This is a genomic window from Mycobacterium sp. NPDC050441 (assembly GCF_040655355.1).
GTDB lineage: Bacteria > Actinomycetota > Actinomycetes > Mycobacteriales > Mycobacteriaceae > Mycobacterium.
In genome coordinates this window covers 393,013-448,943 of the sequence record NZ_JBFAJS010000006.1, presented here as the reverse complement: position 1 = coordinate 448,943, position 55,931 = coordinate 393,013, and the positions used below count along the sequence as shown (strand labels likewise).

54 protein-coding genes, 1 tRNA gene and 3 pseudogenes (2 of these 58 only partly in view) are annotated in these 55,931 nt (G+C 66.6%); 34 read left to right on the top strand and 24 right to left on the bottom strand.

All coding sequences use genetic code 11. From position 1 onward, the window contains the following. Both AB0I14_RS20585 and AB0I14_RS20580 read right to left on the bottom strand, forming a co-directional pair. A protein-coding gene (locus tag AB0I14_RS20585) for an acyltransferase family protein (protein WP_358025346.1) crosses the window boundary here: on the bottom strand, window positions 1-1,564 show its 5' portion. 464 nt of this gene lie to the left of the window's left edge; the window shows 1,564 of its 2,028 coding nt (coding positions 1-1,564); its start codon is at window positions 1,562-1,564; its stop codon lies off the left edge, out of view. A gap of 80 nt (window positions 1,565-1,644) precedes the next feature. After that, window positions 1,645-3,093: an NAD-dependent succinate-semialdehyde dehydrogenase gene (locus AB0I14_RS20580; protein ID WP_358025344.1), complete on the bottom strand. Its 1,449-nt coding sequence runs from the start codon at window positions 3,091-3,093 to the stop codon at window positions 1,645-1,647. A 50-nt stretch (window positions 3,094-3,143) separates the two neighbouring features. On the opposite strand from AB0I14_RS20580, the gene pgi reads away from it, so the two are divergent. After that, the gene (gene pgi, locus AB0I14_RS20575) at window positions 3,144-4,793 is read left to right on the top strand and encodes a glucose-6-phosphate isomerase (RefSeq protein WP_358025342.1); all 1,650 of its coding nucleotides are present in this window, start codon (window positions 3,144-3,146) and stop codon (window positions 4,791-4,793) included. Here pgi and AB0I14_RS20570 read toward each other — a convergent pair. The 4 genes and pseudogenes from AB0I14_RS20570 to AB0I14_RS20555 form a co-directional block, all read right to left on the bottom strand. Then, window positions 4,790-5,155 carry a hypothetical protein gene (locus tag AB0I14_RS20570; protein ID WP_358025340.1) on the bottom strand — a complete coding sequence of 122 codons (366 nt, stop codon included), beginning with the start codon at window positions 5,153-5,155 and terminating at the stop codon, window positions 4,790-4,792. The two genes, pgi and AB0I14_RS20570, sit on opposite strands and share 4 nt — an antisense overlap. 241 nt (window positions 5,156-5,396) lie before the next feature. Beyond that, complete coding sequence (locus tag AB0I14_RS20565) at window positions 5,397-6,146, bottom strand: SDR family oxidoreductase (RefSeq protein WP_358025338.1); 750 nt, start codon at window positions 6,144-6,146, stop codon at window positions 5,397-5,399. A 42-nt stretch (window positions 6,147-6,188) separates the two neighbouring features. Continuing rightward, complete coding sequence (locus tag AB0I14_RS20560; protein WP_358025515.1) at window positions 6,189-6,656, bottom strand: zinc finger domain-containing protein; 468 nt, start codon at window positions 6,654-6,656, stop codon at window positions 6,189-6,191. A 138-nt stretch (window positions 6,657-6,794) separates the two neighbouring features. After that, window positions 6,795-7,055 (bottom strand): annotated as a pseudogene (locus AB0I14_RS20555) (DNA-formamidopyrimidine glycosylase family protein); the annotation flags it as partial. Window positions 7,056-7,095: 40 nt separating this feature from the next. On the opposite strand from AB0I14_RS20555, the gene AB0I14_RS20550 reads away from it, so the two are divergent. Continuing rightward, entirely contained in the window at window positions 7,096-8,841 is a 1,746-nt protein-coding gene (locus AB0I14_RS20550) for an FUSC family protein (protein ID WP_358025336.1), read from the top strand. Here AB0I14_RS20550 and AB0I14_RS20545 read toward each other — a convergent pair. Then, a complete protein-coding gene (locus AB0I14_RS20545; protein ID WP_358025334.1) occupies window positions 8,812-9,195 on the bottom strand; it encodes a phage holin family protein in 384 nt (127 codons plus the stop codon). The genes AB0I14_RS20550 and AB0I14_RS20545 overlap by 30 nt on opposite strands. Before the next feature lie 6 nt (window positions 9,196-9,201). Continuing rightward, complete coding sequence (gene cobF / locus AB0I14_RS20540) at window positions 9,202-9,987, bottom strand: precorrin-6A synthase (deacetylating) (protein WP_358025332.1); 786 nt, start codon at window positions 9,985-9,987, stop codon at window positions 9,202-9,204. A 124-nt stretch (window positions 9,988-10,111) separates the two neighbouring features. Here cobF and AB0I14_RS20535 point away from each other — a divergent pair, with 124 nt between their 5' ends. Beyond that, the gene (locus AB0I14_RS20535) at window positions 10,112-11,392 is read left to right on the top strand and encodes a diiron oxygenase (protein WP_358025330.1); all 1,281 of its coding nucleotides are present in this window, start codon (window positions 10,112-10,114) and stop codon (window positions 11,390-11,392) included. Here the strand turns inward: AB0I14_RS20535 and AB0I14_RS20530 are convergent. Next, window positions 11,376-12,551, bottom strand: coding sequence for an MFS transporter (locus tag AB0I14_RS20530; protein ID WP_358025328.1), 1,176 nt, complete (start codon window positions 12,549-12,551; stop codon window positions 11,376-11,378). The two genes, AB0I14_RS20535 and AB0I14_RS20530, sit on opposite strands and share 17 nt — an antisense overlap. 61 nt (window positions 12,552-12,612) lie before the next feature. Here AB0I14_RS20530 and AB0I14_RS20525 point away from each other — a divergent pair, with 61 nt between their 5' ends. Then, window positions 12,613-13,479 carry an LLM class flavin-dependent oxidoreductase gene (locus AB0I14_RS20525; RefSeq protein ID WP_358025326.1) on the top strand — a complete coding sequence of 289 codons (867 nt, stop codon included), beginning with the start codon at window positions 12,613-12,615 and terminating at the stop codon, window positions 13,477-13,479. A gap of 209 nt (window positions 13,480-13,688) precedes the next feature. Continuing rightward, a complete protein-coding gene (locus tag AB0I14_RS20520; RefSeq protein WP_358025324.1) occupies window positions 13,689-14,900 on the top strand; it encodes an MFS transporter in 1,212 nt (403 codons plus the stop codon). Here AB0I14_RS20520 and AB0I14_RS20515 read toward each other — a convergent pair. Continuing rightward, window positions 14,874-15,278 (bottom strand): DUF5709 domain-containing protein, encoded by a 405-nt coding sequence (locus tag AB0I14_RS20515; RefSeq protein WP_358025322.1) that lies wholly within the window; start codon window positions 15,276-15,278, stop codon window positions 14,874-14,876. The two genes, AB0I14_RS20520 and AB0I14_RS20515, sit on opposite strands and share 27 nt — an antisense overlap. Window positions 15,279-15,718: 440 nt before the next feature. Here AB0I14_RS20515 and AB0I14_RS20510 point away from each other — a divergent pair, with 440 nt between their 5' ends. The 6 genes from AB0I14_RS20510 (at window position 15,719) to rnhA (ending at window position 19,327) form a co-directional block, all read left to right on the top strand. Continuing rightward, entirely contained in the window at window positions 15,719-16,012 is a 294-nt protein-coding gene (locus AB0I14_RS20510) for a hypothetical protein (protein WP_358025320.1), read from the top strand. Between the two features lie 168 nt (window positions 16,013-16,180). Continuing rightward, complete coding sequence (locus tag AB0I14_RS20505) at window positions 16,181-16,507, top strand: hypothetical protein (protein WP_358025318.1); 327 nt, start codon at window positions 16,181-16,183, stop codon at window positions 16,505-16,507. A gap of 43 nt (window positions 16,508-16,550) precedes the next feature. Further along, window positions 16,551-17,945 (top strand): acyl-CoA dehydrogenase family protein, encoded by a 1,395-nt coding sequence (locus AB0I14_RS20500; protein ID WP_358025316.1) that lies wholly within the window; start codon window positions 16,551-16,553, stop codon window positions 17,943-17,945. A gap of 27 nt (window positions 17,946-17,972) precedes the next feature. Then, on the top strand, window positions 17,973-18,623 hold the full coding sequence (locus AB0I14_RS20495) for a glyoxalase (protein WP_358025314.1): 651 nt from the start codon (window positions 17,973-17,975) through the stop codon (window positions 18,621-18,623). Window positions 18,624-18,671: 48 nt separating this feature from the next. Beyond that, complete coding sequence (locus AB0I14_RS20490) at window positions 18,672-18,860, top strand: helix-hairpin-helix domain-containing protein (RefSeq protein ID WP_358025312.1); 189 nt, start codon at window positions 18,672-18,674, stop codon at window positions 18,858-18,860. Further along, the gene (gene rnhA / locus AB0I14_RS20485) at window positions 18,860-19,327 is read left to right on the top strand and encodes a ribonuclease HI (protein ID WP_358025310.1); all 468 of its coding nucleotides are present in this window, start codon (window positions 18,860-18,862) and stop codon (window positions 19,325-19,327) included. Before AB0I14_RS20490 ends, rnhA begins: the two co-directional genes overlap by 1 nt. A gap of 20 nt (window positions 19,328-19,347) precedes the next feature. On the opposite strand, the gene AB0I14_RS20480 is transcribed toward rnhA, so the two are convergent. Together AB0I14_RS20480 and AB0I14_RS20475 are read right to left on the bottom strand one after the other, a co-directional pair. Beyond that, window positions 19,348-20,211 (bottom strand): citryl-CoA lyase, encoded by an 864-nt coding sequence (locus tag AB0I14_RS20480; RefSeq protein ID WP_358025308.1) that lies wholly within the window; start codon window positions 20,209-20,211, stop codon window positions 19,348-19,350. Next, window positions 20,208-21,398: a CoA transferase gene (locus tag AB0I14_RS20475; RefSeq protein WP_358025306.1), complete on the bottom strand. Its 1,191-nt coding sequence runs from the start codon at window positions 21,396-21,398 to the stop codon at window positions 20,208-20,210. Before AB0I14_RS20475 ends, AB0I14_RS20480 begins: the two co-directional genes overlap by 4 nt. 175 nt (window positions 21,399-21,573) lie before the next feature. Here AB0I14_RS20475 and AB0I14_RS20470 point away from each other — a divergent pair, with 175 nt between their 5' ends. The 4 genes from AB0I14_RS20470 to AB0I14_RS20455 all read left to right on the top strand — a co-directional run bounded on the left by AB0I14_RS20470 (window position 21,574) and on the right by AB0I14_RS20455 (window position 25,955). Beyond that, window positions 21,574-22,356 (top strand): IclR family transcriptional regulator, encoded by a 783-nt coding sequence (locus AB0I14_RS20470; protein WP_358025304.1) that lies wholly within the window; start codon window positions 21,574-21,576, stop codon window positions 22,354-22,356. A 436-nt stretch (window positions 22,357-22,792) separates the two neighbouring features. Then, a complete protein-coding gene (locus AB0I14_RS20465; RefSeq protein WP_358025302.1) occupies window positions 22,793-23,830 on the top strand; it encodes a tripartite tricarboxylate transporter substrate-binding protein in 1,038 nt (345 codons plus the stop codon). Next, window positions 23,827-24,405 carry a tripartite tricarboxylate transporter TctB family protein gene (locus tag AB0I14_RS20460; protein ID WP_358025300.1) on the top strand — a complete coding sequence of 193 codons (579 nt, stop codon included), beginning with the start codon at window positions 23,827-23,829 and terminating at the stop codon, window positions 24,403-24,405. The genes AB0I14_RS20465 and AB0I14_RS20460 overlap by 4 nt, the downstream gene beginning before the upstream one ends. Beyond that, window positions 24,402-25,955 (top strand): tripartite tricarboxylate transporter permease, encoded by a 1,554-nt coding sequence (locus AB0I14_RS20455; protein ID WP_358025298.1) that lies wholly within the window; start codon window positions 24,402-24,404, stop codon window positions 25,953-25,955. The genes AB0I14_RS20460 and AB0I14_RS20455 overlap by 4 nt, the downstream gene beginning before the upstream one ends. A 15-nt stretch (window positions 25,956-25,970) precedes the next feature. On the opposite strand, the gene AB0I14_RS20450 is transcribed toward AB0I14_RS20455, so the two are convergent. Continuing rightward, on the bottom strand, window positions 25,971-28,238 hold the full coding sequence (locus AB0I14_RS20450; RefSeq protein ID WP_358025296.1) for an ATP-dependent DNA ligase: 2,268 nt from the start codon (window positions 28,236-28,238) through the stop codon (window positions 25,971-25,973). Window positions 28,239-28,296: 58 nt separating this feature from the next. Here AB0I14_RS20450 and AB0I14_RS20445 point away from each other — a divergent pair, with 58 nt between their 5' ends. From AB0I14_RS20445 to AB0I14_RS20435, 3 genes are all read left to right on the top strand, one after another. Next, on the top strand, window positions 28,297-29,061 hold the full coding sequence (locus AB0I14_RS20445) for a hypothetical protein (RefSeq protein WP_358025294.1): 765 nt from the start codon (window positions 28,297-28,299) through the stop codon (window positions 29,059-29,061). Between the two features lie 113 nt (window positions 29,062-29,174). Then, window positions 29,175-29,792, top strand: coding sequence for a cutinase family protein (locus tag AB0I14_RS20440; RefSeq protein WP_358025513.1), 618 nt, complete (start codon window positions 29,175-29,177; stop codon window positions 29,790-29,792). Window positions 29,793-29,815: 23 nt separating this feature from the next. After that, window positions 29,816-30,739, top strand: a complete 924-nt coding sequence (locus tag AB0I14_RS20435) for a carbohydrate kinase (protein WP_358025292.1) — start codon at window positions 29,816-29,818, stop codon at window positions 30,737-30,739. A gap of 7 nt (window positions 30,740-30,746) precedes the next feature. On the opposite strand, the gene AB0I14_RS20430 is transcribed toward AB0I14_RS20435, so the two are convergent. Then, on the bottom strand, window positions 30,747-32,183 hold the full coding sequence (locus AB0I14_RS20430; RefSeq protein WP_358025290.1) for a PLP-dependent aminotransferase family protein: 1,437 nt from the start codon (window positions 32,181-32,183) through the stop codon (window positions 30,747-30,749). A gap of 80 nt (window positions 32,184-32,263) precedes the next feature. On the opposite strand from AB0I14_RS20430, the gene AB0I14_RS20425 reads away from it, so the two are divergent. Together AB0I14_RS20425 and AB0I14_RS20420 are read left to right on the top strand one after the other, a co-directional pair. Further along, window positions 32,264-32,899 (top strand): pyridoxamine 5'-phosphate oxidase family protein, encoded by a 636-nt coding sequence (locus tag AB0I14_RS20425; RefSeq protein WP_358025288.1) that lies wholly within the window; start codon window positions 32,264-32,266, stop codon window positions 32,897-32,899. A 60-nt stretch (window positions 32,900-32,959) separates the two neighbouring features. Further along, window positions 32,960-33,823, top strand: coding sequence for a Ku protein (locus AB0I14_RS20420; protein ID WP_358025286.1), 864 nt, complete (start codon window positions 32,960-32,962; stop codon window positions 33,821-33,823). A gap of 1 nt (window position 33,824) precedes the next feature. On the opposite strand, the gene AB0I14_RS20415 is transcribed toward AB0I14_RS20420, so the two are convergent. Together AB0I14_RS20415 and AB0I14_RS20410 are read right to left on the bottom strand one after the other, a co-directional pair. Further along, on the bottom strand, window positions 33,825-34,127 hold the full coding sequence (locus tag AB0I14_RS20415; RefSeq protein ID WP_358025284.1) for a hypothetical protein: 303 nt from the start codon (window positions 34,125-34,127) through the stop codon (window positions 33,825-33,827). 174 nt (window positions 34,128-34,301) lie between these two features. After that, on the bottom strand, window positions 34,302-34,778 hold the full coding sequence (locus AB0I14_RS20410) for a glucose-6-phosphate dehydrogenase (RefSeq protein WP_358025282.1): 477 nt from the start codon (window positions 34,776-34,778) through the stop codon (window positions 34,302-34,304). 184 nt (window positions 34,779-34,962) lie between these two features. On the opposite strand from AB0I14_RS20410, the gene AB0I14_RS20405 reads away from it, so the two are divergent. The 6 genes and pseudogenes from AB0I14_RS20405 to AB0I14_RS20380 all read left to right on the top strand — a co-directional run. Beyond that, window positions 34,963-35,754, top strand: coding sequence for an SDR family oxidoreductase (locus tag AB0I14_RS20405; RefSeq protein WP_358025280.1), 792 nt, complete (start codon window positions 34,963-34,965; stop codon window positions 35,752-35,754). 8 nt (window positions 35,755-35,762) lie between these two features. After that, complete coding sequence (locus AB0I14_RS20400; protein WP_358025278.1) at window positions 35,763-36,839, top strand: diacylglycerol kinase; 1,077 nt, start codon at window positions 35,763-35,765, stop codon at window positions 36,837-36,839. A 24-nt stretch (window positions 36,840-36,863) separates the two neighbouring features. Further along, the gene (locus AB0I14_RS20395; RefSeq protein WP_358025276.1) at window positions 36,864-37,130 is read left to right on the top strand and encodes a hypothetical protein; all 267 of its coding nucleotides are present in this window, start codon (window positions 36,864-36,866) and stop codon (window positions 37,128-37,130) included. Window positions 37,131-37,185: 55 nt separating this feature from the next. After that, window positions 37,186-37,416 (top strand): hypothetical protein, encoded by a 231-nt coding sequence (locus AB0I14_RS20390; RefSeq protein WP_358025274.1) that lies wholly within the window; start codon window positions 37,186-37,188, stop codon window positions 37,414-37,416. 92 nt (window positions 37,417-37,508) lie between these two features. Further along, window positions 37,509-38,735: an Nramp family divalent metal transporter gene (locus AB0I14_RS20385; RefSeq protein ID WP_358025272.1), complete on the top strand. Its 1,227-nt coding sequence runs from the start codon at window positions 37,509-37,511 to the stop codon at window positions 38,733-38,735. Further along, a pseudogene (locus AB0I14_RS20380) lies at window positions 38,736-39,146 on the top strand (gamma-glutamylcyclotransferase family protein); the annotation flags it as partial. It lies immediately after the preceding gene. 5 nt (window positions 39,147-39,151) lie between these two features. Here the strand turns inward: AB0I14_RS20380 and AB0I14_RS20375 are convergent. Beyond that, entirely contained in the window at window positions 39,152-40,249 is a 1,098-nt protein-coding gene (locus AB0I14_RS20375) for a glutamate--cysteine ligase (protein WP_358025270.1), read from the bottom strand. Between the two features lie 62 nt (window positions 40,250-40,311). Between AB0I14_RS20375 and AB0I14_RS20370 the strand changes: the two genes are divergently transcribed. Then, complete coding sequence (locus AB0I14_RS20370; protein WP_358025268.1) at window positions 40,312-41,127, top strand: LLM class F420-dependent oxidoreductase; 816 nt, start codon at window positions 40,312-40,314, stop codon at window positions 41,125-41,127. 83 nt (window positions 41,128-41,210) lie between these two features. Further along, entirely contained in the window at window positions 41,211-42,092 is an 882-nt protein-coding gene (hchA, locus tag AB0I14_RS20365) for a glyoxalase III HchA (RefSeq protein WP_358025266.1), read from the top strand. 15 nt (window positions 42,093-42,107) lie between these two features. Here hchA and AB0I14_RS20360 read toward each other — a convergent pair whose 3' ends face one another. Genes AB0I14_RS20360 through AB0I14_RS20345 form a run of 4 tightly spaced genes read right to left on the bottom strand, consistent with a single transcriptional unit; the run spans window position 42,108 to window position 46,328 of the window. Then, window positions 42,108-42,617 carry a DinB family protein gene (locus tag AB0I14_RS20360; protein WP_358025264.1) on the bottom strand — a complete coding sequence of 170 codons (510 nt, stop codon included), beginning with the start codon at window positions 42,615-42,617 and terminating at the stop codon, window positions 42,108-42,110. A gap of 39 nt (window positions 42,618-42,656) precedes the next feature. Further along, complete coding sequence (locus tag AB0I14_RS20355; protein ID WP_358025262.1) at window positions 42,657-43,109, bottom strand: hypothetical protein; 453 nt, start codon at window positions 43,107-43,109, stop codon at window positions 42,657-42,659. Between the two features lies 1 nt (window position 43,110). Next, complete coding sequence (locus AB0I14_RS20350) at window positions 43,111-45,951, bottom strand: RND family transporter (protein ID WP_358025259.1); 2,841 nt, start codon at window positions 45,949-45,951, stop codon at window positions 43,111-43,113. Then, window positions 45,948-46,328, bottom strand: coding sequence for an MmpS family transport accessory protein (locus tag AB0I14_RS20345; RefSeq protein ID WP_358025511.1), 381 nt, complete (start codon window positions 46,326-46,328; stop codon window positions 45,948-45,950). The genes AB0I14_RS20350 and AB0I14_RS20345 overlap by 4 nt, the downstream gene beginning before the upstream one ends. Before the next feature lie 353 nt (window positions 46,329-46,681). On the opposite strand from AB0I14_RS20345, the gene AB0I14_RS20340 reads away from it, so the two are divergent. The 3 genes from AB0I14_RS20340 to AB0I14_RS20330 all read left to right on the top strand — a co-directional run bounded on the left by AB0I14_RS20340 (window position 46,682) and on the right by AB0I14_RS20330 (window position 50,145). Then, on the top strand, window positions 46,682-47,152 hold the full coding sequence (locus AB0I14_RS20340; RefSeq protein ID WP_358025255.1) for a MarR family transcriptional regulator: 471 nt from the start codon (window positions 46,682-46,684) through the stop codon (window positions 47,150-47,152). Between the two features lie 133 nt (window positions 47,153-47,285). After that, on the top strand, window positions 47,286-47,747 hold the full coding sequence (locus AB0I14_RS20335) for an SRPBCC family protein (RefSeq protein WP_358025509.1): 462 nt from the start codon (window positions 47,286-47,288) through the stop codon (window positions 47,745-47,747). A gap of 223 nt (window positions 47,748-47,970) precedes the next feature. Further along, window positions 47,971-50,145: a hypothetical protein gene (locus AB0I14_RS20330; protein ID WP_358025253.1), complete on the top strand. Its 2,175-nt coding sequence runs from the start codon at window positions 47,971-47,973 to the stop codon at window positions 50,143-50,145. A gap of 34 nt (window positions 50,146-50,179) precedes the next feature. Here the strand turns inward: AB0I14_RS20330 and AB0I14_RS20325 are convergent, their stop codons facing one another. Next, window positions 50,180-50,794, bottom strand: coding sequence for a TetR/AcrR family transcriptional regulator (locus AB0I14_RS20325; RefSeq protein ID WP_358025252.1), 615 nt, complete (start codon window positions 50,792-50,794; stop codon window positions 50,180-50,182). A 136-nt stretch (window positions 50,795-50,930) separates the two neighbouring features. Between AB0I14_RS20325 and AB0I14_RS20320 the strand changes: the two genes are divergently transcribed. Further along, complete coding sequence (locus AB0I14_RS20320) at window positions 50,931-54,110, top strand: arabinosyltransferase domain-containing protein (RefSeq protein WP_358025507.1); 3,180 nt, start codon at window positions 50,931-50,933, stop codon at window positions 54,108-54,110. Window positions 54,111-54,133: 23 nt separating this feature from the next. Here the strand turns inward: AB0I14_RS20320 and mraY are convergent, their stop codons facing one another. Continuing rightward, window positions 54,134-55,213 (bottom strand): phospho-N-acetylmuramoyl-pentapeptide-transferase, encoded by a 1,080-nt coding sequence (gene mraY / locus AB0I14_RS20315; protein ID WP_358025250.1) that lies wholly within the window; start codon window positions 55,211-55,213, stop codon window positions 54,134-54,136. Between the two features lie 251 nt (window positions 55,214-55,464). Between mraY and AB0I14_RS20310 the strand changes: the two genes are divergently transcribed. Beyond that, window positions 55,465-55,537 (top strand) — tRNA-Arg (locus AB0I14_RS20310). 112 nt (window positions 55,538-55,649) lie between these two features. Next, window positions 55,650-55,900: pseudogene (locus AB0I14_RS20305) on the top strand (leucine zipper domain-containing protein); the annotation flags it as partial. On the opposite strand, the gene AB0I14_RS20300 reads toward AB0I14_RS20305, so the two are convergent. Continuing rightward, window positions 55,843-55,931, bottom strand: the 3' portion of a protein-coding gene (locus AB0I14_RS20300) for a hypothetical protein (protein ID WP_358025524.1). Its footprint extends 34 nt past the window's final position; 89 of the gene's 123 nt are visible here — the last part of the coding sequence; its start codon lies beyond the right edge, outside the window; the stop codon is at window positions 55,843-55,845. The pseudogene AB0I14_RS20305 and the gene AB0I14_RS20300 overlap by 58 nt on opposite strands.

Sequence of the window (55,931 nt, the reverse complement as noted above, 5' to 3'; positions counted from 1 at the left end):
GCACGGTGTCGGGCCGGTCATGGGCGATCCGCTGGGCCCAGCGCTCCGGCCAGGAATCGCACTCCGGCTTCTGGTTCAGCGTCTCCCCGGCCGACCGGTACGGTCCACCGCGGGCGATGCCGCAGCCGATGGTCGTGTAATCGCTGAAATGAAAACCCGGCGTGGCGGGCAGATACCGCATCAACGTCCACGCCACCGAGTCGCCGAACACCGCAACGGTCCGCGTGCCGGGCGGAAGCGCCGGTACCGGTCCCACCGGGACGGCCCGCTCCGCGCCGATGTCCTGCTCGGATGCGGCGGCGGCCATCACGTCCGGGCCCGCCGGGCGCGTCGGGACGCCGACCGGGACGATCGTCATCGTCACCACCGCGGCGGTGGCCACCGTGGCCGCCGCCAGCCGCAGCATCGGGACGTGCTGCGGGCGCCAGTGCCGGACCGGCTGCTCGATCGCCCACCACGACACCCACGACACCGCGATCGTCACCGCACACCGCAGCGCCAGCAGTGACCAGCCGGCCAGGCCGGTGCGTTCGCCGTTGAGGATCAAGAAGATCGGCCAGTGCCACAGGTAGACGCCGTAGGAGATGACGCCGAGGGTGACCAACGGGTACCAGGCCAGTGCCCGCGCGACATAGCCGTCCTGGTCCAGTGCGACGGGGGCGACGACGAGGACGGCGCCCACGGCCACCACGATCAGCAGCCCGTGGTGGAATTCGTCGGCACTGCCGGTCGCCAGGTGCGCAGCCAACGCCAGCACCGCGACCCCGATCACCGGCAATGTCCAGGCGACCCAGCGCCGCCACCGGGTCCGGATCAGCGTGCCCGACACGGTCAGCGCCGACCAGTCACGCACCAGCAGCGCCGCGGCGGCCGCGCCGATCAGCAGCGCCTGCGCCCGGGTGTCGGTGCCGAAGTACACGCGGTTGAGCTCACCGGCATCGCCGGACAACAGGATCGCCGCCACGGCCGAGCCGGCTACGCCGAGCACGGCGAGCACGAAGACCACCACACGGACCGCTCCGGTCGAGCGGCGCCGTACCAGGAGCGCCGCGGCCAGCACCACCAGTGGCCACAGCAGGTAGTACTGCTCCTCGACAGCCAGCGACCAGGTGTGCTGCAACGGGGAGGGGGTGGCGCCCTGGCTGAAGTAGTCAGTGTCGGCGGCGACGAACACCCAGTTGGCCATCCAGACGAACGCCCCGACCGCGTCCTCGCGAAGTGAGGTCACCGCATCGGACGGGAACAGCGGGCGGGCGATCACAACGGCCAGGGTCATCAGCACCATCGCCGGCAGCAGGCGCTTGGCCCGGCGGATCCAGAAGCCTTTGAGGTCGATGCGCTCGGTGCGCCGGAACTCGTCGAGCAGCAGTGAGGTGATCAGGAATCCGCTGAGCACGAAGAAGACGTCGACACCGATGAAACCTCCGGCCACACCGGGCACCCCGCCGTGGCCGGCCAGCACCAGGGCCACCGCGATCGCGCGGATTCCGTCGAGTGCAGGGATGTCACGCCGGATGGAGGCACGCCGACGCCGACTGGCAGCACGGACTGGCGCCGCAGTCACGTCATGCCCTCCCGTCCTGGCTTCCGAGCTCCCGAGTTTAGGGGGCGTCGGGCGCCGAATCGGGAAGGCGCGACGAGGCGCTAACGGGTTAGCGCAATATATTTCGTGTCGAGGTACTCCTCGATGCCCTCGGACCCGCCCTCACGCCCGAAGCCGGACTCCTTGATGCCGCCGAACGGTGCGGCCGCATCGGAGATGACACCGCGGTTGATGCCGACCATGCCGGATTCGATGCGCTCGGCCACCCGCAACGCGCGGTCCAGCGACTGGGTGTAAACGTAAGCAGCCAAGCCGTATTGGGTGTTGTTCGCGGCGGCCACACCCTCGTCCTCGGTGTCGAACCCGGCGATCGGCGCGACGGGGCCGAAGATCTCCTCCTTGAGGATGCGGGCGTCGGCAGGCACGTCGGCGAGCACCGTGGCCGGGTAGAAGTTGCCGGGACCGCCGGGGGCGACGCCGCCGACCGCGACGGTCGCCCCTTTCGACACCGCGTCGGAGACGAGTTCGGTGACGGTGGCGACCTGCTTGGAGTTGATGAGGGGGCCCAACGTGGACGCGGGGTCGATGCCCTTGCCGAGCGTGAACTCGCTCATCCGCTTGACGAGCTTGTCGGTGAACTCCTCGCGCACCGAGTTGGCCACGTGGAAGCGGTTGGCGGCGGTGCAGGCCTCTCCGCCGTTGCGCATCTTGGCCAGGATCGCACCGTCGACCGCCGCGTCCACGTCGGCATCGTCGAACACGATGAACGGAGCGTTCCCGCCCAACTCCATCGACGTGCGCAGCAGCTTGTCGGCGGATTGCTTCACGAGTGCCTTGCCCACCCCGGTGGAGCCGGTGAAGGTGAGCTTGCGCAGCCGGCCGTCATCGATCAGTGCGGTGGTCACCGCACCCGGGTTGCTGGTCGGCAGCACCGAGAGCACGCCCTTGGGCAGGCCGGCCTCATCCATCAGCTTGGCCAGCAGCAGCATCGTCAGCGGAGTTTCCTGCGCGGGTTTGACGATCATGGTGCAGCCCGCGGCGAAGGCAGGCCCCATCTTGCGAGTGCCCATGGCCAGCGGGAAGTTCCATGGCGTGATCGCGTAGCACGGGCCGACGGCCTGCTTGGTGACGAGGATCCGACCGGTGCCCGCCGGCGCCGGGGTGTAGCGACCGGCGATGCGCACCGCTTCTTCGGAGAACCATCGGAAGAACTCGGCGCCGTAGGCGACCTCGCCCTTGCTCTCGGCGACGACCTTGCCCATCTCCAGGGTCATCAACGCGGCGATGTCGTCGGCGCGTTCGGTGATCTTCTCGAACACCGAACGAAGGATCTCGCCTCGCTTGCGCGGCGCGGTTGCGGCCCATTCGGCCTGCACTGCGCATGCGGCGTCCAGTGCGGCGACGGCGTCGGCGGCGGCCGCGTCGGCCACGGTGGCCAACACCTGATCGTCGCTCGGATCGAGCACATTGAACGTCGACGCGGCCTGGCGTTCCTCACCACCGATCCAAAGACCCGTGGGCACGGATGAAATCAAGTCTTCAATGGCCATACATCAATCATGTACACCTTCGAATCAAGCGCCGCACTAAGGTCGAGAGAATGAGTGCTGACATCTCCGCAACCCCCGCCTGGCAGGCTTTGTCGAAGCACTACGACGAGATCCGCGACATCCATTTGACGGAGCTTTTCGCCGAGGATCCGGCCCGCGGAACCGAACTTGTGTTGACCGTCGGCGATCTCTACATCGATTACAGCAAGCACCGCGTCACGCGCCGGACGCTGGAATTGCTGGCCGACCTGGCGCGCGCCGCCGGGCTGGAGGCCCGGCGCGATGCCATGTTCGCCGGGGAGCACATCAACACCTCCGAAAACCGCGCGGTGCTGCACACCGCGCTGCGGCTGCCCGCCGATGCATCGTTGACTGTTGACGGCCAGGACGTGGTGGCCGACGTGCACGAGGTCCTCGATCGCACGGGTGGGTTCACCGACCGGCTGCGCAGCGGCGAGTGGTCCGGCGCCACCGGCGAGCGCATCAAGACCGTGGTCAACATCGGCATCGGCGGTTCCGACCTGGGCCCGGTGATGGTGTACGACGCGCTGCGCCACTACGCCGACGCCGGCATCAGCGCCCGCTTCGTGTCGAACGTCGACCCCGCCGACCTGGTCGCGACACTCGCTGATTTGGACCCGGCCACAACGCTTTTCATCGTTGCGTCCAAGACGTTCTCCACGCTGGAGACGCTGACCAACGCCACCGCCGCGCGCCGCTGGCTGGCCGATGCCCTCGGCGAAGATGCCGTCGCGAAGCATTTCGTGGCGGTGTCCACCAACGCGAAGCTGGTGGGCGAGTTCGGCATCGACACCGACAACATGTTCGGGTTCTGGGACTGGGTAGGCGGCCGGTACTCGGTGGACTCGGCGATCGGGTTGTCCGTGATGGCTGTGATCGGCCGCGAGCGGTTCGCCGAATTCCTCGCCGGGTTCCACTTGGTCGACGAACACTTCCGCACCGCGCCGCTGGCCGAGAATGCCCCGGCACTGTTGGGACTGATCGGCCTGTGGTACTCGAATTTCTTTGGCGCACAATCACGTGCGGTGCTGCCGTACTCCAACGACCTGTCCCGGTTCGCGGCGTATCTGCAGCAGTTGACCATGGAGTCCAACGGCAAGTCGGTGCGTGCCGACGGCACCGCCGTCACCACCGATACCGGTGAGATCTTCTGGGGCGAGCCGGGAACCAACGGTCAGCACGCGTTCTATCAGCTGCTGCACCAGGGCACCCGACTGGTGCCTGCCGACTTCATCGGCTTCTCGCAACCCACCGACGACCTGCCCACGGCGGACGGCACCGGCAGCATGCATGACCTGTTGATGAGCAACTTCTTCGCCCAGACTCAGGTGCTGGCGTTCGGCAAGACGGCCGAAGCCATTGCGGCGGAAGGCACTTCGGCCGCGGTGGTGCCGCACAAGGTGATGCCCGGAAACCGACCGACGACGTCAATCCTGGCAACCAGGTTGACGCCGTCGGTGGTGGGTCAGCTCATCGCCCTCTACGAACACCAGGTGTTCACCGAGGGAGTGGTGTGGGGGATCGACTCCTTCGATCAGTGGGGCGTCGAGCTCGGCAAGACCCAGGCCAAGGCGCTGCTGCCGGTGATCACCGAATCGGAGTCACCGGGCACGCAGTCGGACTCGTCGACCGATGCGCTGGTGCGCCGGTATCGAGTCGAGCGCGGCCGCTCGGCTTAGGGCATCCCCGGAACCGTCGCGCAGCCCACGTTCGGGATACAGCCACTGGCACCACCCGGACCGGCCGTGCCGCCGGGGCCACCGGGAATCGCACCGGTAGCACCCTCGGGACCGGCAGCCCCGCCAGGACCACCGGGAATCACGCCACTGGCGCCACCCGGGCCGGCTGTACCGCCGGGGCCACCGGGAATCGCGCCGCTGGCACCGCCGGGACCGGCGGTGCCCATGTCGGCGCACGCGGTGCCGTCGGCATTCATGCACGGGGGCGGCGGAGGAGGGTCAGCCGCGGCAACCGGAGCGAATGCGACAGCCCCAGCCGCAGCGCCTGCAAAGAACATCGAGGCAATCAGTTTTGAGGTCATGACGGTGGTCTACCCAGCTTGGCCGGGCGCTGAAACCCCGGGGGTGTCGCGCAGCGGAAGGCGAGGGTGGTCTGCCCGCCTGTGAGCGACTTTTCAGCGACTTTCGCCACATACGTACCGTGGGCCGCTCTGACCCCACGACCAGTAAGTACTTGCGTCACTCCAGTCGGTTTCAGCATCTTCGGCAACAGATTCCGGGCTGCCCGCCTATCAGCATCTGGGTCGGGTGTGACGTCTGCGACTAGGCGAAACGCTTGGTGTACTTGGGCGGCAGCAATCGCAACACCTGGGTCAGCGGCGCCCACGGCCAGCGCGGCACGACGGCGCGACCCTTCTCCTTCTCGATGGCCTCGACCATGGCGCGCACGCCGGTCTCGTTGTCGACCATGAGCATCGTGGTCGCCGACTTGGCGGTCATCTCCGACTCGATGTAACCCGGCTCGATCACCGTCACCCGGATCGGGCCCTTGTCGTACTCGGCGCGCAACGACTCTCCCAGTGATGTCATCCCGGCCTTCGAAGCGCAGTAGGCGGCCTTGCCGCCGGGCACACCGGTGTTGCCCAGCACCGACGAGATCAACACGAGGTGACCGCTTCCGGACTTCTTGAACATCTCCAGCGCCGTCTCGATCTGTACCAGGCCGGCGATCAGGTTGGTTTCGATGGTGGCCTTGTTGGCCCACGGCTTGCCCTCGCCCAGCGGCCAGCCCTTGCCGATGCCCGCGTTGACGATCACGCGATCGATGCCGCCGAGTTCCTCGGACAGCTCGCCGAACACCCGTGGCACAGCCTCATGGTCGTTGACGTCCAACGCGGCGACCGCGACCTTGATGTAGGGGTGCCGGTCGGCCAGCTCGGCCTTGAGCTCGTCGAGCCGCTCGGTACGACGGGCACACAGCGCCAGGTCCCGGCCCTTGGCTGCGAATTGACGGGCCATGCCCGCGCCCAGTCCGGAGCTGGCACCGGTGATGAGGATCTTCTGACGGGTCATCGCTGCAGGATAACCGAGTTAGACAACTGTCAAAAACGCGGTCTACTTGAGCAGTCGCGACATCCGCCGGTCGGCCAGCACCTTGCCGCCGGTCTGACACGTCGGGCAGTACTGGAACGACTTGTCGGCAAAAGACACCTCCCGCACGGTGTCCCCGCACACCGGGCACGGCAGCCCGGTGCGGGCGTGTACCCGCAGGCCAGACCGCTTCTCCCCCTTGAGCGTCGCGGCCTGCTGGCCCACCGACCGCGTCACCGCATCGGTGAGCACCGAGATCATCGCGTCATGCAGCGCGCAGAGTTGGGCGTCGGTCAGCTTGCCCGCGGTCGCGAACGGCGACAGCTTGGCCACGTGCAGGATCTCGTCGCTGTAGGCGTTGCCGATCCCGGCGATCACCTTCTGATCGGTGATCACCGTCTTGATCCGTCCGCCCTGCCCGGCCAGCACACCGGCCAACCCGGCCGAATCCAGCGACAACGCATCGGGCCCGAGCGCCGCGATCTGCGGCACGTCGAGTGGATCGGAGACGATCCAGACCGCCAACCGCTTCTGCGTCCCGGCCTCGGTCAGGTCGAAACCCAGCCCGTCTCCAAGGTGCACGCGCAGGGCGATCGGCCCCTTGCCCGGCTTGAGCGGCGTCGTCGCCAGTTTGTCCGACCAACGCAACCAACCCGCCCGGGACAGGTGCGTGATCAGATAGAGAGGCCCCGACTCCGCGCCCAATTCGATACCGAGGTACTTACCCCAGCGGTTCGCTCCGGTGACGGTCTGGCCGTGCAACGCCGTCGTCGGCGGATCGAACGTCTTGAGCACCGACAGCGCGGACACGTCGATCCGGGTGACCACCCGGTCCGTCGCATGCCGGCGCAGATGATCGGCCAACGCCTCGACTTCGGGCAGTTCAGGCATGGCTCCAGTGTGTCAGCGAAACGCCGAGCATGCTGTAGACATGTCCAACCGGCCTGCTCCCCGAGCGACCAACCCGCTGCGGCACATCTTCGTGATCAACAGCGTGCCGCGCCGGTGGCCGTTCGCACTGCGCGCCGGAATCTGCATGGCCGTACCGGTTCTGGTGGGCTGGCTGGCCGGCGACACCACCGCCGGGTTGATCGCCACCATCGGCGGCTTCACCTCCCTGTACGGCAGTGGCCGCCCGTATCTGAACCGAGGCGGGTTCCTGGCGGTGGTCGTCGTGAGCTTCGCGGCCGCGGTGGCCCTCGGGGACTGGGCATCGTCGACACCCTGGCTCGGCGTGCTGACTGTGACGATGATCGCCGCGGTGGCCACCCTGGTCTGTCATGCCCTGAGCGTCGGACCACCCGGGGCCTACATGGTGGTGCTGGCGTGCGCGGCGGGCACCGGCACCCCGGCCACGCTGCACCTGAGCCCGGCTCATCACGCCACGCTGGTCCTCGCGGGCGGCGCGTTCTCCTGGCTGGTGCACATGTCCGGCGCACTGGTCCGTCCACGCGGACCGGAGAAGGCTGCGGTGGCCGCGGCTGCCGGCGCCGTCGCGGCCTACGTCGAAAACCCCGCAGCCGACACTCGACACCGGGCCGCGCTCCTGCTGCACACCGCGTGGGTCACGCTGGTCACTTATCAACCGGTGCAACCGAAACCGGACCAGGCGCTGTATCGGTTGCGGGTCGTCAACCGGCGGCTGCACGTGCTGTTCGCCGAGGCCATGCGCGCCGCCGACGCCGGTGAGCCGCTGGCATTCGACGGCGCCGCCCTGGCCCGCCATCTGGCCACCGTGCCCGCCGACGCGATCACCGATGAACATGGCGCCGAAGGAGTTCCGCTCGGCCGGCCCAGCGTCGTGCAACTGCTGCGCCGGGCGCTGACGCCGGGTTCGGTGTCGCTGCAACTCGCGGCGCGGGTCGCCGTCGCGGTGTTGTTCTCGGGCGTCATCGCCGTGCTGATCTCGCAGGCCCTGACCATGACCCACGCGTACTGGGCCATGGCCGCCGCGGTGCTGATGCTGCATCAGGGCTTCGACTGGCAACGCACCGTGGCTCGCGGGGTCGAACGGACGCTCGGCACGTGGCTCGGACTCGGCGTGGCCGGGGTGATCCTCGCGTTGCACCCGCAAGGTCTGTGGCTGGTACTGGTGATCGGTGCGCTGCAGTTCACCATCGAGATGTACGTGCTGCGCAACTACACTCTGGCCGTCGTATTCATCACGCCCGCCGCCCTCACCATCGCCTCCGGCGGCCAACCCGTCGACAATCTCGGCGAACTGCTGCTGACCCGCGGCAGCGACACCCTGATCGGATGTGCGGTTGCCCTGGCGGTGTACTGGGCGACCCAACGTCTGCGCCACCCGACCGGCCTGCCGAAGGCGATCACGGGCACGCTCGACGCGGTCACCGCGACCTTGCCTCACCTGGCGGCAGACGACGCCACGTCACCGGCCGCCCGCACCGAGCGGCGGGATCTGCAGCTGCGGGCGATGGAACTGCTGCCGGCCTATGACGCCAGTGTCGGCGGATCACCCGCGCAACGCCTTGGGGCCGAACGCATGTGGCCGACGGTCGTGGCCACCGAACAACTCGCCTACCGCACGCTGGCGGCCTGCTGGGGTGCCGAGCACGACGGCGACACCGAGGCCGGCGCCGACGCGGCGGCAGACACCGCGGCGGCGCTGACCGAGCAGGCGTGCGCCCTACGCGAGAGCCTTGACGAACGACAGTAGCCAGCTCACCAGCGACAGCACGATCGCCGCCCAGATGGCGGTCCACCAGAACTGGTCGATGTGCAGGCCCCAGTGCGTGGTGTGATCGGTGATCCACGAGGTGATCCACAGCATCAGCGCATTGATCACGATATGGATCAGGCCGAGCGTGAGGATGTAGAGCGGGATCGACAGGATCTGCACGATCGGCTTGACGAACGCGTTGACCAGACCGAAGATCACCGCGACGACGAAGATGATGCCGACCCTGGCGATGGTCGAGTCACCGCCGATGAAGTAGATCCCCGGCACGACGAGAGTGACCACCCAGAGCGCGAATCCGGTTATCGCGGCGCGCAGGAGAAATGAGCTCATGGCGGTCTAGTCTGCCGAGCGCAGTAGGTACGTGTCCATGATCCAGCCGTGACGGGTTCTGGCTTCGGCACGCGCAGCAACGATTTCGTCGCCGATCTCCTCGACCGTTCCCGCATAGAGCAACTCGTCAGGCGTACCCAGATAGGCGCCCCACCAGATCCGGGTCTGCGGCGGGCACTGCGTAAACGTGCAGTCGGCGTCGAGCATCACCACGGCGCTTCCGGTCAGCCCGTGCTCCCGCAACTGGCGCCCGGTGGTGATCAGCACCGGTTCGCCGACGTCGTTGAGCGGGATACGGTGCCGTGCGGTCAGCACCTGGATCGCGGTGATGCCGGGGATGACGTCGTAGGTGAACTCGACGTGCTGCCCGACCATCTCCAGGATCCGCAGCGTGCTGTCGTACAGCGACGGATCCCCCCAGGCCAGAAAGGCCCCGACGCCGTCGGCGTCGAGTTCGGTTTCGATGGCCTCGGCCCAGATCCGGGCCCGCTCGGCATGCCAGTCCGCCACGACCTGGCGGTAACCCGGTGCGTCGTCGGCCGCGGCGCGCGGCGGGTCGACCAGCTCGACGAAACGGTAGCCGGGTTCGGTGATGAACCGGTCGCAGATCTGCTTGCGCACCGCGACCAGATCGTCGGCGGCTTCCGCCGTTTGTCCTCCTCGCGTGCGGGCCCGACGCGGGGCCTTGTCCATCGCGAAGAACACCTGGGTGTCGTTGAGCGCGGAAACGGCCTGGGCCGTGACGAAGTCCGGATCACCGGCTCCGATTCCGATGACATGGATGCGACGCACTGTCGAAGATTAACCGAACCGAAACCGGGGACCCCAAGTATCCGGTACCCGGGGTATTGACATCTTGCATTGTCGGTCCCTACCGTCGGAAAGAGGGGGACCACAAACGAAGGGAACGTCAACGGTGACAACTTCGGTCAGACCCGGCGGAGGCTCGGCCAACGCCGCGCGGCGGGATGCGTTCGCAGAACGCCTGCTCAAGGGTTCGGTTCGCAAGTCGTACGCGCCGGTGGTGGACATCGATTGGCAGGCGCCGATCGATCCGGACAAGTTCTTCTTGCCGCCGAGGATCGTGTCGCTGTACGGGACCCCGTTGTGGGACAGCATGTCCCGCGAGGAGCAGATCGAGCTGTCCCGCGAGGAGCTGGCCAACACCCTCTCGGCGGGCATCTGGTTCGAGAACATCCTCAACCAGTCGCTGCTGCGCAAGATGATGCACCAGGACCCCACCTCGAATTCCACGCACTACGAGCTCACCGAACTCGGCGACGAGACCCGTCACATGGTGATGTTCGGCAAGGCCATCGACAAGATCGGCGCCAAGCCGGTGCGGCCGCGGCTGTACCAGCGCATGATCATCAACTCGCTGCCGTTCGTCTTCCGCGGATCGGTGCTGTGGGTGGCCGCGCTGATCGGTGAGGAGATTTTCGACTCGCTGCAGCGGCAGATGATGGATGACCCCGAGTTGCAGCCGATGGTGCAGCGGCTCATGCGTATTCACGTCACCGAGGAGGCCCGCCACATCCAGTTCGCCCGTGACGGCCTGCGCCAGCGCACTCCGTCGATGCGTTGGTACCAGCGCGTGTGGGTGGCCAACCTGAACGGGGTCGGCGGGTTGTTCTTCCGCTACCTGTTCACCAACAAGGTGCAGTATGCGCGCGTCGGCCTGGACGCCCGCGCCGCCCGCCGGATGGCCCGGGCCAGCGCACACCGTCGCGAGGTGCAGATCTCCGGATTCGCCCCGCTGGCCGCCTTCCTCGAAGAGGTCGGACTGATGGGCCGCATCGGCCGCCGCATGTGGCGGCGCTCCGGCTTCCTGCCGGCGAAGACACCGCTGCGACTCACCGCGGCTGCCGGTTCCGGCGCGGGTTCCGAGGCCGACGTCACCGAAGAGGTGTACGACGGGCTCGCCATCCTCGACACCGGTGACGGCGATCGCCGGGTGAATGTGCGGCTGGCCGGCCACCTGGATCCGATCGACGGCAAGTACCACTGGCGCGGAACGATTCTCGATGCGCCCAGCACCGTCGCGGCCGGGCCGGTACGGCTGAGCATCGGCACCCGCACCGTCGACGCCCGCATCACCGAGCGCACCTCGCAGGGCACCCACTCGGTATCCGGCGTCGGCGAACCGCCGTTTGAGCTGGACGGCGCCGACGGGACAGACGTCAGCGTCGCCGGGTAAGTACCGAGCGGCCGAGTAACCCGACCGCGAACACTGCCCCGCAGATCCCTGAGATCAGCAGTGGCAGCTGGCCGGGTTGACCTGGAACAGCGGTCCAGAGCAGCCCGGCCCACACTCCGGCGCCCAGCATCGCGAATCCGCTGAGCCCCTGGAAGACTCCCTGCGCACTACCCTGCAGGTCGGAGCCGACCAACGAGGACACCCAAGCCTTGCTGACCCCGTCGGTGCAGCCGGTGAACAGGCCGTAGGCCCCGATCAGCAGCCAGGCCAGCAGCGGATCGGTCGTCAACCCCAGCCCGGCGTAGCCGATCGCGAAGAACACCAGGCCGATACCGAACACCGGCAGCCGGCCGATCCGGTCGGCCAGCAGCCCGGCCGGGAAACTGGAGACGGCGTACACCGCGTTGTAGGTGACGTAGGCCAGGATCACCTCGACGACCGAGAAGCCGATCTCGTTGAGCCTCAACAACAGCAGCGCGTCCGGGAAATTCACCAGGCCGAACGCCACCAGCACGGCCGTCACCCGCCAGTACCGTCCGGGCAGGTCGCGCACACGGGCGAACACCGGCTGGCGTTCCCTGCGCGGCTCGGTCCGACGTTTCTCGGCGACCAGGAACACCAGGGCGACGCTGAGCACCGCGGGCACCACGGCCACCCACAGCAGCGGCGCGATCTGATGGTCGAGCAGCTCATAGCCGGCCAACCCGAGCAGGGGCCCGACGACGGCGCCCATGGTGTCCATCGCCCGGTGGAATCCGAAGACCCGGCCGCGAGCGGCCTCGTCGACATCGGCGACCAGCAGGGCGTCACGTGGCGCGCCGCGGACACCCTTGCCGAGCCGGTCCACCACACGACCCGCGAGCACACCCGACCATGCGCTCGCCGCCGCGACCATGACCTTGCCCAGGGCTGCCATCCCGTAGCCGGTGGCGATCAAGGGGCGTTTGGAGAATCGGTCGCCGAGCGGGCCTGCGGCCAGCTTGGTCATCGCGGCCGCGCCCTCGGCGGCGCCCTCCACCGCACCGACCACCGCGGGCGGGGCACCGAGCACGGCCGTCAGATAGATGGGCAACAGCGGGTAGAGAAGTTCGCTCGCGGCATCCTGCAGGAAGGACACCGCCGACAGCACCCGGACGTTGCGGGTCAGCCAGGCAGGCACCCGGTCATCATGCCTGCCCGATCGGCCCCACGGAACTAGAACACGTTCTAGTGTGTACGCCATGCGGTTCACCTATGCCGAAGCCATGACCGATCCCACCTACTACATCCCGCTGGCCCAGGCGGCCGAGGCGGCCGGCTATCACGCCATGACGATTGCCGACAGCGTCGCCTACCCCTTCGAATCCGACTCCAAGTACCCGTACACCCCGGACGGCAACCGGGAGTTCCTGGACGGCAAGGCATTTGTCGAAGCCTTCGTGATGGCCTCGGCCCTGTGCGCGGTCACCACCACGCTCAAGTTCAACTTCTTCGTGCTCAAGCTGCCGATCCGCCCGCCCGCCCTGGTGGCCAAGCAGGTCGGCTCGCTCAATGCGTTGTTCGACAACCGGCTGGGGCTCGGGGTCGGCACCAGCCCGTGGCCCGAGGACTACGAGTTGATGGGCGTGCCGTTCGCTCGGCGCGGCAAGCGGATGGACGAGTGCATCGACATCATCCGCGGGCTGACCAGCGGTGAGTACTTCGAATACCACGGGGAGTTCTACGACATCCCCAAGACCAAGATGACCCCGGCGCCGTCGAAGCCGGTGTCCATCCTCGTCGGCGGGCACGCCGAGGCGGCCCTGCGCCGCGCGGCGCGCAACGACGGCTGGATGCACGGCGGCGGCAGCCCCGAGGAACTCGACAAGCTGCTGACCCGGCTGAACGAGCTCCGCGAGGAGGAGGGCCAGACCGGTCCGTTCGAGGTCCACGTGATCTCAGGCGACGCGTACAGCCTCGACGGCATCAAACGGCTCGAGGACAAGGGCGTCACCGACGTGATCGTGGGCTTCCGCGTGCCCTACATCATGGGCGACGACCCCGAGCCGCTCGATCGCAAGATCCGCCACCTGGAGAAGTTCGCCGAGAACGTCATCGCCAAGGTCTAGGGCGCTTTCATTGCGCCGTTTTCTACACCTGGGTCGTGTCCGGCGCCGACCGACAGCCCAGGTGTGGAAAACGGGACCATCGAACCGCGGCTTGAGGGAACACTCGCCGCCCCGTTAGCGTTGCACCCGCCGTTCTCGCCCAATGCTGCCCGAGAGCTCAGTCCGGCCACCCCCGAAAGCCGGAGACGCAAAACTCGGAAAGCCTGCGAATGACGACCTCCCTCGAACGTGCGCGCTCAATCGTCGCTCCCGACCCCACGGTGCGCCTGCTCGCAGTGTTCGCCCTGGCCCTCGGCGGCTTCGGGATCGGCACCACGGAATTCGTCGCAATGGGCCTACTGCCCGATATCGCGACGGGGTTCGGCATCACCGAGCCCACCGCAGGCCACGTCATCTCCGCCTATGCGCTGGGCGTCGTCGTCGGCGCGCCCGTCATCGCCGCCCTCACCGCGCGGTGGCCCCGCAAGGCTCTGCTGCTCACCCTCATGGCGGTCTTCACCCTCGGCAATGTGGCAAGCATGCTGGCGCCGACCTACCCGACCCTGGTGATCGCCCGGTTCGTCGCCGGCCTGCCGCACGGCGCGTTCTTCGGGATCGCCGCACTGGCCGCCGCCCACCTGATGGGTCCACAGAACCGGGCCAAGGCCGTGGCCTATGTGCTGTGCGGCCTGACCGTCGCGACGGTGCTGGGCGTCCCCTTGGCGTCCTGGCTCGGTCAGGCGCTGGGTTGGCGCAGTGCGTTCGGCCTGGTGGTCGGCATCGGCCTGATCACGCTGGCCGCTCAGTGGCGGTGGCTGCCCCGGCATCTGCGGTCCATGCACGTCACCAGTCCGCTGACCGAACTCAGTGCGCTGCGCCGACCCCAGGTGTGGCTCGCCGTGCTCGTCGGCATGATCGGCTTCGGGGGCATGTTCGCGGTCTACACCTACATCAGCACCACGATGACCGACGTGACCGGACTGCCGCGGTCACTGGTTCCGGTGGCGCTCATGGTGTTCGGCCTCGGCATGGTCGTCGGCAACCTGATCGGCGGCCGGTTGGCCGACATCTCGGTGGTTCGTGCGCTGTACCTGGCGCTGGGCTCGCTGGCGGTACTGCTGGCCGCGTTCTCGATGGGATCGCACAACCCGTGGACCGCGCTGCCGCTGTTGTTCGGTGTCGGTGTGGCGGGCTCGGCCGTCGGCCCCGCCCTGCAGACCCGGCTGATGGACGTCGCCCACGATGCGCAGACGCTGGCCGCCGCACTCAACCATTCCGCGCTCAACATCGGCAATGCCACGGGCGCCTGGGTGGGCGGTCTGGTGATCGCAGCCGGCCTCGGTTACACCGCGCCCGCCGCGGCGGGCGCAGTGCTGGCCGTCGGCGGCCTGCTGGTGTTCACCGTGTCGGTGGCACTAGAACAACGGACCGCTACCCGGTGACGAAGGCGGGATGATGTGGACCGCGGCCTCTTCGGCAGAGGCCGCACCGCCGTCGATGCCGACGTCAGTCCCGAGCAGCTCCGCCTCGTCGTCCACGCCGAACCCGGCGTTGGGGGCGACCAGGCGACCGGAACGCCGGTCCCCGACCTCGTCATCGCCGGCCTGCTCGTCGGGGTCGTCGGAATCGGCGAGCTGCATCGCGGGATCAGGCTCTTCCTCGGCCAGCAGCTCATCGAGGGTCTCGTGGTCGCGTGGTGCGCGCCAGCGATCGGGCGGCGAGTAACCCTCGTCGAGCAGATCGTCGACACCCCGGTCGAGCAGAGTGTCCTCTTGAGTCAACTGGTCGTCGTCATCGACGCTGTACCCGTCACTACTCATACTTCAACGATGGCACAGCTCGCGCTCACCTGAGCCCGTCTTCGCGGTCGGAGTGGTCACAGTGGTCGACTGATGATCTTCTTCATGATTTCGCTTGTACCACCGTGAATCTTGTTGACCCGCGCCGCCGCGTAGGCCCGCCCGTCGGGGGAAAACCCGACCCAGATCGTTGGCGGCCCTGGTACGTGAGATGCGGCTGGCGCCCCTCGTGGATGCGGTGTGGGATCGCGTGGACAGCTCCGAATCCCAGCGCAAGCCGCGACTCCGGATCACCGTTGAGGAGAGCTGAGCCGAAACCGTCCGGACACCGGCAATTCTGAGAAAATTCGCATATTCACCTGAGAATTCTGGAATTTTCGAACCTGATTCCCGATTAAACGTAATAGGTCATAACCCGGAAGTAGTGGGACTTCCGGCGGCCTGCAACGGAGGGTTGGGAAATGAAGTCATATACCATCGCCACATTAGTCGCGGGAACGCTCGCCGCGGGAACATTCCTCGGGGGCGTCGCCGCCGCCGCTCCGACCGGACAGTCGGCCGAACAAACCGTGAAAAGCCTCCAGACCAGCGGCTATCACGTCATCGTAAACCGCACCGGCGCGGCGCCACTGGCCAACTGCACCGTGCTCGGTGTGCGCCAGGGGCAGACCATCGCCACCAACGACTCCAGGGGCGGAAGTTCGATCAATACCACCGTCATTTCAAAGACGGCATACGTCGACGTCGCCTGCTGAGTGGGGAATAAAACCGGGCACGCATTTGTTGAAGCGCGAAACCGGATTTAACGGTTCGCGCGAAAATCAAGCCGACAATCGGCCGCACAATGTTGTGCGGCCGATTGTTTTGGGCTGAAGCCCGCGCGAGCGCTCGGCTTGTCGGTGGGTCGGCGTACGGTTCCGAACATGAGTTCGATAATGATTTCCGAGAGGGACATCGAGCGGACGATCGTCGGTGATGCCCTCGATCACCTGAACGCCGCCTGCAAGGAGATAGACGCGCTGGCGGTGCATGCCCTGTCGCGGGCGGAGCTCCACGAGGTTCTGAGCCGGCTCGACGCCGGTGAGAGACGACTGGCGACTGCTCAACAACGGCTGCTGGGGCGGATGGTCGCCACCGACAACGCGTCGCCGCCGCGGTTCGACCCGGCCGGGGTGCTCGCCAGGAGGCTCCGCATTTCGCCGGCCGAAGCGCGACGGCGAATCGCCGACGCCGGCCAGACGTCCGACTGAGGTCCACAAGTTCGGCGGCGTCCACAGCGGGTATCCCACCCGCGTGGCATTCGACATCACTCCTACCGCCGCTCAGCACGACCTGGCCCGCCGGACGCATCAGTTCGCCGAACAGGTGGTCCGTCCGGTCGCGGCAGACTACGACCAGCGGCAGGAGTTTCCGTGGCCGGTGCTGGAAGAAGCCGCGGCTCGGGGCTTCTACAGTCCGCTGTTCTACCGCGATCTGATCGGCGACCCGACCGGACTGTCGCTGCCGATGTTCATGGAGGAACTGTTCTGGGGCTGCGCGGGCATCGGGTTGGCCGTCGTCATGCCGGCCCTGGCACTGTCGGCGATCGGCCAGGCCGCCTCGCCGGAACAGATGTTGCGGTGGGCGCCCGAATGCTTCGGCACCCCGGGTGACCTCAAGCTGGCGGCATTGGCGATCTCCGAACCCGAGGGCGGCAGCGATGTGCGCAACCTGCGCACCTACGCCGTCCGCAGTGGCCCGGGGGCGGACGCGGACTGGATCATCAACGGCCACAAGATGTGGATCGGCAACGGCGGCATCGCCAATGTGCACGTGGTCAACGCGGTCGTCGACAAGGAGCTCGGCCACAAGGGGCAGGCGCTGTTCATCGTCGAGGGCGGCACACCGGGGCTGGAAATGGTGCGCAAACTCGACAAGCTCGGCTGCCGGGCCTCGCACACCGCCGAGCTGAAGTTCAACGGCGTCCGAGTTCCCGCCGACAATCTGCTCGGCGGTCAGGAGAAACTCGAGCACAAGCTGGCGCGAGCGCGCGAACTCGTCGCGGGCGCCCAGAATTCCGCCTCCGCCACACTGGGGACCTTCGAACAGACCCGGCCGATGGTGGCCGCGCAGGCCCTCGGAATCGCCAGGGCCGCACTCGAATACGTCACCGAATACGCGAACCGCCGGATTGCCTTCGGCGCTCCGATCATCGACAACCAGGGCATCGCATTTCCACTCGCCGACCTGGCTACTCAGATCGACGCCGCCCGGTTACTCACGTGGCGGGCATCCTGGATGGCCGCCACCGGGGTGCCGTTCGACCGCGGCGAGGGATCGATGTCGAAGCTGGCCGCCAGCGAGGTGGCAGTCCGCACCACCGAACAGGCCATCCAGACGATGGGCGGCTGGGGTTACGTCACAGATCATCCCGTCGAGAAGTGGTACCGGGATGCAAAGCTGTACACCATCTTTGAGGGCACCAGCGAGATCCAGCGCATCGTCATCGCGCATGCGCTCGGCGCCGCCGACGGCAAGCCGCCGCTGCACGTCGACCTGGAGCCGTCCGGCGGGCCGTTGAACCGCTGGTTCGGGCGCGGCACACCGCTGCGGACCCGGGCCGCCGATGCAGCGCTGTCGGCCAAGGATCACGTGCCCGAACCGGTGATGCGATTGGCGATGAGAGTTCTGCGTCCGCCCCGCCGGTGACAGCGGGCCGGATAAGATCCGACGTCGATGACCGTCACCATCGGCGAGCTCGAAGTCGCTGACCCACCAGACGCCTGGACCCGCGCGGGGTTCACCGTTGATTCCGGCGCGGGCGCCGATCCGATCTGCCGGGTCGGCGGCGTGCGCATTCGACTGGTCGGACGCGACCGCGGCACCGGCATCATCGGGTGGTCGTTGGGGGGCCTGCCGCCAGACGGGACCTTCGAAGACCTCGACGGTATCGCCACCACGCGATCGGATGCCGTCACCGCACAGCCGGCGACCCACCCGAACGGCGTCACCGCGATCGACCACGTCGTGCTGCTCTCCCCTGACCTGGACCGCACGGTCGCCGCGATGGCGCCCATCGGCGTGGACCCGCGCCGGGAACGGGACACCGAACTCGGCGGACGGCGGATGCGTCAGATCTTCTTCCGCTTCGGCGACGTGATCATCGAGGTCGTCGGTTCCCCAGAGACGGCGAGTGACGGCCCCTCGACGCTGTGGGGAATCACGTACGTGGTGGCGGACATCGACGGAACGGCCTCGTACTTCGGCGATCGCACCGCACCGGTCAAGGACGCGGTCCAGCCGGGGCGCCGGATCAGCACGCTCCGGCACCGCGACCTCGGTATATCGGTGCACACGGCGGTGATCTCGGCGACTCACCATCACTGACGTGTGTCGGGGCGCCGACCACTCGACGCGGTTGCCTATCCTCAGCGCATGACCGATCCCGCGGACCGCGGCCCCGTCTTCGACGGCATCCGGATCGGCCGGCCCGCGACCGGTGCGCTCATCGACGCCGGCTACCGAGTCCTCGCGGATCTGCCCACAGATCTCGATGGGCTGTTGGCCCTACACGGCGTCGGCCCGAGGGCAGTGCGCCTGCTACGTGAAGCACAGGAGGAGTGATGAGCAGCGACATCGTCGTCGTCCATACCGACGGCGGGTGCCGGCCTAACCCCGGCCCCGGCGGCTGGGGCGCGGTGCTGCGCCACCGTGAGCACGTTCGCGAGATGTTCGGCGGGGACCCCGGAACCACGAGCAACAACCGGATGGAGCTGACCGCGCCCATCATGGCGCTCGAGGCGCTCACGAGACCCGTGGTCGTGCACCTGCACACCGACAGCACCTATGTCCGCAACGGCATCACCAAATGGGTGCTCGGCTGGGAGCGCAACGGCTGGCTGACCGCCGCCAAGCAACCGGTGAAGAACGTCGACCTGTGGCAGCGGCTGCAGGCCGCCTGCGCGCGCCACGAGGTCGAGTGGTTCTGGGTGAAGGGACATTCAGGGGTCGCCGACAACGAGTTGGCCGACGAGCTCGCGACGCGGGGGCTGCGGGAAGCGGTCGACGGTTCCGGCGCCCTGATGCCCTGATCCAAATAAGAAGCGACTTGTCAGCGACTGCGAATGGCGCCGTCATCGAACGTTCGGGGCTCAAGCCCGTTGTAATCCGGGAGGAGCGTGCGTGGAATGGGCCCCTTGTTGCGACCGCCCTGCTGGGTCTGTTCCCAGCCGTGCGCAAGAATGCCGACCGAACGTGAGAGCACGAACAGGCCGCGGCCCAGCGGGGGCGGAAAACCCAGCTCGGCATAGACGACTGCGGTCGCTCCGTCGATGTTCATCGGCACGGGCTTGCTTCGACCCTCAGCCAGCGACGCCTCCAAAGCCAGTGCTGCGTAGAGGAATTGGCCCGTCACAGCACCGTCATCCTGCGCTTCGGCGACTAGTGCCAGCAGCGGGTCGCGACGAGGGTCGCGAGGGTGGAAGCGGTGGCCAAAGCCGGGAACGTAGCGCCGCGCAGCTCGGTAGTGGGCGACGGCACGGTCCGCGGCAGACCGCAGACTCGTCGGATCTACGGCCTCCTCGCACAGTCTTGCCAGGAGTTCCATGCACTGCTCGCCGGCACCGCCGTGCACGTCGCCCAGCATGCCGACGCCGGTCGCGATGACGTTGTTGAGGCCGACGCCGCAGGTGGCGGCCATGCGCGCAGCCGCGATCGAGGGCGCTTGCGGACCGTGGTCGACGGCTGCGACCAAGGCTGCGTTGAGGAGTCGTTCCTGCCAGTCCGACGGGCGCTCACCGCGAATCATCAGCCACACCATGGCGGCGTAGGACGTCGAGGGAATGATGTCCTCGATGGCGTAGCCGTGGTAGCGGATCACACCGGGCGTGACGTCGCTGATCTCAGTGCGCCACCAGGCCGTCACGTCGTCGACGCTGGTGTCGGCCAGCGCGCGGCCCGCCTCACCCCCGGTCATACCGCCCCTTGCCCGTTCAGTTGCGTGATTTCGATGTCGGAGTAGCCGAGCTCGTTCAGCAGTTCTTCGGTGTGGGCGCCCAGCATCGGCGGAGGTGACTTCGGTTGTAGGGCTTCGCCGTTCACGTGGAAGCCGGTACCGAGAACCTTCGCCCGACGGTCGGGCAGATCGACCTCGTGCACCAGCGATCGCTGGTCGATCTGTTCGAGTTCGAGCGATTCGGTGACGTCAAGGACCAGGCCCGCGGGCACCCCGGCGTCGTTGAGGAGGGGTTCCCAATCACGCGCTGTTCTCGCGGCAAGGGCCGCCTCCAGCTCGGCCCGAAGCTCGGTTCTCCACATCTTGCGGTCGTCGCGCAGGGCGAACCTAGGATCGTCGATGAGGTCTTCTCGGCCGATCAACTTGCAGAGGGTTTGGAACTGTTCCTGCTTGTTGGCAGCGATGTTGAGGGAGCCGGCGCGAGTGGCGAAGGTCGCCGACGGTGCGCCCGTGGGGTTTTCATTTCCGTTGGCGATGGGCGCACGTCCGGCGATCAGGTAATCGGAGACGACCCACCCCAGCGCGGTCAGTGAGCTCTCGAGCATGGAGACGTCGAGATAGGCACCCTTGCCGGTGCGGTTCCGCGCCACCAGCGCGCCGTTGATCGCCATCGCGGCGGTCATCCCGCCGAGCGTGTCGCACACTGGGAAACCGACTCTCAGCGGCGCGGTTTCCGGCGTGCCCGTCACCGCGCTCATACCCGAGAGACCTTGAATGATCTGGTCGTAGGCGGGGCGGGTGCGCATCGGTCCCGTCTGTCCGAATCCGGATATCGCGCAGTAGACCAACTTCGGGTTGGTGGCGCGAAGGTCATCCCAGCCGTATCCGAGTCGGGCCATCACACCTGGACGGAAGTTCTCGACGAGGACGTCAGCGCCCGAGACGAGTCGCTCGAAAACCTCCCGTCCCGCTGGGATCTTGAGATCGACGGTGATGGAGCGCTTGCCCGCGTTCTGCGCCACGAAGGACGCGCCCATGCGCTGTGCGGACAGCCCGGGGTCGGCTCCCAGCTGACGCGCGAGGTCACCAATTCCCGGGACTTCGACCTTGATGACGTCGGCTCCCATGAGGGCGAGTTGGTAGCTGGCGTACGGACCGGCCAAGACGTTGGTGAGGTCGAGGACTCGTATTCCATCGAGTAGCTGCATGGGCGGACCTCCGCGAGATGTGGTGTCTAGTCGGCTCGACTGTATCATCCAGAACCATAGAATGGTTTTTTCGATCCGTCTGATGGTTTGCTTGCTCTTCGTCGGGCCGTCACTAAATGGTTCGAAGGAACCGTAGAGTGGATTGAGACCCATTCGCCTGCCGAGACGAGGTGCCATGAGCGCTGATGCGTTGGATCCTGCCGAGAAGCCGACGTCCGCCGACGCCGGCGTTCGCAGCGTCACCCGTGTCATCGACTTGCTCGAGCTGTTCGACAGCGCACACCCCGTCAGATCGTTGAAGGAACTCGTCGAGGGAACATCACTGCCCAAGACGACCGTGGTTCGACTGGTTGCCACCATGTGCGCCCGCAGCGTGCTGAGCGCGCGTCCCGACGGCACGTACTGCCTCGGTCCCGCGATGCTGCGATGGGTGCGGCTGGCCGGGAAGACGTGGACTCCGCCCGACGAGGTGGTAGCCGTCATGCGGCAGCTCTCGGCGGACACGGGCGAAACGGTCAACCTCTACATTCGTCAGGGCCTGTCCCGTGTGGTGGTGGCGCAGTGCGAGAGCACGGCGACGGTCCGCAGCGTCATTCCCCTCGGGGTGCCGTACCCGTTGTGGGCAGGTGCCGCGGGGAAGATCCTGCTGATGTCGGCGCCGGATCTGATCGACGACGTCGCAGCCGATTCGCCGCATGGCCCGGGTTACGCCGAAACGCTGCGCAGCGCAATCGAAAAGGGGCGCGAGCGCGGTTACCAGATGGTGCACGGCGAGCGTGAGCTCGGATCGTCCGGGCTGTCGTTTCCGATCGTGAACGATCGCGGAACCGTGGTGGCCGCGCTGACGCTGGGCGGACCGACCGGCCGTTTCACCGACGACCGCGTACCGCGCTACGTCGACTTCACCCGCAGGGCCGCCGCGGCCATCTCGGAGATCGGGCTGCCCGGACTGGACTAGGTGCCGGCGCCCGTTACCGGGTCGGCTTGGCGTTGACGACGCGCTCGGCGGCTCCGGTCGCGGCGAGCTCCTGGGCGCGCGAGAGGTTTCGTGGATGCCCAGGTTGTCCCCTACACGCGTCCACACGGTGAACGCGTTCCCATCGAAACCCGCGTCCGGCCACTGCGCCTGAACACGCGAATCGAAGGCCCCGAACCGTCCCATTGGCGTCGGCGACGAGGGCCGCCCCGAACCCGGCCAACCGTTCGAGTGGATGCGCCTCAAAGCGGTCTGACTTCGCTACCGGACGATCGTTTTCGGCCATTGAAGTGCCCCTTTCGGTCGGACCTCCGGCGGCGGCGCGCCTACACATTCAACCACTGTACGGTTTTTTTAGACCATTAGATGGTTCTGGTGTAGCGTACGCCACACACCCCGCTGTGATGAGGAGCACTCGATGAAGAACGCCAACAACTCGACGACTCTGCGTCGCCTGGCATCGAAAGCGGTCGTCATCGGCACCGCCGCGACGGTCGTACTCACCGCCGCCTGCGCACCCGGTGATGGCGGCAACGGCGGCGGTGGAGATGCCGCGAACTACCCGAGCCGCCCCGTCGAGCTGCTCGTACCGGCCAAGCCCGGCGGCGGCTGGGACCAGACCGCACGCGGACTGCAGCAGGTCGCGCAGGAGGCCAAGCTCACGGACAAGAAGATCGAGGTCATCAACCGCGAAGGCGGCGGCGGCGCCACCGGCCTCGCCGAACTCACCAACAACGACAAGGGCAACCCCAACAACCTGATGATCGGCGGCCTGGTGATGATCGGCGCCCTCAAGCAGGCCGGGTCACCGCTGTCGATCACCGACGCCACCACGATCGCCACGCTGACCTCTGAGGCCGAGGCCCTGGTGGTGCGCGCCGACTCCCCGTTCCAGTCGATGACCGACGTCATCAACGCGTATAAGGCCGATCCCAAGTCGGTCGTGTTCGGCGGTGGCTCCGCCGGCGGCTCCGATCAGATCCTCGTCGGCCTCATACTCAAGGCCGCGGGCCTCACGCCGGGCGACATGAACTACGTCGGCTACTCCGGCGGCGGCGAAGCGACCGCCGGCATCCTCTCCGGTGACGTCAAAGTCGGCGTGTCCGGCATCTCGGAGTTCGAAGGCCAGCTCGAAGGCGGCGAAATGCGGCTGCTGGCAATCAGTTCCGACGACGAGGTGACCGTCGCAGGCAAGACCGCCCCCACCCTCAAGAGCGCCGGACTCAACGTCGACTTCGTCAACTGGCGCGCCATCTTCGCCCCTCCGGGTCTGGACGCGGCCCAGGTCGACGGCATCACCGCCTTCATCACCAAGATCCACGACACCGAGCAGTGGAAGAAGCTGGTCGAGGAGCGCGGCTGGACCGACGACTTCCGCACCGGTGACGACGCCGCCAAGTTCGTCTCCCATGCACAGGACCAGACCGGTTCGATCCTCGGGGAGCTTGGGCTGTGAGCGTCTCCAACAACGATGTCTCGAACAACGACCTCTCTAACAACGACGTCGACGCCGCACCGTCGGAAGATTCCGGCGGCGGCGTCGACATGGAGAGCGACGACACCATTGTCGCCAGCGCGCCGGGTGCGCCCGCCGCCCTAGGCGTGGCCATCGTGGCGATCGGCGGGCTGCTGCTGTGGCAGGCCTGGGAGGTGCCGGGATCCATGGCGCCGCAGGGACCGCGCTTCCTGCCCGTCGTCATCGCGGTCGCGTGGACCCTGCTCGGGGTTGCCTATCTCTCCGGAGCGCTCGCATCCCTTGCGGGCCGGCGGCATCAGCCGGCCGGCGAACGGTTCGACCATCTGCTTCGCGTCGGCGTGCTCGTGGTCGTGCTCGTTGCGTACGCCTACGCCGTCGACCCGATCGGCTACCTGATCTCGACCGCGGTGCTGTTCGGCGTGTGCGCCGCACTCCTGGGTAGTCGCAGCCACATTCGCGACGCGGTCATCGCCGTCGTACTCACCGTGGCGATCTACTTCCTCTTCACCTACGGCCTCAACATCTACCTACCGCCAGGACTGCTGCCGCTATGACGGTTTTCACCGATCTCCTGGGTGGCTTCGCCACCGTCTTCACCCCGACCAACCTCCTCCTGGCGGCGTTGGGCGTCACCTTGGGCACCCTCGTCGGTGTTCTTCCGGGTATCGGACCCGCGGTCACCATCGCCCTGCTGTTGCCGGTGACCTTCCAATTCGACGATCCCGCAGGCGCGTTCATCATGTTCGCCGGCATCTATTACGGCGCCATGTACGGAGGTTCGACAACGTCGATCCTGCTGAACACCCCCGGCGAATCCGCCTCCGTGGCAACGGCGATGGAAGGCCACCTGATGGCCAAGGCCGGGCGAGCACGTGCGGCGTTGGCCACCGCGGCGATCGGCTCGTTCGTCGCCGGCACGATCGCCACGGTGCTGCTGACCTTCGTCGCCAAGCCGATCGGCAAGCTCGCCGTGACGTTCACCGCTGCCGACTACACCGCGCTGATGGTCCTGGCTCTGGTATCGGTCACCGCCCTCGTCGGACGCTCGCTCGTGCGCGGCCTGCTGGCGCTCCTGGTGGGCGTGACCCTCGGCATGATCGGCTTGGACTCGCTGTCCGGGCAGGCCCGACTGACTTTCGGGCAACCGCTGCTCTACGACGGCATCAGCGAGGTCATCCTCATCATCGGACTCTTCGCCATCGGCGAGACGTTCTACGTTCTCGTTCGCGGTCGCACCAAGCCCGGCGTTCTCGCACCACTGGATCCGCCGCAGAAGGGCGACGTCTTCTGGATGAGCCGCAAGGACTGGAGCCGCTCCTGGCGGCCCTGGCTGCGTGGCACCGCATTCGGCTTTCCGTTCGGCGTCCTGCCCGCCGGCGGCGCCGAGATACCGACTTTCCTCTCGTACACCTACGAGAAGAAACGCTCGAAAGGCAAGGGCGAGTTCGGCAAAGGCGCCATCGAAGGCGTCGCCGGGCCCGAGGCCGCCAACAACGCGTCGTTCTCCGGCGTCCTGGTGCCGCTGCTGACCCTCGGTCTGCCGACGTCGGCAACGGCTGCCGTACTCATCGCGGCGTTCCAGATCTTCAACCTTCAGCCGGGACCGCAGCTCTTCGAGAAGCAGTCCGGGCTGGTTTGGGCGTTGATCGCATCGCTCTACATCGGCAACGTGATGCTCCTGCTCCTGAACCTTCCGCTGATCCGGCTGTGGGTGAAGGTCCTTCAGATTCCGCGCCCCGCCCTGTACGCCGGGATTCTGGTGTTCGCCACACTCGGCGTCTACTCCGTGTCGGGCAGCGCCATGGATATCCTGATCGCCTACGCAGTCGGCATCGTCGGACTGTTCATGCGTCTCTACGACTTCCCCATCGCACCGGTCATTCTCGGCGCCATCCTCGGACCAAACCTGGAAAACCAGTTCCGCCGCGCCCTCACCGCCTCCAACGGCGACTGGAGCGTCTTCGTCACCCATCCCACATCGGCGATCATCCTCGCGCTCGCAGTCGTCGCATTCCTAGTGCCGTACCTGCCGTGGATCATCAAGAAGTTGAAGGGCGAAGAGACGCGGGGCTCTGTCAAGCTCGCGGTGGGTGAGGACGACTGACGTGCGACTACGCGATTACTCCCAGACCACCTCGTCCGGAGTCTTGTCCGGCCGCAGCCCACGCCAACTAGGTTGGCGCAACCGGTGATCGGTGGTGCGCTCGCTGTAGCGCACCTCCCCCACCAGCACAGGCCGCACGAACGTGACCCCTTTGGCGTCGAGCTTCGGCAACGGCTTGTCGAACGGCGATTCCTCGGCGTGCAGCGGCGCCAGCATGCCTTTCAGCTTGGCTAGTTCCTTCTCGGTGAACCCCGTACCGACCCGGCCGGCGAACTGAAGTCCGTCGGGGCCCGGGACACCGAGCAGTAGCGCACCGATGCCGCTGGTGCGTCCGCCCTCGCCCTGGCGCCAGCCGCCGATCACCGCTTCCTGGGTGTTCCAGATCTTGTCCTTGATCCAGGACGCGGACCGCCGGCCGGGCTGATACGTCGAGTCACGTTTCTTGGCGACGACGCCTTCGAACCGGTGCTCGCGGGCATGCTCCATGGCCTCCGGGCCGTCACCGGGCAGCGGCTCGGGCACAATCAGCCCGCCGCCGGCAGCCAACGCGTCCAACAGCTTTCGCCGGTCGGAATACTTGGCGCGCAGTAAGGAGCGGCCGTCGAGCCACAGGATGTCGAAGGCCCAGAACTCGACGCGGGTGGAGCGGGCCCGGTTCTGCATCTCACCGAAGCTGGGCACACCGGAGTCGTCGAGTGCGACCACCTCACCGTCGAGCACCAGATGGTGGTCGGCGAGATCGGCGGCCAGCGCCTGCAATTGCGGGTACTCGCCGGTGACGTCGCGCCCGCTGCGGGAACGCAGTTGCAGGCGGCCGTGATCCGCGTCCACCAGCAGCCGGTAGCCGTCCCATTTGCCCTCGAACGCCCACTGGCCGGCCTTGAGTTTCGCCACGGAGCCCTCGGTGGCGAGCATTGGTGCGAAATCCTTGGGCTCCGGCACCGCCGACTTCTGGTCCTTCATCCGGTGCGCGAGCCAGTTCTTGCCCTCGGTCTGGATCAGCGCGTAACGGCCGTCGATCCGGTTGCCGCTCAGGGTGAAGATGACCTCGCCGTTGCGGGCGTCGGGATCGTCGGGGACCCGGAACTTCTCCGCCTCGTAGGTGCCGGTGTCCCACACGACCATGTGGCCGGCGCCGTACTCCCCCTTCGGGATCGAGCCGTGGAAGGCCAGGTACTCGATCGGGTGGTCTTCGGTATGCACGGCAAGGTGATTCACCGCGGTGGTCTCGGGCAGGTTCTTGGGCACCGCCCAACTCACCAGCACGCCATCGCGTTCCAGCCGTAGGTCGTAGTGCAGCCGCCGGGCGTGATGTTCCTGGATCACGAACCGATCGTTGTTTCCGGTCGCGGGAATGTCCTGGGGTACGGGCTCGGGGGTCTTACCCGCATCGCGCATGCTGCGGTAGGTGGTGAGCTTGTCGACCCGGGGTGCGTCCTCGTCGAGCCCGGCCAGCAGGTCGCCATCGTCGGAAACTCGTTGCAGCACTTCATCGAATCGCAGATGACGCAGATCCGGGTCGCCGATCTCGTCCCACGTGCGGGGCGCGGCGACGGTCGGAAATTCGCGGCCACGCAGCGAATAGGGCGCGATCGTGGTCTTGGATCCGCTGTTCTGGCTCCAGTCCAGAAAAATCTTCTGCGCCCGCACACTGCGGGTCATGGTGGCGGTGACCAGCGTCGGCATCGACTGCTCGAGTTGTTGGGCCACCCGTTTGGCCAGCACCGAGGCTCCGTGGGAGCTGATCGGCTCGGCCAGAGGCACATACAGATGCAGGCCCTTGCTGCCACTGGTGAGCGGATATGTCGTCAGGCCGATATCGCCCATGAGATCGCGCACCGCCTGGGCCACCTCGCACAACTGCGGCATGGTGACGCCCTCACCCGGATCGAGGTCGAACACGATGCGGGTGGCCGGGCCCTGACTGCCATCGGCGGCGAACCGCCATTGCGGCACATGCACTTCCAGCGCGGCCTGCTGCGCGATCCAGGCCAGCCCCTCGCGGGTGTTGATGATCGGGTACGTGGTGGTGCCGGACTTGTGCGCGATGCTGCCGCGCTCCAGCCAACTCGGAGCCGAAGACGCCAGCTGCTTTTCGAAGAACGACGTCGCTGCCACCCCGTTGGGCCAACGTTTTCGGGTCACCGGGCGGCCTGCCATATGAGGAAGCATCACCTCGGCGATGGTGAGGTAGTAGTCGAACACTTCGGCTTTGGTGGTGCCGGTGGCGGGATAGAGCACCTTGTCGGGGTTCGTCAGCCGAACCCGCTCATAGCGCTCCATCTGCCCAACCTATACGCGGGTGCCGAAACCAGATCGCCTATCGGACACCTCACCAAGGATGATCGACTGGCAAAACCTGATGCAGGCCTCGGAGCCCTACTACCAGGAGACCGCAGTGACGGAACACCACATCAACGACATTCTCGCCGAGGTCAGCGGCGGGGACGCCACGTGGACACTGGTCCAGGCGCAATCACCCGACCTGGCGGAGATACCGCCCGACTGGAGACCGATTGCATCCGCCTCCATCGCAACCGACAGATGCAGCCACGCGTTGTCGTTGTGGGGCTCTGATTTCATGGAACTTCTGCCAGGGTTTACCAGGAAGTTCCGCGAGCAACTCTCGGACGTGAGGGTCTTTCGACGGGAACTCGGTGGTGTATCCGAGAACGTTCTCATCTATGTGGCCGGTCAAGCGCGAGACGGGTTTCCCGCGTTGTGGCTGGGTTGGGATCCTGCCGGCCTCGAACAGCCCCTGCCAGAGTTCTTCGAGTGCTTCCCCAGTGCGGTGAGGACATTCTTGCGTGAGGTTCATCCGGGATTCACTGCACAGGATTGGGAGTCCTACGGGATCCTGCGCCCAGACGCCTGGGAAAGCTTTGAAGGATACGACTGGTTCTCGACCGAGAGTTTCGACGAGATTGGGGCCGAGCCCTCGCAGGTGATGTGGTTCACGAACGATTCGGGGCAGTTGTATTACTGCGTGAACAGCTGCCTCCCGGCAGGCCAGGTGACACTTGCCTACGAAGGCACTCTCGATCCTCCCGGAGATTTCGCCACTGAACTTGACGAACTCCTGATGCGGCGATGGGACGTGCAATGACGGCACTGCTTGCACGCACATCCAAGACACCGGCCCCGTCGACGTGTGAGCATGGCCTGATGGCGTTGAACAGAGTGCTCGGTGGGCTCCTGCGGATGGCCGCCGCCGTATTGCTGCCCACGACGGCCGTTCTCATCGGCCCGGTACCCGCGGCATCGGCCGATCCCTGCTCGGATGTCGAGGTGGTCTTCGCCCGCGGCACCGGTGAGCCGCCCGGGATCGGCCGGGTGGGCCAGGCCCTGGTCGACCAACTCGCGCCGAGGATCGCGCCGCGCAGCCTCGGTGTGTACGGGGTGAACTATCCGGCCGGGCTCAACTTCCTGACCACCGCGGAAGCCGCGAATGACGCGGCCGGACACATCGCCTGGCTGGCCGACCAATGTCCCGACACCCGCGTCGTGCTCGGTGGATTCTCGCAAGGCGCAGCGGCAGTTTCGATGTTGGCGGGCGTACCGCCGATCGGTGACCGGATCGGCACGATCGGCTCGGCTCCCGCGTTGCCGCCCTACAGCGCCGACCGGGTCGCTGCGGTCGCGGTGTTCGGCAATCCCGGCAACCGGTTCGGCACGCCGCTGTCGAGCACCGGTCAGTTCGCCGGGCGGGCCATCGACCTGTGCAGCGCGGGCGATCCGATCTGTGTCGAGGGTGGGCGCGCCCGCGCGGCGCACAGCGCATATGAGCTTCCGCCATATCCGGATCAGGCGGCTGGGTTCATCGCCGGACGGCTCTAGCCCAAGCCACCTACCATGGAGCCATGAGCCGGGCCCTGGTCATCGGCGAGGCATTGATCGACATCGTCGAGCGAGATGGCAGCGTCGTCGGAGAGTACGTCGGCGGCAGTCCACTCAATGTCGCCGTCGGTCTCGGCCGGCTTGGCCGCGGCGTCGATTTCCTCACCCATATCGCCGACGACGACCGCGGCAAGCGCATCGTCAAGTATGTGGAAAATTCTGGCGTACAACTGGTTTCGGGAAGCACCGGCGCCAGCCGGACACCCACCGCAATGGCGACGCTGACTGCCGCAGGATCGGCCCACTACCAATTCGACATCGATTGGCAGCTGACCGGCACACCCGAGGTGGCGACCCCGCTGCTGGTGCACACCGGTTCGATCGCGACCGTGCTGGAACCGGGGTGCCGCGCCACCGCCGCACTGCTCGACGCCTACCGGATGTCGGCGACCCTCACCTTCGACCCGAATGTCCGCCCGGACGTGATCCGGGACGACGACATCGCGCGCGGGCGTATCGACCGACTCGTCGAACGGGCCGACATCGTCAAGACGTCCGAGGAAGACCTGCGCTGGATGGACCCCCGGCACTCCCCCGAGCAGATCGCGCGGGCGTGGCTGGAGGTCGGCCCGTCAATCGTCGCGGTGACGTCGGGTGAGCGTGGGGCGTTCGCCGTGTGCCGGGCCGGTTCGGTGTCGGTCCCGGCCCGATCGGTCCAGGTGGTGGACACCGTCGGGGCCGGCGACGCCTTCATGACGGGCCTGCTCGACGCGGTGTGGTCGTTGGGCCTGCTGGGCGCGGACCGCCGCCGCGACCTGTCCCGGATCGGCACCGAGACGCTCGAAGGTGTCCTGAGGTCCGCGGCGCTGTCGGCGGCGTTGACGGTGGCACGGCCCGGCGCCGACCTCCCGGACCGTGCAGCACGCGACGCCGCAGCGAAGTCATGAGCGCCGCTCAGGATTGACTGATCGCGTCCGCGATGAGCTCGGCCACCGCATCGGCCTGAGTCTCGGGCAGACGCGCATATCCGCACACCAGACCCCGGGCGCCGGCGACGTCCGAGAAGCCCGAAAAGAACGCCGACAGCGGCGACACCGTGACCCCTCGGTCACTGAGTGCGGCAGCCATCGCGATGTCGTCGGCCCCGTCATCCAGCCGCACCACCATGTGCAGGCCCGCCTCGACACCGGCCAGTTCGATGCCCGCGCCCCGGCGGCCCAGCGCACCGACAAGCGCCGTCCGCCGCGCCGAGTAGGTACGTGCCGCCCGGGCGAGGTGTCGGGTCAGCGCACCCGACTCGATAAACCGGGCCAAAGCGAGAGTGGTTACCCCACAGACGGATTCACCGCTGCGCTCCAGCGCGTCGGCGACGACATTCCGCAGCCTGGGCGGCGGAAGCATCCAGGCGACCCGCAGCGTGGGCGTGAGGATTTTCGACGCCGTCCCGATATAGGTCACGTGATCGCGCCCGCCGTCGATGCCGCGCAGCGCGGGCAGCGCGGACACGTCGTAGCGGAACTCGCCGTCGTAGTCGTCCTCGATGAGCAGGCTGCCGGTCCGAGCGGCCCACTGTACGAGCTGGGCACGTCGGGACACGGGCAGCCGCGCTCCGAGCGGATACTGGTGTGCCGGAGTGCAATACACGGCCATATCGGAATCGCGCAGTGAGCCCGGGTCGAGGCCGTCGCCGTCGACCGGCACGGCACGCGTTCGGGCACCGGACATCTCGAACACGTCCCGCGCCTCGACGTACCCCGGTTCCTCGAAGGCGATGTCGCGCCCGGCCAGCCCGGCCGCCTGGGTGATGGTGCGCAACGCGGAGGCCACGCCGGGCACGATGATCAGCTCACTCGGGTCGACAACGATTCCGCGGGTCCGGCGCAGATGCCCGGCCAGGGCCTGGCGGAGCTCGGCGTGCCCGTGCGGCCCCTCAGACGCGGAGGATATCGGCGCAGCGGCGGCCGATCGCCACGCGCGGCGCCAGTCGGTGGTCGAGATCAGGTCCGGATCAGGGTGCCCGGGCGTGAGGTCCCAGGCCACGGGTTGTCGACGTGGAGCGACCGGCGCTACGGGCGTGACACCACTCGCGGTGACGTGGGAGGCCGCGCCGGCGTGCGCTGCGGCATCTGCCCCGGCAGCGATCCGCGTGCCCGATCCGGGCTGAGCGGCGGTGTAGCCGGCCGCGGCGAGCTCGTCGTACGCGTCGACCACCGACGAGCGGGCCACGGAAAGTTCGGCAGCCAGGCTTCGGGTCGACGGCAATGCGTCGCCGGGACCGAGCCGGCCCAGCCGGATCTGCTCGATGACGGCTTCCGCGATGCGCTGTCGCAGTGGCGACTCGCCGACTGGGAGCTGCAAGGCCAAGTGCAGGTCGGGTGCGTGACGCGCCATGCCATCCACAATAGTGGTCTGCACATATCCACCAGTTGTGGATCTTCTGAGCAGGCCGGAATGCCCGCAGAATGTGACCTGTGAAGCAGATCAGAAGAGAACATCACCTGGCCCGCACCGACCGGACGGCCCTCGACTCGGTGCTCGACGCCGCGGCGGTGGGCACCCTCGCGACGGTGGTGGACGGGCTCCCGTGGGTCGTGCCCATGCTCTACGCCCGCGACGGCGACCGTGTTGTGCTGCACGGCTCGACGGGTGCCGGCGCACTGCGGCATGTCGCGGCCGGCGCGCCTGCCGCGTTCTGCGTCACGCTTCTCGACGGAATCGTGGTGGCGGAAACACTTTTCGAGTCCACGGCCAACTACCGGTCGGCCGTGGTCCGCGGCAACCTGACCGTTCTCGACCCACGCGACGCGGCGTATGCGCTGGACCTGATGAGCGATTCCCTGATCCCCGGTCGCAGCGCCGAGGTGCGGTCGAGCACGAAGAAGGAGCTCGCCGCGACGCTCGCGATCGCCCTGCCGATCGAGCCCGAGGGCTGGACGGTCAAGGTCCGTGACGCGCCACCGCCACGCCCCGAGGCGCAAGCCGACCTCGGTGGTTGGGCCGGCGTGGTGCCGCTACGCACGGTGGCCGGCGAGCCCATCGCGGCACCGTGGGTGGCCACGGACGTCGACGCGCCCGAATCCGTGCACCAACTCGTGAAACGCACCTGACGCGGCGCACCGATCCACTGGTTCTTCGCACAGGCGGCCATCTCAAGACATACTGGGCAAATGCGATCCATCTGGAAGGGTTCGATCGCCTTCGGCCTGGTGAACGTGCCGGTCAAGGTCTACAGCGCCACCGAGGACCACGACATCAAGTTCCACCAGGTCCACGCCAAGGACAACGGGCGCATCCGCTACAAGCGGGTCTGCGAAGTGTGTGGCGAGGTCGTCGAGTTCCGCGACATCAACAAGGCGTTCGAATCAGACGACGGGCAGATGGTGGTGATCACCGACGAGGACATCGCCACGCTGCCCGAAGAACGCAGCCGCGAGATCGAGGTCGTCGAGTTCATCCCGGCCGACCAACTCGACCCGTTGATGTACGACAAGAGCTATTTCCTGGAGCCCGACTCCAAGTCGTCCAAGTCCTACGTGTTGCTGGCCAAGACCCTCGCCGAAACCGAACGCGTGGCCATCGTGCACTTCTCGCTGCGCAACAAGACGCGGCTGGCCGCGTTGCGGGTCAAAGATTTCAGCAAGCGCAACGTGATGATGATCCACACCCTGCTGTGGCCCGACGAGATCCGCGATCCTGACTTCCCGGTGCTGGACAAGGAAGTCGAGATCAAGCCCGCCGAGTTGAAGATGGCCGGGCAGGTCGTGGAGTCGATGACCGACGACTTCAAGCCGGACCAGTTCCGCGACGACTACCAGGAACAGCTGCACGAGCTGGTCCAGGCCAAACTCGAAGGTGGAGAAGCTTTCTCGGTCGAAGAGCAGCCCACCGAGCTCGACGAGACCGAGGATGTGTCAGATCTGCTGGCCAAACTCGAGGCCAGCGTGAAGGCCCGTGGCAGCGCCGCCAAAGAGCCGGCCAAGAAAGCCCCCGCGAAGAAGGCGCCGGCCAAGAAGGCAGCCGCCAGGAAATAGCTCAGCGCCGGCAGTCCAGATCCACGTACACCGTCGTGTACTGCAGATTCTGTCCGGGGTTGAACGACGTGATGCTTGCCGCTCCGGCCGGTACCTGCGGGCCGGTGACCGAGCGTCCTTGACGGACGGCACTGACGGTGCAGTCGTCGATGGCTTTGGTGCCCACCTTGCTCAAGATCACCCGATAGCCCTGACTTTGGAGGTCGCTGATGGTCTGGCTCGCCGTCGACTCGGTGGGTGCGGCAGCAGCCGGCGCGGCCAACGCCGTCCCCAACCCACACAGTCCGGCACCGGCAACACACACGCTTCTCAAGTTCCGTTTCACTGGATTCAGTCCGCCTCTCGATTTCGGTGAAGTGGGCTAAACCGTAAATCGCCGAAATCCGTTGTCCGACAGACTCATACCGAATGCATACGGGTTAATGTGTAGCGAACATCGCCGAAACACGGCGTTAACATCGACGCCTGCCAGGCGCCGCTAAGCCGGCACGTCGACGCGCAAGGCCTCGTGTTCATCGAGGATGCGACGCAACGCGGCGTCCATCGGATGGGCCGATTCAAGGTCGTGGCTGCAGCGGCGATCCACGGCAACCACCGCACCCGCACGCAGAGGAGTGTGCTCGATCTGGTCGACGAACGCGTCGAACATCGTGTGCGGAGTGGCCAGGTAGTACAGCCCGTGATGGGCATCGGTGAAACGCGCGCCGTACATCAGACCGCACTGGGTGAAGACGAACAGTTCGGACGACGGGTGCAAGTGGCCGGGGTGGCCCATCTCCTCCTCGCCCCATGCCGCGGCCGCGAGACGCGCCTGGGCCAACCGGTCCTGCACGTCGTCGGTACACGCGAGCAGGCGACGGACAAGGCTGCCCGCCGTCGTTGGGTACCGATCGATCGCGGGGCTGAAATACCGCGCGAAAACATCGCCGAAGAAGTCGTATCGCTGCTCGGTCATCGCGGCTCCCCACGTTGAACTGACCCCTCAATTGTGCGCCCGCCACTGGCACCGCGGAGGGCTTTGCGCACACTCCACGACACGCGGGAGCGGACCGCAGGACAACTAGAACGTGTTTCAGAAACACCTCACACGCGGCCACTCACCCTGCTAGCGTGACGCCGAGCAAGCGAACGGAGTGCATGTGATTCTGGACAGATTCCGACTGGACGACAAGGTTGCGATCGTCACCGGAGCCGGCCGCGGACTGGGCGCAGCCACCGCCTTGGCATTCGCGGAAGCCGGTGCGGACGTGGTCATCGCGGCCCGAACTCAGACCCAACTCGACGAGGTTGCCGAGCAGATCGCCGCGACCGGGCGGCGGGCCCACGTCGTCGTCGCCGACCTGGCCCACCCCGAGGCCACCGCCGAACTCGCGGCTACCGCGGTGGAAGCGTTCGGGAAACTAGACATCGTCGTCAACAACGTCGGCGGCACCATGCCGGCACCCCTGATGAACACCTCCACCAAGGATCTGCGCGACGCCTTCACGTTCAATGTGTCGACCGCGCACGCGCTGACCTGTGCGGCAGTGCCGCTGATGCTCGAGCACTCCGGCGGCGGCAGCATCATCAACATCACCTCCACGGTGGGGCGTCTGGCCGGGCGCGGGTTCGCCGCGTACGGCACCGCGAAGGCCGCCCTCGCGCACTACACCCGGCTGTCCGCCCTGGATCTGTGCCCGCGCATCCGGGTCAACGCCATCGCGCCCGGCTCGATTCTCACCTCGGCGCTGGAGATCGTCGCGTCCAATGACGCGCTGCGAGACCCGATGGAGAAGGCCACCCCACTGCGCCGTCTCGGCGATCCGGCCGACATCGCCGCGGCCGCGGTGTATCTGTCCTCCCCCGCCGGCGGCTTCCTGACCGGCAAGGTGCTCGAGATCGACGGCGGCCTGAACATGCCCAATCTCGACCTGCCCATCCCTGACCTCTGAGGAGAAGCATGACCATTCGCGTAGCTGCGATCGGTACCGGAAATGTCGGCAAGCATGCACTCAAGCAGCTCGTCATCAATCCGGACTACGAGCTCACCGGCGTGTGGGTGTCGTCGTCGGCCAAGGCCGGTAGGGACGCCGGAGAGCTTGCCGGCCTTGATGTTTCGACGGGCGTCCTCGCTACCGACGACCTCGACGCGATCCTGGCCGACAAGCCGGACTGCGTGGTCTACACCGCCCTTGCCGACAACCGGCTACCCGAGGCCCTTGAGGATTACCGGCGCATCCTGGCGGCCGGGGTCAACGTGGTGGCCAGCTCCGCGGTGTTTCTCCAGTACCCGTGGGAGGTACTGCCGGCCGAGCTGATCGAGCCCATTGCCACTGCGGCCGAGGCGGGCGGCGCCAGCATTTTCGTGAACGGAATCGACCCCGGTTTCGCCAATGACCTTCTGCCCCTTGCCCTTGCGGGCACCTGCCAGCAGATCGAGCAGATCCGGTGCATGGAGATCGTCGACTACGCCACCTATGACAGCGCGGCGGTGATGTTCGACGTGATGGGCTTCGGCAAGCCGATCGACGAAACTCCCATGCTGCTGCAACCCGGTGTGCTGAGTCTGGCCTGGGGTTCGGTGGTCCGGCAGCTGGCTGCCGGACTCGGCATCGAACTCGATGAAGTGACCGAGGAACACACCCGGGTACCGGCGCCCGAGGACTTCGACATCGCATCCGGGCACATCCCGGCGGGCACCACAGCCGCAATGCGTTTCGAGGTGCGCGGCATGCGCGACGGCAAGGCCGCCGTGGTGCTGGAGCACGTGACACGGCTGCGCGATGATCTGTGCCCCGAGTGGCCGCAGCCCGCTCAGGAAGGTGGCTCCTACCGGGTCGTGGTGACCGGTGAGCCGTCCTACACGCTGGACCTGTGCCTGAGCAGCCCGAACGGCGACCACAACCACGCGGGCCTGGTGGCCACGGCGGCCCGGGTGGTCAACGCGATCCCGGCGGTGGTGGCCGCCGAGCCCGGTATCCGCACCACTCTCGATCTGCCGCTGATCACCGGTAAGGGTCTGTACGCTGCCGGATAGACCCCGCCTGGAAGGACTGTCGCGATGAAGATTCGCCTCACCACGCTCACCGGTTGCCTCATGGTTGGCGGCGCTTCCGCGGCGATCGTGCTGGCCCCGCTGGCCTCGGCCGAACCCAGCGCACCCAGCGAGCCCCGCTTGTTGCCACAGTGTGAGGTGACCGGCGGCAGCTCGGTCGAAGGCGGCCAGACCACCGAATGCGCGACCGAAGGCAACGTGCAGATCGACTCGACCCCACCGCAACCCGGCTACGGCATGTTTCCCTGGGACGATGACTTCTTCGTCCTCTGACCAGCGCTGACAGCGCGGTACGGACGTAGACTTACTCCATCGATCGGAGTAGGTCATGAGCAACATCGTTCGATTCCTGGCCGCGTTGCTGGCAGTTCCGTGCTTGGCGATTCTCGTCGCCCCGGCGGGCACGGCGGCGCCGAAATGCACCAACACGACACCGACCACCACGCTATGCCAGACGAATGGCAGCACCCAGATCGTGACCTCGCCGCCGGCCATGAACAATTACGGACCCTGGTACGGCGGGGTATTCGGGTTCGGAGGCATCGGTATCGGGTGGTGACACCCCTTTGACCACCCCCGACGTTGGCTTCGCCGGCAGGTTTCGGCTACCCTAACTTTTCTATTCGCATACCCGGATAGGGAGCTGGGCAGTTGTTGGAGGACACCAAGGCGCGTACGACGCCGGGCTGGATGCTGCTCGGGCCGGCATTCGTCGCCGCGATCGCCTACGTTGATCCGGGCAACGTCGCCGCCAACGTCAGCGCGGGCGCGCAGTTCGGTTACCTACTGGTCTGGGTGATCGTGGTGGCCAACGCGATGGCCGGACTGGTGCAGTACCTCTCGGCCAAGCTCGGCTTGGTCACGGGCCGCTCGCTACCCGAGGTGATTGCCGACCACACCCGCACCCCGACGCGCATCGCCTTCTGGATACAGGCCGAATTGGTTGCCGTCGCAACCGATCTCGCCGAGGTGGTGGGCGGGGCTATCGCGCTGTATCTACTGTTCGACCTACCGCTGCTAGTGGGCGGCGTGATCACCGGGGTGGTTTCGCTACTCCTGCTGAGCCTGCAGAACCACCGCGGTCAACGGGTGTTCGAGCGGGTGATTACCGGACTGCTGATGATCATCGCGATCGGCTTTCTCACCAGCCTGTTCGTCCAGACTCCCCCGGCGGCCGACGTCGCGGCCGGGCTGATCCCCCGGTTCCAGGGCACCGAAAGCCTGCTCCTGGCCACCGCGATGCTCGGCGCCACGGTGATGCCGCACGCGGTCTACCTGCACTCCGGTCTGGCCCGCGACCGCCACGGCCACCCCGAACCGGGCGCCCCTCGGCGGCGCCTGCTGCGGGTCACCCGCTACGACGTCGGGCTCGCCATGCTGGTCGCCGGCGCGGTGAACCTGGCCATGCTGCTGGTCGCGGCGACCAACCTGCAGGGACGCGACAACACCGACTCCATCGAGGGCGCCCACGCCGCGGTCCGCGACACCCTGGGCCCGACGGTTGCGCTGCTGTTCGCCATCGGGCTGCTGGCGTCGGGCCTGGCGTCCACCTCGGTCGGTGCGTATGCGGGCGCGATGATCATGCAGGGACTGCTGCGTCGCTCCTACCCGCTGCTGTTGCGCCGGGTGGTCACCCTGATCCCGGCCCTGATCATCCTGGCCATCGGCGTCGACCCCAGCCGGGCCCTGGTCCTGTCACAGGTTGTGCTCTCGTTCGGCATACCCCTGGCGCTGATCCCGCTGGTGCGGTTGACCAGCAACCCAACCCTGATGGGCGACGACGTCAACCACCGGATCACCACGACGCTCGGCTGGGGTGTGGCCGGATTGATTAGTGTGCTCAACGTGGTGCTGATCTATCTGACCGTCACGGGCTGAATGCGTCACCCGTACTTCGCCTACGGCTCCAATCTGTGCGTGACACAGATGGCCCGGCGCTGTCCGGGCGCGATCGATCCCCGGCCGGCTCGGCTGGACGACCACAGCTGGCTGATCAACCAGCGCGGCGTGGCCACCATCGAACCGGTCGACGCATCGCACGTGCACGGCGTGCTGTGGCAGGTCACCGACCACGACCTGGCCGCACTCGACAGCGCCGAGGGCGTGCCGGTGCGCTACCGCCGGGACCGGCTGACCGTGCACACCGCCGGCTGGTCCGAACCAGCCTGGGTCTACATAGACCACCGCGTCGACCCCGGGGCACCACGACCTGGCTATCTGGAACGCATCCTGGACGGCGCGAAGCACCACGACCTCCCACACCTCTGGATCGAATTTCTGCGTCGCTGGGCTAGTTAGTCGCTGGTGACAGCAGACGCCAATTCGCTTATCACGTCTGCAATTTCGCCTCGACGGCGCCAGGCCCGACGCTGCCGGATCGCGCCGTTGCCCTCGGCGACGACGCGGGCGACCTCGGCACCCACCATCCCGTAGTCGTCCAGCGCCACCAAGGCCGGCCGCACCGTCTCGACGAATCGGCCGAGCAGGTCCACCGCCGGGATCGTCGACTGATCCCCCAGCAGGTCGATGCCGTCGCCTTCGAGGCCATCATGGGCGGCCTTCCAATGCGCTGCGCGGATCTGGCAATCCGCCAGGCGCGGAACCGATTCGCCCTCGGCGTACGCATGCAGCGCGGTCATCACCCCGGCGCGGATCAACGTGGCGAGCAACACCGTCTCCGCAACCGTGGCCGGCACATCGGACACCCGCACCTCCGCTGTCGGAAAGTTCGCCGACGGCCGGACATCCCAATAGATCATGCCGTCGTCCAAGATCACACCGGCTCGCCGCAGCATGTCGACGGTGGCGTCGTACTCGGCGGCCGAATCGAAATGCGGCGGAGGTCCCGAGCTCGGCCACCGCAGCCACATGATGCTGCGGAAGCTGGCATAGCCGCTGTCGGCGTTGCGGTAGATCGCCGAGTTGGCGGTCAGCGCCAACAACACATGCAGCCACGGTCGCAGCCAGTTGCTGACGTAAATGGCGGCCTCCCGGTCCGGCACCGCAACGTGGACGTGGCAGCCGCAGATTCCCTGCTCGTGGGCGAGCATGCCGAACCGGTGGGCGATCCTCCGGTAGCGCGCGGTCGGTGTCACCGGGAACTTGCGCGGCACGGTCGGCGGCAGCGCGGCGGCCAGCAGCTGCGCCCCGTTGGCCGCGGCGGCCTCCGCGGCAATCCTGCGCAACCTGGTCAGTTCGGAGCGCAGCGCGCTGCTGGTGTCCATCACATCCGTGGTGGTCTCGATCTGGCAGCTCGTCAGCTCCAGTTGCAGGTCCACTCCTTGCTCGGCGGCGCTGGCGGCGACCTGCTTGTTACGGGCGATCGGTTCGCCGCGCTGCGGGTCGACGAGCAGGAACTCCTCCTCCACACCCACCGTCGGATGACTCGTCACGGCTCAGAATTGCCCACCGCAGACACCTCCAAACCTCCAGCCGCCATGCCTAAGATCGGGTGATGCCCAACGATTTCCGCTTTGGCGTCAGCCTGCGCGCCACCGGATCCCAATCGCAGATCGCCGATACGGCGCGGCGTGCCGAAGACCTCGGCTTCGACGTGCTCAACGTTCCCGACCACCTCGGTGCGCCCGCACCGTTCCCCACCCTGACCGCCATCGCCGCGGCGACCAGCACGTTGCGCGTCGGGACGTTCGTGCTCAATGCCGGTTTCTACAAACCGGCGCTGCTGGCGCGCGACGCCACCGCCCTGCGGGATCTGTCCGGAGGCAGGTTCGATCTCGGCCTCGGTGCCGGCTACGTGCGCGAGGAGTTCGAGGCCGCCGAACTTCCGTTCCCCGGTGCGCGCGACCGCATCGACTATCTGCGCCACACCACCGAATACCTGCGCGAGCATGCACCTGACATCCCCATCCTCATTGCGGGCAACGGCGACCGGCTGCTGACCGTGGCCGCCCAGACCGCCGACATCATCGGCCTCACCGGTGGCGATCACGTCGACGGTGATCCACTGGCCGACCGAATCTCCTTCCTGCGCAAAGCCGCCGGGGGCCGGTTCGATCAGCTGGAGCTCAACATCGCGGTCACCGCGATGCCCGCTCCAGGTAGCGATATGCCCATCCTCAACGTCCCCCGCCATTTCCTGCCGGGGCTCAGTGACGAAGAGCTACTGCGGCACCCCGGAGTGCTGTCCGGGTCGGTCAGCGCGATCGCCGACAACATTCGCGGTCTGCGCGAGAAATACGGCATCACCTACGTCATCGTGCAGATCGCCCACGCCGAGGCATTCGGGAAGGTGATCGCCGAGCTCCGATAGGCCGTCGCAGGCATGCCGCGGCCCCAACCCGGGTATCACTGACCTCGACCACACGAGCCGGCGAGAAGGAAGTGGTGAACGAGATGTCAACCGACGCAGAGCTCAGCAGAGTGCCCACCCGTGACCAGGCCGAGGACAACGCTTTCTTTCCGTCGCCCTACTCGTTGAGCCAGTACACGGCAGCCAAGACCGACTTCGCCGGCGTCGAACACCAGGGCGCCTACACCGAAAGCCGGTGGAAGGTCCTCATGATCGCCACCGAAGAACGATATGTGTTGTGCCAGAACGGAAAGATGTTCTCCACCGGCAACCATCCGGTGGAGATGCTGCTGCCGCTGCACCATCTGATGCAGGCCGGGTTCGACGTCGACGTCGCGACCATTTCCGGGTACCCCGCCAAACTGGAACTGTGGGCCCTGCCCCGCGAGGACGCCGCCGTGATGGCGACCTTTGAAGCCCTCAAACCCAAGCTCAAACAACCCCTCAAGCTCTCCGAGGTCGTCGCGGATCTCAAGGCGGCCTCCGACTATCTCGCGGTCTTCATCCCGGGCGGTCACGGAGCCGTCGTCGGCCTGCCGGCCAGCGAGGCGGTGGGTCAGGCGTTGAACTGGGCGCTGGACCACGGCCGATTCATCATCACGCTGTGTCACGGCCCGGCGGCGCTGCTGGCCGCCGGACTCGGCAAGTCCCAGTCACCGCTGGCCGGGTACGCGGTATGTGTGTTCCCAGACGCGCTCGACGAGGGCCCCAACATCGACATCGGCTATCTGCCCGGACGCCTGCAATGGCTCGTCGCCGATCTGCTGGCCAAGCAAGGGCTGACCATCGTGAACGACAAGATGGCCGGCACCGTGCACCAGGACCGCCGCCTGCTCACCGGCGACAGCCCACTGGCGTCCAATGCGCTGGGCATCCTGTCGGTCAACGCCCTACTCGAGGCCATCGGGGTGGACAGTCGGGCCTGAGTTCCGCCGCCCACCTCAGACCCCCACCTGTCCGTCGACGCGTTCGCGGATCAGATCCGCCTGCCCACAATGGCGGGCGTATTCGGCGATCATGTGCGTATAGATCCAACGCAAGCTGACCTCGCCGCCCATGAATGCGGCGGTGTCATCGAGTGCACGGGCCGCACAGTTGATGCGGGCCTGCGTGATCTCGTCCTGCCAGATCTGGGCGGCCACGCGATATGACGACTGCGCGGACAGCTCGAAGCCACCGTCATGGCCGATGGGATCGCGTGGCCCGAAGATCGGTGGCGCATCGTCACCGGTGAGCACTCTGCGGAACCAGTTCCGTTCCACTTCGGCCGCGTGCTGGACCAGACCCAGCAAGGTCAACCGCGACGGCGGCACCGATGCCGCACGCAGCTGCTCGTCCTCCAGCCCTTCGCACTTCAGGGCCAACGTGGCGCGATAGAAGTCCAGCCAACTCTCCAGCGTGGTGCGTTCATCGGCATTCAGTGGCGGCATCGGCCGCTGGATCGACGTCATGCTCACGATGCTGCCATCGCCCCACGCTGGACGGCTCAGTCACGGTGCAGATGTCGGCGCCGGCGGAGCCGGATCCGGGATCCGCCGCTTCAGACGCGCGCTCCTGAGTATCTGCATCGCCATGTTGGTCGAGGTGATCATCGGGAAGACGCCGAGAAACGTTCGCTCCGACGGGGTGTGCCCGTGCAACTGTTCGAGGCTGCCGAAGACATAGAAGCAACCGATGCAGAACAGCGTGGCGGGCACCGCGAGCGCCAGGATGCTGCCGCGATCCGCGAGGACCTGTCGCGCGAGAGCCAACTCCTCATCCGAGAGCGCCTCGCGCTTACGGACTTTCCGCAAGGTGGCCGGCAGGATGCCGATGCCGAGCTCCTGTGTGACATGGGTGTGGCCCCGCATCCGCCGGGTGAATACGAAAGCGACGACGGCGAACACCCAGATCAGTGCGAAGAAGACGATCGACAAGATGCCGTACAGAGTCGACGTCGTCATGTCACGCCTCCACTCGCTGCCGTTGGCGCAACGGCTGCCGGAGCGGTCGCTGCCTGATGAACGTCGGCCACCAGAACCACGGACCGAGGAAGCGCAGCAGACATGGCACCACGAACGAGCGCACGATCAGCGTGTCGAGCAGCAGACCGATACACACCGTCGAACCCACCTGGCCGATGGTGCGCAGATCGCTGATCAGCATGGCCAGCATGGTGAACGCGAACACCAGGCCCGCCGAGGTCACCACCCCACCGGTGCTCCCGAGGGCGCGGATCAGCCCGGTGTTCAACCCCGCACCGGACTCTTCCTTGACCCGGGAGATCAGCAGCAGGTTGTAGTCCGAGCCGACCGCGACCAGGATGATGAAGGTCAGCGGTAGCACCAGCCAGTGCAGGTGCAGTCCGATCAGGTGCTGCCACAACAGGATTGACAGTCCGAACGCGCCGGCATACGAGAACGCCACCGTACCGGGAATCACCATGGCCGCCACCAGGCTCCGGGTCAGATACAGCATGATCAGGAAGATCAGGACGAACGCGGCGATCGCCACGATGAGCAGATCGGACGCGGCATAGGCCTTGATGTCTTTGTTGTTCGACCCCGCACCGCCGATGTAGATCTTGGAGCCGGCCAGCGAGGTTTCCTTGAGCGCCGCCTTGATCGCATCCGGGAACTGTTCGACGTGTTCGATTCCCTCCGGTCCCATGGCATTGCCCTCGTGAGTGACGATGAACCGGGCGGCCTTGCCATCGGGCGACATCATCAGCTGCATGCCGGTCTTGACGTCCTCGTTGTCGAACGCCTCCCTGGGTATGTAGAAGAAGTCGTCACTGCGGGATTGGTCAAAGTCGTTGCCCACGTTGATCAGGTCGAAGAATGTCTGATCGGTCTGCGTGGACTGTAGATGCGCCGGACCGTAATTGTTCGTGATGACGCCCAGCAGGGACCGACTGTCGGCCATCATCCGCTCCAGCTGCGAGATCATCTGCGGCAGCAGCCGGTCGATCGCCTCGAACGACGTGACTGCGTTGGCGATCTGCGCGTCGAGACTGTCGATGCCGTCGAGCGAATCGAACAACGATCGCATCGCCCAGCATGCCGGAATGTCGAAACAGTGTGGCTCCCAGTAGAAGTAACTCTTCAGCGGCCGCAGAAAGTCATCGAGATTGGAGATTCCGGCGTTCATCTCGTCGGTGACCTGTTTGAGGTTCTCCAAGGTGAGAACCGTCGAATGCAGTTCATCGGCCATCTGCTGGGTCAGCCCGATCACCTGCTGCAGAACCTGCACCGAACGCGCCTGGATCTCGGCCTGCTTGTCGGTGTTCTCGTTCTGTTGCTCGGTGAACGGCAGCTGCTGACCACTTCCGCTGCCCTGGGTGGTGAACAGATAGGGAATCGTGGCGTGCTCCAACGGCCGGCCCAGGGGCCGGGTGATGCTCTGCACCATGGCGACACCGGGAAGGCGGATCAGGCTCTTGGCGACCCGGTCCAGCGAGATGAAGTCGGCCGAGTTGCGCATGTCGTGGTCGCTCTCGACCATCAGCATCTCGCTGAACAGCTTGCTCTGCGAGAAGTGCCGATCCGACGCTTCGAAGCCGAGATTGGCTGAGCCATCGGCAGGTTGGTAGGTGCGGTCGTCATAGCTGACCCGGAAGGTGGGAACGAACACCGCACCGATCATCACAACCGCACAACTCGCGGCGAACACGGGTTTCGGCCAGCGCACCACGCTCGTCGCGATCCGCCGGTACAGATGCCCCTTGGTCATGCGTTTCGGGTCGAACAGCCCGAACAGGCTGCCCAGGGTGAGCAGTGCCGGCGCGAGCGTCAGGGCCGCGGCGATGGTGAACAGCATGCTGATGGCCACCGCCGGACCCATGGTGTGGAAGTAGTCCAGCCGAGCCAGACTCAGGCAGTAACACGCGCCGGCGATCGTCAGGCCAGAGCCGATGACGATGGGTGCGACGCTGCGATATGCGGTGTAGAACGCGTCTTCGCGGCTCTCGCCGTCCTGTCTGGCCTCCTGATAGCGGCCCATCAGAAAAATGCCGTAGTCGGTTCCGGCCCCCAATGTCAGTGCGACGACGATGTTCACCGCGAACGACGACAGCGGGATGGCGCCGAAGTGCCCGAGCGTCGCGATGACGCCTTTGGCGACAAGCATTTCGATCAGCACGCTGACGAGCGGCACCAGTACGTTGGCGACCGACCGGTAGACCACCAGCAGCATGATCACGATGAGGATGATCGTCAGGATCGTGATGTTGTTGAGGCTGGAGTTGGCGATGGTGAGGGTGTCCGCTGCCAGTGGCGCGGCACCGCTGACGTAGACCTTGAGCCCCGGCGGTGGGGTGTCGTTGGCGATGATGTCGCGTACCGCGTTCACCGACTCGTTCGCCTGAAGCTGCCCGATGTTCCCGGCGAGCCGCAACAGTACGAAAGTCGCCTTGCCGTCGACACTTTGAGCCCCGGCCGCGGTGATCGGCTTGCCCCACAGATCCATCACGTACTGCACGTGCTCGGGGTCCTGCTTGAGCCGGTTCATCAGGTCGTCGTAATACCGGTGGTCGCCGTCGTCGAGCGGGCGATCGGCCTCGAACACCAGCATGGTGAGGCTGGTGGACGTGGACTCCTGGAACTTCTCCCCGATGCGCAGCATCGCGACCTGTGACGGCGCGTAGCTCGGGATCATCGAACCCGCGAGCTGCTCAGCGACCCGCTCGACCTGCGGGATGAACGTGTTGGTGCTGACGGCGAGAAGCGCCCAGAACACGATGATCGGCACCGCCAGGATGCGTACGGACCGCGCGACGAAGGGTCTGTTCGCCCGGTGCGTGCTCATGCGGACTTCACCCGGCAGGTGACGTCGGCTTCGGCATGGGTGGACGATTGTTCGTCGCGCACAACGCCGTTGACCAGCATCCGGCACCCGACTTCGCCACCGTCGACCTGGACGGAGATGCTGCCGGAGACCACCGTGAGGGTCGTCGTCTCGGTGTGTGTCCAGGGCAGCTCGGCGACATCGACCTTGTGCGGGTGTCCGTCGATGTCGACGTAGCTCAGCATCCCGCCGTCGCCGACGGAGCCGAACACCTCGTAGGTGAGTTGTTTGGGAGTGAACTGCTCGGGCGCCTGCGCGGCAAGGACGGTAGGCACGGGGCCGGGTTCGGACATCTGGTGCACCTTCCAGACGCCGAGCCCGCCGACGCCGACAGCCATGACGGTGACCAGCGGAAGCCATCCGTTCTCCAGGATGGTCCGGGTTCGTGGTCTGGCGCCGATTCGGCGGCCTGCGGCATCGCCGCGCTCGCTCGCGGGTTGCTCCCCGATCATGATCGCAAGATATATCGCATACGGGAAGCACTTCTCAAGCCGGCGGCTAACCTCAGGTCCACATTCACAGCAGGCTGACAGCCGACTCCCGAGTGGATGCGGAGCTTGCTACCAGACATTTTCCTGGGCGCCGACGCCGGCAACGAGGGCACTCGTCGCCACCGCCCAGAGTCCGCACCACGGACAGTCCACCGAACCGCTTTTGCCCATTTACTTCCTATGGCTGATATAAATGACTCGTGAGCAGCGCACCTTTCGACAGCAGCGTGGAAGCCGTCTCGTCGATGCTCGTGGCGAGCGCCGATCTGATGTGGCGGCACCTCGCGGATCGCAAAGGGTTGAGCGCGAGCGCGACGCTCGTCCTCGTCCGACTCAACCGCGAGGGCCCGATGCGGGTGACCGCGCTCGCCGAGGCGGAGGGCGCAAGCCAGTCGGGCATGACGCAACTTGTCCAGCGTCTGGAACAGCAAGGGCTGCTGGAGCGGTGCAGCGATCCCGATGACGGGCGGGCCTGCCTGGTCAAGGTCGGCGAGGGCGGCCGCCGCCTCTGGGAAGCGCGGGCCGTTGTGCGCAAACGGCGCCTCGCCGAGCTGTTGGCCGGATTGCCCGAAGACGACCAGATGGCGCTGTGGCTGGCCGCTCGGGTCGCGGGACGACTGGTCGACCAGATGCGCGAGATGGCCGACACCGGGGTCACCATCGACGCCTAGGGCAACCCGGGAAGCGGTCATGCGTCGACGCTCGCACGGCCACCAGACGCTGTGAACCCCGGAAAACCCGTAGTCCTTGTCCACGCCGGTGTTACGTTGACGCCATTGCCCCGAGGAGGCGGACGCCATGTCCATGGAAGGTTCGGTAACCGTGCGGATGTCCGCGCCTGCGGACCGCATCTGGGATCTCATCGCCGATGTACGCAACACCGGGAAGTTCTCACCTGAGGTGATGGAAGCCGAGTGGCTCGGTGGCGCGACCGGCCCGGCACTCGGCGCGCGGTTCCGGGGACATGTGAAGCGCAACGAGATCGGCCCCGTCTATTGGACGACCTGCGAGGTGACGGCCTGCGATCCCGGGCGTGAGTTCGGCTTCGCCGTCCTGTTGGGCGACCGATCGGTGAACAACTGGCACTACCGGCTGGAACCGGCCGGCGCCGAGACCGATGTCACCGAATCCTTCCGGATGACACCGGGAGCATTCACCACGGCGTTCTCATTTCTCGGCGGGCAACTCCGAACCCGCCGGAACATCCGCGACATGCGCAAGACCCTCGAGCGGATCAAGGACGTCGTGGAGACCGGCGAGCAATAGCCGAACACACAGCCTTCCTGTGTATTCCTGTGCGACAGCTATGGGTTGATGAGAATCCGGCGCGATGCTGGCGTCTGCGGCGGGAATAAATAGAATTTAGTTGCACTTAGCAGTTGTGGTAGGCATTAGGTACCGGGCCGCACGACTGAGGCCCGGTACATCTGGATCCGCGCGGTCGGGAGCGGCGCGATCACGGCCATCGGCCGTAGTTGAGGAGTTCGACATGACGATCCTCGGGCCCCGACTGGTCCCCGAGAATGTTGTGGAGTATGCCGAGCCTGAGCCGAGGTGGCGAAGGTTCGTGCCGCGCTCTCGCCGAGGCAAGGCCACCGTCGCCGTCGCCATGGCCGCGATGCTCGTCGTTGGCGTACTCGGTGCCGCATATGAGACCTCACCCGGCGGTGCGCTGTGGGGCGTCACGCGGACGGTGTTTCCGGATCGCGCTCAAGACGTCGCCTTGACCGCTGTCGTAGAAGATCTGAAGAAGGCGCAGGACATCCTCGGCAGCGGGCAGCAACCGACTGCCGATGAGCTGACGGACGCCCGCACCGCGCTCAATCAGGCCAAGCAGGACCTGGACTTCCTGTCGCCGTCACCTGAGCGAACCAGCATGCAGAATCTCTATCTTCAACTGACACAACAGCTTCTGCAGTACACACCCGACACGGTGCAGCGCCTGGCGGCGTTGCCCGCCCCGCCTCCGGAGGCGCCGCCTGTCGACCCGCAGCAGCAGGACGATGTGGCGCTGACCAGTGCGGCCGCGCCGACCTGGGGATACAACGCGCCCGACGACTACGTCCCAGCGCCGCCCGGCGTTCCGGATTCCCCGATGGCCGACTGGCCGCAGCCCATTGATCCGCCGGTTACGCCCAACCTCGGAAACCTGGGTTACTACGACCAGTCCTGGGGACAGCTCTACGGCTACGACCGCGGCGGCTGGTACAACTACGACCTCAGTGGCTACAACCAGTACGGCTACGACTTCATCGGATTTGACCGGTGGGGATATGACCGCTGGGGCTACGACCGGTGGGGATACGACCGCTGGGGCTACAACTGGGCCGGCTATAACTGGGCGGGTTACGACCGCGACGGCTGGGACCGCAGTGGCTGCAACGAATGGGGCCAACACCGCGACCGACCAGGCGATCCGCGCAACCAGCGCTGGTATGACCGTCACTATCCGTACCAGCAGTACTACCGGTGGAAGTTCCGAAACTACAATCCGGTGTACCGCCGCGCGCAGTGGGACCGGGCCCACGGATTCAACCCGCACCTGTACCAGAACTGGAACAAGAACCGGGACTGGCACAATCCGCGCAATCGCGATTGGGCACCCCCGGGCGTCACGGTGAACAGTGCGGTCAACATCCACATCTCGTCACCCGTGGTGAATCTGAATGCCTCTCTGACACAGTTCATCTCGAATGACAGGGCGACACGTACCTCCGGGCCCCTGATGAAGGACCTCGCGGACAAGTCCGCACGCAACTTCGCCAGAGACCTCACCCCGCGGACCAACCCCCTCGCCGGGTGGCAGCCGGTGTCGACGCTGGGACAGCGACCCGAGGCACCCAAGGAAGATCACCGAACGTCGCTTGTGTCAGAGGTATTGACCGCACCGCCGGCATTGGCGGCACCCGCGCCGGCTGCGCCGCCGTCGAAGGTGTCACCCACATTCAGCGCACCCAAGCTTTCGCCGGTGCCTGCCTACACGCCGCCAACGACCGACAAACCGCGCGGAAAGCCAGAGACTGCACCGGCACCGGAAGCAAACCTGGATCTTTCCCCGGGGCAGCCGGCGACGCCCCCGCGGGCTGACCGGCCGAACCCGGGCGCAGCGTCGCCCGACCAACCGGAACCGGCGAGCCCACCCAACCCTGCGACGGATCGTCCCCACGAGGCCCCGGCGCCGCGTGAGACCGCTCCCGATCCGCAGGCTCCGGTTTCGCAGCCGCAGGCACCCCCAGAGGCGCCGAGACAACAGGAGCCTCCGCAGCAGCGGAATGCACCGGAAGAGCCTCCTGCGCAGCGTGATCCGGCTCCCAAGGTCCAGGCCCCTGAGCCCGAGGCGCCGGCCCCCAAGACCCAGGCTCCTGAGCGCGAGGCGCCGGTGTGGCAGGAACCCGCCCCCGAGCGCGAGGCCCCGGCGCCCAAGTATCAGGCTCCCGAGCGCCAGGCCCCCGTCTGGCAGGAGCCCGCTCAGCAAGCACCCCCGCAAGAGGCACCTGCGTGGCAACGGCCCCAACGGGAGGCGCCCGCTCGACAGGACCCGCCGGCACGCGAGGCCCCAGCCCCGCGGCAAGCTCCTCAGCAGCGTTCGGAGCAGCCGCGCTCGGAGCCCTCGTCACCGAAGGGTCCGAAGTGTCCACCTCCGATGTGTTCAGGTCGCGGGTAACCCATACCGCGGAAATGGGTTTCGACGTTGGTGATCAACGTGTCCCCTGGGCGCCCGATGGCCCAGTGGGAGTGAAAGGTGCAAGCAGGAATTCGTCGACGAACCTGGCGAACGTGTCGTCGACGAAGGTCGGGTCGGGTGCGGTGAAGTATTCGATGATGAAACCCTGGAAAGCTGCCAGCGCGATGCGTGAGCGGGTCTCGGCGACGTGGGCGGGCATCCCGAGGGCAAGAAGGCGGGCCTTGGAGTTGCGCGTCAACAGCGACAGGGTGTCCCAGGTGTATTCGCGGTAGGGGCTGTCGACGCCACACGCGGCACCGAAAATCTGCAGCACGACGCGCAGGCTGTCACGACGCTCGCCGCGCGTGCATTCATGCCAGTCTTCGAAACACCATTCCCGATGTGCCGCAATCGACTCCGGCAGGTCCAGATTCTCCGTCTCCGGTATCGCCGCACGCTGCTGGCGATTCAACACGTCAAGCATGAGTTGCTCTTTGCTGCCGAAGTAGTACACCAACATCCGGGCGCTGGTCCCCATCTGGGACGCAAGCTCGCGTAGCGAGGTGTCAACGATCCCGGTGCGCGCCAAAATCGCGCCCGCGGTGGCCAATAGCTCTTCGCGCTTGTCGCGGTCGAACGGTCGCGGCACACTTGACTGTAACACTTGCTTCAGATACTGATGATGCGGTGCGCGCGAACACGAGGGCGAGGGACGCTCGGTGAGCCTGGTCGAGGACGTCAACTCTGCGACCGGAAGCGAGCGCTCCGAGGCGCCGGCAGCACGAATCCGCCGGCCGTTGCAGGTGACCCGATGGGTCGCCATCATCGCGGGACTGGTGGGGTTCGTGGCCAGTGCGCTGATCCCAGTATTGCCGGTGGTGCAGACAACCGCGTCGCTGCAGTGGCCACAGGGTGGACGGCTGGGCAGTGTGACCGCACCGCTGATCGCACTGGCCCCGCAGTCGTTGGAAGCCTCGGTGCCCTGCAGCGTGTTTCGCGAGATGCCCGCCTCGGGCGGCGTGGTGTTGAGCACGGCGCCGGCGGCCGGCAAGCAGGCGATGCTCAACGGGCTCTTCGTCACGGCTACCGCCCAGCGGGTCGACGTGATCGCCCGCAACGTGGTGATCCTCAGCGTGCCGCGCAGCCGGATGAGCGACCCGCAGTGTCAGCGGCTGCAGCTGTCCTCTTCGACGGCAGGCACATTCGCCGCAGTCGAAGGACTGACCGACCCGAACACCGGCGGGCCGTTGCGCGGCGGCTTCGGTGATGCGAACTTGCGGCCCCAGATCGTCGGGGTGTTCACCGACCTGAGCGGTCCCGCCCCGGCCGGATTGTCGTTCGCCGCGACCATCGACACCCGATACACCAGCTCCCCGTCACCGCTGAAGACTGCCGCGATGGTCGCCGGCCTCCTCGGCACGATTGTCGGACTGTTGGCGTTGTGGCGACTTGACCGCCTCGACGGGCGGCGCGCGCAGCGGCTCATTCCGACCCGTTGGCGCACCTTCAACGCCGTGGACGCCACCGTCATCGTGGTATCGGTGGTCTGGTTTGTCGCCGGCGCTGGATCCTCCGATGACGGTTACCAATTCGGCATGGCCAACACCTCCAGCCATGCCGGCTACATGGCCAACTACTTCCGTTGGTATGGCAGCCCCGAAGACCCGTTCGGCTGGTACTACGACCTGATCGCGGCAATGACCCACGTCAGCCATGCCAGCCTCTGGTTGCGTCTGCCGGACTTGGTCTGCGCGCTGGTGTGTTGGCTGCTGCTCTCCAGGGAGGTTCTGCCCCGCCTCGGACGAGCGGTCGTGAGAAGTAACGCGGCGGTGTGGGCGGCAGCGCTGGTGTTCATCGCGGCGTGGATGCCGTTCAACAACGGCTTGCGGCCTGAAGGTCAGATCGCCACCGGCGCCCTCATCACCTATGTCCTTGTCGAACGCGCCATTGCGACACGCCGCGCCACACCGATCGGGCTGGCGATCGTGGTGGCTGCGTTCACCCTCGGGATCCAGCCCACCGGGATCATCGCCGTGGCTGTCCTACTTGCCGCTGGTCGCCCGATCGTGCGAATCATCGTCACCCGCGCCAAAACGGTGGGAATCTGGCCGGTGCTGCTGCCCCTGGCCGCAGCCGGGTTTGTGGTCCTCACGGTGATCTTCGCCGACCAGACCCTGGCAGCGGTACGCGAAGCCACCACATTGCGCACCGCGATCGGGCCCGCGCAGCCCTGGTACACCGAGAATCTACGCTACTTCTACCTGTTCTTGCCGACCACCGACGCCGCCTTATCCCGCCGCTTCGGAATCTTGATCACCATGGCATGCCTGTTCGCCTCGATGCTGCTGTTGTTGCGCCGCAAGCGAATACCTGGGATCGCGGCCGGACCGGTGTGGCGACTGATGGGTGTCATCTTCGCCACCATTTTCCTGCTCACGTTCGCCCCGACCAAGTGGATCCACCATTTCGGGCTGTTCGCCGCCGCCGGCGCGGCGATGGCAGCAGTGGCCACCGTGCTCTTCGGTCCGACGGTGCTGCGCTCACGACGCAACCAGGTGGCGTTTCTCGCCATCGTGCTGTTGGTTCTCGCGTTGTGTTTCGCTTCCACCAACGGTTTTTGGTACGTCTCCAGCTACGGGGTGCCGTTCAACGACAGCAGCCCACACTGGGGTCCGGTCACCGCCAGCGCTGTATTCCTCTGGCTATGCCTGGCGGCCGCGGGCTACGCCGGATGGCTGCACCTGTTCCCACCGAGACGACCTCCATCGCGGCCGGCCCGGATGCTGACCGCAGCACCGGTGCCCGTGGCAGCCGGGCTGATGGTGCTGGTGTGCACCGGGTCGATGCTGACCGGAGCGGTCAAGCAATACCCCAGCTACTCCAACGGCTGGGCCAACCTGCGTGAGCTGGCCGGTGGATGCGGGCTGGCCGACGACGTCCTCGTCGAACCCGACGCCAACACCGGATTCCTCGCGCCACTGCCCGGACGCTACGGCCCCCTGGGGCCGCTGGGCGGCACCGAACCGATCGGCTTCAACCCGAATGGCGTGCCTGAACACACACTGGCAGAGTCGATTTGGCAAAGCCAGGCGAAGTCCGGAACCGACTACGACTGGGATGCGCCAACCGCCCTGGATCAGCCCGGGGTCGACGGTTCCAGCGTCGTGTTGCCCTACGGCCTTGATCCCACCCGCGTGCCGGTGGCGGGTAGCTTCACCTCCGGCCCTCAACAAGTCAGCACGCTCACCTCTGCGTGGTATCGACTTCCGGCCGCCGACGCCGCCCACCCGCTCGTGGTGATCACCGCGGCCGGCACCATCACCGGCAGCAGCGTCCTCTCCGGCCGCACCACCGCCCAAACGGTCGCCCTGGAATACGGCATACCCGGCCCCGACGGCGCACCCGTACCGGGCGGGCGACTCATCCCCTACGACATCGGCCCGCAACCAGCCTGGCGCAGCCTGCGTTTCCCGCGCACCGCCATCCCCGCCGACGCCTCCTACGTGCGGATTGTCGCCGACGACCGCTCATTGGACCCTGGAGACTGGGTCGCCATCACCCCGCCGCGGGTGCCTGAGCTCCGATCAGCTCAGGAATACCTTGGCTCCACGCAGCCGGTGCTGCTGGATTGGGCTGTGGGACTGGCATTTCCGTGCCAGCAGCCGATGCTGCACGCCAACGGCGTCACCCAGATCCCCAACTATCGAATCTCACCGGATTACCCCGCCAAGATCGAAATGCCGGACACCTGGCAGTCCGGCGACAACGGCGGCCCCTTGGGCATCACCGACCTACTGCTGCGGGCTCATGTCATGCCCACCTACTTGTCCCGGGACTGGGGCCGCGACTGGGGCTCCCTGCGCCGCTTCACACCCGTCGTCGACGCTCCCGAAGCCCACCTGCAGCTGGGAACCGCCGTTCGGAGTGGACTCTGGAACCCCGGGCCCATTCGCATCGGGCCGTGAGTGCTCCGCCATCCGCCCAGCGCTCAGGCCCCGACAGCCGTCAACCATTCGCCGTAGAAGAGCGCGACTCCGAGGCCGCTGGCGATTGCCGCAATCAGCCAGAACCGTATCGTCAGTGCGCTTTCCGGCCAGTCCATCAGCTCGAAGTGGTGGTGAAGCGGGGTCAATCGAAAGACCCGTCGTCCGGTGGTGCGGAACGCCACGACTTGGATGACGACAGAAGTCACCTCGGCCACGAACAGGGCACCGAGGATGACGGCCAGGAGCTCGGTGCGGCTGACCACCGATAAGCCGGCAATGATGCCGCCCAACGCGAGCGAACCCGTATCACCCATGATGATCTTGGCGGGTGCGGCATTCCACCAAAGGAATCCGATACAGGCGCCGGCGGTGGCAGCGGCGACGAGGGCCAGATCGAGAGGGTCGCGGACCTGGTAGCACCCGGCTTCCTGGGTGACGGCACATGCGTTTCGGAACTGCCAGAAAGTGATGAGCACGTAGGCGGCACTCACCATCGCCATGGTCCCCGCGGCGAGCCCGTCGAGTCCGTCCGTGAGGTTGACGGCATTCGACCACGCCGAGACCACGATGATGCAGAACAGGACGAACACCACGGCCGGCAGCGCGAACGAGACGATTTCACGGACGTAGGACAGTTCGGTGCTTGCCGGTGTGAGACCGTCAGCGTTACGGAACTGCAGTGCGAGCACGGCGAAAAGGACTGCCGCGACCAATTGCCCAGCGGACTTGGCTCTCTTGTTCAGGCCGAGATTGCGTGCGCGCCGCAACTTGACGTAGTCGTCGGTGAAGCCGACCGCGCCCAGTGCGGTGGCCAGTCCGAGCACCAGCAGACCGGATGCCGACGGGCCGCCTCCGCCGAGTGCGAGCCCAATGAGGTTGGTGCTCAGGTAGCTTGCCCAGATCGCGGTGAGGATGGCCAGACCGCCCATTGTCGGGGTGCCACGCTTGCGTTGGTGGGTCTGTGGGGCGTCGTCACGGATTTCCTGACCGAACCCCAACCGGGTGAACACCCGGATCAGTACGGGGGTCAGCAGAAGCGCGACCACCACGGCTATGCCCGCGGCGAACAGTATCTGGCTCATCGGCGACGCCGGCCGCTGCCGCGCGATCCGGTCGACAACTGCACCCGATTGAAACCCCATCCCCCCATCGGGCCAGTATGGCCGATCCGCTGCTGCGCGGGCGCCGGCGACATTCCCCCGGCCGATCTCCTCGTGGCTTCCGGCCGACATCGACACCGCCTCCCGACAGCCCCGATGCCGCTGGTTGGCGCTTCGCCAACTACGATGAGTCGTCCCTTAGGGTTGTAGACACCTATTTCGATAGGTCCCGAGCCCCCGTAGCTCAGGGGATAGAGCACGGCTCTCCTAAAGCCGGTGTCGCAGGTTCGAATCCTGCCGGGGGCACTCCTGACTGTATGACGTCGGGTGATGCTTGACGTTTTGTCTCCGGTTGATGGGGGACAGTGTTTCGGCTGATGCTTTACAGCTACTTCGGTTGATCCTTGACACTCCCTGGATGAGGGAGTTGAGCCTGGTGGAGCAGCGGTATCAGGCTGTTTTGGCGGTGATCAGCGACGGGTTGTCGATCACGCAGGTGGCCTCCAAGGTTGGGGTGTCGCGTCAGACCTTGCATGCGTGGTTGGCCCGGTATGAGGTCGAGGGTTTGGACGGGTTGGCTGACCGGTCGCATCGGCCGGGGTCGTGTCGCATCAGATGCCGGCGGCGGTGGAAGCGACGGTGCTGGAGCTGCGGCGCTCGCCCCCGTATTGAGGGCCGCGGCGGTTGGCGGCTCTCTTGA

Excerpts from the sequence above, each read along its gene's own strand:
- AB0I14_RS20345 (WP_358025511.1), bottom strand. The coding sequence starts at position 46,328 with ATGGCTGTCGGCGTCGGCGGGCTCGGCGTCTGGAAGGTGCACCAGATG.
- AB0I14_RS20445 (WP_358025294.1), top strand. The coding sequence starts at position 28,297 with ATGATCGACTGGCAAAACCTGATGCAGGCCTCGGAGCCCTACTACCAG.
- AB0I14_RS20335 (WP_358025509.1), top strand. The coding sequence starts at position 47,286 with ATGGAAGGTTCGGTAACCGTGCGGATGTCCGCGCCTGCGGACCGCATC.
- AB0I14_RS20525 (WP_358025326.1), top strand. The coding sequence starts at position 12,613 with ATGCGGTTCACCTATGCCGAAGCCATGACCGATCCCACCTACTACATC.
- hchA (WP_358025266.1), top strand. The coding sequence starts at position 41,211 with ATGTCAACCGACGCAGAGCTCAGCAGAGTGCCCACCCGTGACCAGGCC.
- pgi (WP_358025342.1), top strand. The coding sequence starts at position 3,144 with ATGAGTGCTGACATCTCCGCAACCCCCGCCTGGCAGGCTTTGTCGAAG.
- AB0I14_RS20450 (WP_358025296.1), bottom strand. The coding sequence starts at position 28,238 with ATGGAGCGCTATGAGCGGGTTCGGCTGACGAACCCCGACAAGGTGCTC.
- AB0I14_RS20510 (WP_358025320.1), top strand. The coding sequence starts at position 15,719 with ATGAAGTCATATACCATCGCCACATTAGTCGCGGGAACGCTCGCCGCG.
- AB0I14_RS20505 (WP_358025318.1), top strand. The coding sequence starts at position 16,181 with ATGAGTTCGATAATGATTTCCGAGAGGGACATCGAGCGGACGATCGTC.
- AB0I14_RS20475 (WP_358025306.1), bottom strand. The coding sequence starts at position 21,398 with ATGCAGCTACTCGATGGAATACGAGTCCTCGACCTCACCAACGTCTTG.
- AB0I14_RS20455 (WP_358025298.1), top strand. The coding sequence starts at position 24,402 with ATGACGGTTTTCACCGATCTCCTGGGTGGCTTCGCCACCGTCTTCACC.
- AB0I14_RS20545 (WP_358025334.1), bottom strand. The coding sequence starts at position 9,195 with ATGAGCTCATTTCTCCTGCGCGCCGCGATAACCGGATTCGCGCTCTGG.
- AB0I14_RS20410 (WP_358025282.1), bottom strand. The coding sequence starts at position 34,778 with ATGACCGAGCAGCGATACGACTTCTTCGGCGATGTTTTCGCGCGGTAT.
- AB0I14_RS20580 (WP_358025344.1), bottom strand. The coding sequence starts at position 3,093 with ATGGCCATTGAAGACTTGATTTCATCCGTGCCCACGGGTCTTTGGATC.
- AB0I14_RS20495 (WP_358025314.1), top strand. The coding sequence starts at position 17,973 with ATGACCGTCACCATCGGCGAGCTCGAAGTCGCTGACCCACCAGACGCC.
- AB0I14_RS20350 (WP_358025259.1), bottom strand. The coding sequence starts at position 45,951 with ATGAGCACGCACCGGGCGAACAGACCCTTCGTCGCGCGGTCCGTACGC.
- AB0I14_RS20395 (WP_358025276.1), top strand. The coding sequence starts at position 36,864 with ATGAAGATTCGCCTCACCACGCTCACCGGTTGCCTCATGGTTGGCGGC.
- AB0I14_RS20570 (WP_358025340.1), bottom strand. The coding sequence starts at position 5,155 with ATGACCTCAAAACTGATTGCCTCGATGTTCTTTGCAGGCGCTGCGGCT.
- AB0I14_RS20430 (WP_358025290.1), bottom strand. The coding sequence starts at position 32,183 with ATGGCGCGTCACGCACCCGACCTGCACTTGGCCTTGCAGCTCCCAGTC.
- AB0I14_RS20565 (WP_358025338.1), bottom strand. The coding sequence starts at position 6,146 with ATGACCCGTCAGAAGATCCTCATCACCGGTGCCAGCTCCGGACTGGGC.
- AB0I14_RS20490 (WP_358025312.1), top strand. The coding sequence starts at position 18,672 with ATGACCGATCCCGCGGACCGCGGCCCCGTCTTCGACGGCATCCGGATC.
- AB0I14_RS20420 (WP_358025286.1), top strand. The coding sequence starts at position 32,960 with ATGCGATCCATCTGGAAGGGTTCGATCGCCTTCGGCCTGGTGAACGTG.
- AB0I14_RS20520 (WP_358025324.1), top strand. The coding sequence starts at position 13,689 with ATGACGACCTCCCTCGAACGTGCGCGCTCAATCGTCGCTCCCGACCCC.
- mraY (WP_358025250.1), bottom strand. The coding sequence starts at position 55,213 with ATGAGCCAGATACTGTTCGCCGCGGGCATAGCCGTGGTGGTCGCGCTT.
- AB0I14_RS20435 (WP_358025292.1), top strand. The coding sequence starts at position 29,816 with ATGAGCCGGGCCCTGGTCATCGGCGAGGCATTGATCGACATCGTCGAG.
- AB0I14_RS20370 (WP_358025268.1), top strand. The coding sequence starts at position 40,312 with ATGCCCAACGATTTCCGCTTTGGCGTCAGCCTGCGCGCCACCGGATCC.
- AB0I14_RS20470 (WP_358025304.1), top strand. The coding sequence starts at position 21,574 with ATGAGCGCTGATGCGTTGGATCCTGCCGAGAAGCCGACGTCCGCCGAC.
- AB0I14_RS20480 (WP_358025308.1), bottom strand. The coding sequence starts at position 20,211 with ATGACCGGGGGTGAGGCGGGCCGCGCGCTGGCCGACACCAGCGTCGAC.
- AB0I14_RS20330 (WP_358025253.1), top strand. The coding sequence starts at position 47,971 with ATGACGATCCTCGGGCCCCGACTGGTCCCCGAGAATGTTGTGGAGTAT.
- AB0I14_RS20390 (WP_358025274.1), top strand. The coding sequence starts at position 37,186 with ATGAGCAACATCGTTCGATTCCTGGCCGCGTTGCTGGCAGTTCCGTGC.
- rnhA (WP_358025310.1), top strand. The coding sequence starts at position 18,860 with ATGAGCAGCGACATCGTCGTCGTCCATACCGACGGCGGGTGCCGGCCT.
- AB0I14_RS20550 (WP_358025336.1), top strand. The coding sequence starts at position 7,096 with ATGTCCAACCGGCCTGCTCCCCGAGCGACCAACCCGCTGCGGCACATC.
- AB0I14_RS20360 (WP_358025264.1), bottom strand. The coding sequence starts at position 42,617 with ATGACGTCGATCCAGCGGCCGATGCCGCCACTGAATGCCGATGAACGC.
- AB0I14_RS20515 (WP_358025322.1), bottom strand. The coding sequence starts at position 15,278 with ATGAGTAGTGACGGGTACAGCGTCGATGACGACGACCAGTTGACTCAA.
- AB0I14_RS20465 (WP_358025302.1), top strand. The coding sequence starts at position 22,793 with ATGAAGAACGCCAACAACTCGACGACTCTGCGTCGCCTGGCATCGAAA.
- AB0I14_RS20355 (WP_358025262.1), bottom strand. The coding sequence starts at position 43,109 with ATGACGACGTCGACTCTGTACGGCATCTTGTCGATCGTCTTCTTCGCA.
- AB0I14_RS20400 (WP_358025278.1), top strand. The coding sequence starts at position 35,763 with ATGACCATTCGCGTAGCTGCGATCGGTACCGGAAATGTCGGCAAGCAT.